This window comes from Sphingopyxis sp. OAS728 (assembly GCF_014873485.1).
GTDB lineage: Bacteria > Pseudomonadota > Alphaproteobacteria > Sphingomonadales > Sphingomonadaceae > Sphingopyxis.
Window position 1 is genome coordinate 1822519 of sequence record NZ_JADBDT010000001.1, and the last position, 56677, is coordinate 1879195.

Sequence of the window (56677 nt, forward strand, 5' to 3'; positions counted from 1 at the left end):
CGAGCGGCCCATTGGGATAGGCGCTGCCATTATAGAAATCGCCAAGGCTCTGCGATTCCCAGATGCCCGCGCCATAGCCCTGGAAGGGCGCATGGCCAGTATTGCCGCCGCAATTGCCCGTATCGGTCGGATAGGCGCCCCCCGTCGTATTGTCGGCGTTGAAGCCCGGGCCATTACAGTTCCAGCTCGCGGCGATCGGCGTCCAGTTGAAGGTCGAATAGCGCACCGTCTGCTTGCGGTCGGCGTAGCGCACCCCGACCTTCAGCGAGTCGAGCCAGTCGCTGTCGGGGAAATCATATTCGGCGTCGCCGCGCAGCGCGAGTTCGTTGGCGTCATTGTCCTCGACATGGCCCTGGATGAACGGGATCCAGTAGTTATGCGCGTTGGCGAGACCGCCCGCAGCATAATTGACGTTCGATCCGGGGAGCAACGTCACGTGCGGGGTGCCGTCGCCGTTCACGCTATAATCGTAATCGGCCATCGACCCGGTCGCGACCAAGATGTCGTTATTATAGGTCGATGCATCGATATATTGCGCGTCGAGGTTGAAGTGCAGCCGGTCGCTTGCATCCCATTTTATGTTCGCCGACAGGTCGCGCGTTCCTTCGCGATGGTCGAAATTGCGCGCTTCGTTCTGGAAATAGAGCCCGTCGCGCTGCGTCGTGCAAGCGCCGCCGGGACCCGGTCCGCAATAGTTGACGAACGGCTGGCCCGGCACCGCCGAACCCGCGTTGATCGCCGCCTGCACGCTCTCGGTCGTGCCGCTGAAGCTGCCGTGCGGCTGGGTCAGGATTCCTCCCGTCAGCATGCCGTCGGGGCCAAAGGTCAGCCCGCTGCTGCCCGCGATGAGCGACCCGGTGCGCGGGTTATAGGCGCGCGTGCCGAAATAATTGCCGTCGAGGATGGCGTGGCTGGCGCGCTCGAGCCAGGCATTGGTGTAATGCGAGTCGATATATTGGATCGTCGCGCGCAGGCTGCCCGAAATATTCTCATATTGCAGCGCGCCCGCGATGCCGCGCCGCTTGCGGTCATAATCGACCTGCGAATAACGGATGCCGTCGGGGGCATAGGCCCAGCCGGTCCCGCCGAACGGATTGGCGGTGCATGGCAGACTGCCGTCGGCGCCGGGCGTGGCGCGGACGACGCCGTCGGGGCCAGTCGTGCCAAATCCAGCCGAACAATAGGTATCGATCTTGTCCATGATCACGCTTTCGGTTCGCGTGACAAGATGGCTCTCCGCATAGCTGCCGAGGATGCCGAACCGGCCGATGGCCGTGTCCCAGGTGTTGCTGATCAGCCCGGAGAATTCGGGCGTCCAGCGGCCCGAGCGGTCGCCATAATTGATCCGGAAGGTCCCTGTGACGACGAGCCCCTTCTGGTCGAACGGCACGCGCGTGCGCAAATCGACGGTACCGGCGATGCCGCCCTCGATCAGGTCCGCCGTCTGGTTCTTGTAGACGTCGATCCCGGCGAGCAGTTCGGGCGCGATATCGTTGAACTGCAGCCCGCGCGCCGAGTCGGCGGAGAAGCTGTCGCGGCCGTTGATTTCGGTGCGGACATTGGTCAGGCCGCGGATGAGCACGTCGGTCGGCTCGCCCGACGGGTGGGTCGAGTCATCGGCCGATTGCAGGCGGTTGACCGTGATGCCCGGAATGCGCTGCAGCGCTTCGGCCGCCGACTTGTCGGGAAAGGCCCCGATATCGGTCGCGGTCACCGAGTCGACGACGGTCAGCGCGTCGCGCTTGCGGCCCGCGGCATCCTCCAGTGCGGCGCGCACACCGGTAACGACAATTTCGTCATTGCCCGAAGCGCCCTCGGGCGCGTCCTGCGCCATCGCCGGCGACGTCATCAACAGGCCGACGGCCAGCACCGGCAGCGAGGCGCCGCCCGACAGCATGCGCCCACGACAATTCGCGAATCCCTTGAGCCTCATCGCTCTCCCCTTCCCACGGACGCCCCTTTTCTTCGGGGCTTTCCTTATCGGCACGACGCGGGAATCCCCCGCTCGCCCATTTGCATGTTTTTGCGTGTTCTTGCACAAATGGCAAGCCTCTTTTGAGAAGATACAACTCTCCCATTTAATATAGATATATCAATATTTTAGGTGAGATTACTGGCGATCACGACGGTACGACATGCATCGCTCGCATACGTTTGCACGCCAATGTCGTTATGCAAATATTTGCACTAAAACAACGTGAAATGCGGTTTTTGCGGCCAGCGCTCGACGCCGTCAGGTCTGCGTGCGCGGGATAAGCGGCGCCGCGAGCGCGGCCAACGCAAGGAATACTGCCGCCAGCGCGAGGGCCAGCGTCGGCTCGCCCCCAAACAGATGCTGCACGACAGGGCCGAGGCAGATCGCCGCGACCAGCTGCGGAATGACGAGAAAGATATTGTGGATGCCCAGATAGACGCCGACCTTGCCCGGCGGGACGGCGTTGACGATGATAGCATAGGGCAGCGACAGGATGGCGGCCCAGGCGACGCCGATCCCCGCGGCCGCTATCCACAGCCATTCAGGCCCCGGCGCCAGCACAAAACCCGCCATGCCCGCCGCGCCGCCAAGCAGGCACAGCGCATAGGTCGCGCGCTCGCCGATCCGCGCCGATATCGCCGGGAGCGCCAGCGCACCGACCGCGGCGACGCCATTATAGGTCGCGAACAATATGCCCACCCAATCGGCGGCGGCAGCATAGGGTGCCGATGCCGGATCACCGGTTCCGAAATGCCGCTGCGCAACGGCGGGCGCGGCATAGATCCACATCGCGAACAGCCCGAACCAGGTGAAGAATTGCACCGCCGCCAGCCGGCGCAGCGCCGCCGGCATGCGCAGGAAATCCTCGCCGATCTGAAGCAGGCCCAGCGAGCGGTCGCCGCGCGCACGCCGCCGCCCAGCCGCGAGTTGCGCGATCCCTCCGATCAGCGCTGCAGACGCGAGAACGAGCACTTCCCACTGCCAGCGCAGCAGCAGCGCGAGCAGCAGCAGTACCGCGCCGGCCAGCGCCGGCGTCCAGCCGCCGAGGCTGAAGCGAACGATCGGCCCCGGCGCGGCCACCGGCCGGTCATCCGCCAGGGCAGCCCCCATCGCGGGCCGCTCGCGCGTCGACAGGGCGGTCCAGAACACCGACAGCAACAGGCACGCGCTACCGATATAATAGGCGTAGCGCACCGACGGTGGCAGCGCGCCGCCGCCAGCGGTGCCCGCAACCCCGAACCAGTTCACCAGCATCCAGGGCAGCGACGAGGCAAAGACCGCGCCCGTGCCGATGAAGAAAACCTGCACGGCATAGCCCTTGGCGCGCTGGGCGTGCGGCAGATTGTCGGCGACCAGCGCGCGCGACGGATCCATCGTGATGTTGATCGAGGCGGTGAGCAGCCACAACGCGGCGATCGCTGCCCACAATGTCGTCGCATTGGGCATCACGAAGAGCGCGATGGCGGTGAGCATCCCGCCCGTGACAAGGAAAGGGCGCCGCCGGCCATAGCGCGAACGCGAATGGTCGCTGAGATGTCCGACGATCGGCTGGACGATCAGCCCGGTGATCGGGCCCGCGATCCACAGCACCGGCAAGGCCGCGACATCGGCGCCGAGCGTCTGGAAGATGCGGGTCGTGTTCGCATTCTGCAGCGCCCAGACGATCTGGATGCCGAACAATGCAAAACACATGTTCCAGATATGCAAATTCGTCGCGGCAAAGCCGCGCGACATCGCTTCTCCCCCGCTCTTTAGCGGGGCATCGGAATGCAAATCTTGCATTACCTCCCCCTTCCTGTGCTATCGCATCCCGACGTCAGGCACGGACAGCATCTTTATGAGCACCAACAATACGAGATTGGAAGACTTGGCAAGGATGGCCGGTGTGTCGATCTCGACCGTATCGCGCGCACTCAACGACCATCCGCTGATCAGCCTGAAAACCAAGAAGAAAGTCTGGGCGCTCGCACGCGAGCATAATTATCCGTTCCGCAGTTACATGCCCGCCGCGCCCGTCGGGGCCGAAGGGTCGATCGTCGTCGTCACCCCGCATATGCACGGCCGTCCGCTGCCGCTGTCGCACCCCTTCTTCCTCGAACTGCTCGCGAGCATCGGCGAGGCGGCGCGCGCGCGCGACTGCGATTTCACCGTCAGCCACACCGCGCCGCGCGATCTCGACGATCTGATGGCGGTGATGACGACCAGCCGCGCCAATGGCGTGATCTTCCTCGGGCAGAGCATGCTCCACGACGGCTTCAACCAGCTGGCCGAAGCGAACAGCAATTTCGTCGTGTGGGGCGCGCACCTGCCGGGGCAGAAATATCGCTCGGTCGGGTCCGACAATGTGCTCGGCGGCCGCCGCGCAACGCTCCATCTCGCGCGCCTCGGGCGCAAAGCCATCGCCTTCCTGGGCAGCAGTGACCCCGAGGCGATGCAGCGCCGCCAAGGCTATCTCGAAGCACTGGAGGCGAACGGCCTCGACGCCGATCCCGCGCTCGACATCCGCGTCGACTTCGGTTTTGAATCGGCCGAACGCGCGCTCAGCCAATTGCTCGCGCGCGGGCGAAAGTTCGACGGCATCATCGCGTCGAGCGACCTTATCGCGCTCGGCGCCATCCGCGCGCTGCGCAAGGCGAACCTGTCGGTCCCCAAGGACGTCTCGGTCGTCGGCTACGACGATATGCTGCTCGCGCGATTGAGCACCCCGGCGCTGACGACAATCCAGCAGGACACGCTCGAAGCCGGGCGACGCCTTGTGTCACAGGTGATGGACGCGCATTCCGAGCAGTTTCTCGACTATCTGCCGACGCACCTGATCGTCCGCGAATCCTGCGGCGCTTGACCTGCGCCGGCGCTAGATCGCACCCGCCTTCATCTGCCCGACCGCATGATCGACCGCGCGCGCGGTCAGCGCCATGAAGGTCAGCGACGGATTGACGCACGAGATCGAGGCCATCTGCGCGCCGTCGGTGACGAACAGGTTGGCCGCGTCGTGCGCCTGGCTCCATTTGTTGAGCACCGACTGACGCGGATCGGCGCCCATGCGCGCGCCGCCCATTTCATGGATCGCATCGCCGGGGACATGCTCGCGCTGCTCGCTCTTCACATTGGTGAGCCCGGCCTTGCGCAGCATCGCCTCGCCCTCGGTCCGCGCGTCGTTCATCATACGGATCTCGTTGTCGCGGAAGGTGACGTCGAAGCGCATCAGCGGCACCCCGAAACGGTCGACCTTGTCGGCGTGCAGGCTGACGCGGTTATCCTCATAAGGCAGGCATTCGCCGAACGCGCCCATGCTGAACTTCCACGGCCCATAACCGCGCATCGCCTGCTTCATTGATGCGCCGAAGCCGACCGGGCCAGCGGGGTCGCGCCGCGCGCTGCCCTGATAGCCATAACCACGGCGAAAGCCGATGCCCTCCTCGCCGCCGACGTTGCGGAAGCGCGGGATATAGACCCCGCCCGGACGCCGGCCATATTCGATAAAGTCGGTCATGCCGGGGATATCGCCCCAGATATTGACGCGGAAAATATGGTCCATGACATAGCCGCCGAGCGTGCCGCTGGCGTCGAAATGGCTCTTGCCGCTGCCGGGGATCCGCGAGTTCATGAGGATCTGCGTCGAGGCGAGCGCGGAGGCGCAGAGGAACACCATCCGCGCCGGGATGATTTCGGCCTGTTTGGTATTGGCGTCGACGACGCGGACGCCGGTGACGCGCTTCGTCTTAGGATCATATTCGAGGTTGGTGACCACCGCATCGGATCGCAGCGTCAGTCGGCCGGTGGCGCGCGCGGCGGGCAGCGTCACCGCCTGCGTCGAGAAATAGGCACCGAACGAACAGCCGCGTCCGCACTGGTTGCGGAACTGGCATTTGCTGCGGCCCTGCTCCTCCTTGTCCTCGGTCATGTTCGACAGGCGCGTATGGATCAGCTTGCGTCCCGGCGAGGTCGCCTCGAGCCGTTCCTTCACCCATTTTTCGGCGATGTTCATCTGCATCGGCGGCTGGAACGCGCTGTCGGGGAGTTGCGGCAGGTTCTCGCGCGATCCCGACACGCCGATATATTTTTCGACATAATCGTACCAGGGCGCGAGGTCGTCGTAGCGGATCGGCCAGTCGATCCCGACATTCTCGCGCTTGTTCGCCTCGAAATCCTCAGGCGCCCAGCGAAAGCTCCAGCGCCCCCAGATCAGCGACTTGCCGCCGACGGCGGCGGGGCGGATCCAGTAGAATTTGTCGCCCTCGTCATACGCATAGGGATTGAGCCGGTCGTTGTTGTAGAATTTCCGGTTCGACGGCGAAACATAGCCGTGCTTGGCGATGAAATAGTCGCTGTCCATCAGCGCCTTGGGCATCATGTCGCGCGCGGGTATTTCATAGGCGGGCTTGCCGTCGAAATCATAATCCTCACCGTGCTCGACCATCACGCCGCGGTCGAGCATCAGGACCTTCAGGCCCTTTTCGGTCAATTCCTTTGCCGCCCAACCGCCGCTCACTCCGGAGCCGATGACGATCGCGTCGAACTTGTCGGTCGCTGCCATGAATAAATCCTCGAATATCTGTTATGCGCGGAGGCGGCTGAGCGCCGCGAAGCTGGTCTGGATGTCGGGCAGATAAGGCGCGGGCGACTGATCATTCTCGACATAGAAATGCTTCACGCCGGCGGTCCGGTTGAGCGTGAAGATATCGGCGAAATCGATCACGCCCTTGCCGACGCTGGTCATCTTGCCGTCGGCGGTGCGGTCCTTGACATGATAGGCATAGATGCGGCCCGGCAGGCGCCGGATGATCGCCTTGGGATCCTCGCCCGCGGCGACCGTCCAGAACAGGTCGAGCTCGATCTTGACGAGCGCCGGATCGGTCTCGGCAACCAGCATATCGAACAGGCTGGTGCCGCCCAGTTTCACCGTGAACTCGAAATCATGATTATGATAGGCGAAGCCCAGCCCCGCCTTTTTGAGCTGCTCGGCCCAGCGGCTGAAATTGGCGACCGCGGCTTTCCAGCCTTCGGCATTGCGCTGCGCCTCGGCCATCCATGGCAGCACCACCGTGTCGGCGCCCAATGTCTTCGCCATCTTCACGGCGCCATCGAAATCCGACGCCAGCGCGTCATAGCCGATGTGCACCGAGGGCGAGGTCAGCCCCAGCCGGTCCATCGTCTTGCGGAGCGCGGCATGGTCCATCTTGTCATAACCGCCGCCGCCATATTCGACCTCGCGATAACCGATCGCCGCGACCTTCTCGAGCGTCGCCATCGGGTCGGCAGCGAAGAGTTCGCGCAGCGTGTAAAGCTGGATTCCGATGGGCTTCGACTTCAGGCTCTTCGCCATTAGCGGGCCCGTCGCGAGCGTCGTCGCAAGCGCCGCGCTGCTCACCATCCATTGCCGCCGGCTGATCATCATGACGAATAGACCTTGTTGACCTTGGAATAGGGATAAGCGCCGTCATACTGTCCGGGGACGGGCAGATATTCGCGCTCCTGCGTGATGCCGACCTCCGACGTGAAATAACCGGTGAGCACGAGCTGGCGGAACTTGTCGAAAAAATCCGCACCGCCCGGCAGCTTGTTTTCCATCGCCAGCGTCAGCAGCGCATCCTGCTGCGCGGACGTCGCCTTGTCGGCGGCCACCTTGTAATCGCTGCGGCTGCGCGCCTCGATCGCGTCGAGCCCCGCGACGATCGGCTTGCGATCCGCGGGCGCCGCCCAGTCGGCAAGCAGCTTTTCGATGAATTCGGGCACCCCGGCGGTGATCGCGCCCGGCGTGTCGGTCGTCGGCATCACGCGTTCGCTGAGCGCGGTCATCAGTGCGCGCTGCTGCGCGGTGAACACCGGGGCCGACGGCGGCCCGTCGCTGATCACCGGCGCGACCGCCACCCCCGCCGCGCGCGCGATCGGCGCGAACAGGGCCGCCCCGAACATCGCGGCCATGCCGGCCAGCGCATCTCTGCGATCGATCATTTCACGGTTCCTTCGAAATCATGGCTAGCGGCGGCTTCCGGCAGCGGGCGCACCCAAATGTTGCGGAACGAAACCGGCGAACCATGGTCCTGCAACTGGATCGGCGCGGCATCGCCATGCGCCTCATATTCCCCGACCTTGCGCCAGACGGTGCTGCCCAGCCATGGCTGGCGGTTCTGCACGAGCACGCCGTTGAGGAAGGCGGTGATGTAGGCGGGGCGCAGCAGCTTGCCGTCGGGCCCGAAATGCGGCCGCTCGAAGACGATGTCATAGCTCTGCCACTCGCCGGGCTTGCGCGACGCGTTCGCGAGCGGCGGCTTCCAGCCATAGATCGCGCCGACGGTGCCGTCGGCATAAGTGGGATTCTGATAGCCGTCGAGAATCTGGATCTCGTAGCGTTGCATGAACCAGATGCCGCTGTTGCCCCGATCCTGCGAGCTGTGGAGCGGCGGATTGGGCGAGCGGAATTCGAGATGGAGCTGGACGTCCCCAAAGCTTTGTTTGGTGACCAGCGCATTCTCGCCGCGACCGCCGAGCGGCGGGATCGACGTCATCGCGCCATCGCTGATCGGCCACGGCCGCGCCTTCGCCCGCCATGCGTCGAGCGACTTTCCATCGAACAGGATGATGGCATCGGACGGCGCCGCGCCCGGCGTCGCCCCCGGGGTCACCACCTCGGGCAGCGGCCGGTCGGCGTCGTGGACCAGCCATTTGCCGTCCGGCAGCATCGGCGTGTCCTTGAATCCGGGCTTTTCCTGTGCAGTAGCGGAACTGCCCGCCACCGCCGCGACCGCGATTGCCGCGGCCCATGCGATACGCTTCACTGATGCCTCCTTCATGCCGCGTCGATCTCGCGATAAGCAGCGACCAGCCGCTCTTCGCCAGCGCGGCCGTCGATCGAATTTCCATGTTCCATGCCGATCACCCCGGCGAATTTCTTTGCGCGCAGCCAGCGAACGATATTGCGATAATTGACTTCGCCGCTGCCCGGCTCCTTGCGGCCCGGATTGTCGCCGAACTGGATATAGGCGATCTCGTCCCAGCAGGTGTCGAGCGTGTTGATGAGGTTCCCGGCCTGGATCTGCTCGTGATAAAGGTCCGCGAGAACCTTGATCGCCGGGCTGTCGACGGCGCGCGCGACCGCATAGCCTTGCGGCACCGTCGTCATGAACACGCCGGGATGGTTCACCAGCGTGTTGAGCGGCTCCATCACCATGACCAGCCCGTGCGGTTCATAGATGTCGGCGGCGCGGCGCAGCACGTCGATCACGCGCGCGGTCTGGATATCGACCGGCAGCTTGCGGTCCATGAAGCCGGTGACGATCGTCATATGCCTGGAATTGAGCCGCTTGGCGACGTCGACCGAGGCGCGAATATCGGCAAGGAAGCGCTCGCGATCGGCATCGTCGTTGCCGCCGAGCTGCGGCCGGAAATCGCCCCAGCGCGGCATGCTAACGACGAACACGCCCATCGTCATGCCCCGTTGCTGCAACGCGCGCGCCATCGCGGTCTGGTCGGCGACCGAGCGCGTCGCAGCCTCATTGTCCTCCCACGCGGTGAAGCCCTGATCGGCGGCGAAGGCGATCTGTTCGATGCGGCCCCCACGGCTCGCGAAGCTGCCTTCGTGCGGGGCGTAGTTCAGCGAAAAGCGGGCGGCGTTCGACGGCGTGGCACCCTTCGCGAGCGTCGCCACTGCGGCCGCCGCGGCGGCGCCGCCCGCCAGCACCGTCCGGCGCGTCAGGCTCATGCGGCTTCGCCGGCGAGCGCCGCGCGCGATTTGCCGCGCTCACGCAGCCAGATGAAGCCGAACACCGCGAGCAGGATGAGCGGCAGGATCGCCAGCCGCTGGAACGACAGCGACGCCGCCGCATCCTCGACCGCCAGTTTCGCCGCGCCGGTCAGCGCCGCGAAGGCTTCGGGACCGCCGGCGAACTCGATCTTCGCCTGATCGAACATCGCGCCGAGCTGCGGAAGTACGAAGAAGCTGGCGAGCGCGCCTGCCGAGCCGACCAGACCCATCGCCCACGATCCGCCGCGCGGATAGCGTTCGGCGACCGAGGCGAGCATCGTCGGCCACATCACGCAGACGCCGAGGCCCCAGACGGTCGCGGCGACGATCGCGGCGACCGGCGACTGTGCCTGGCTCAGCATGAACAGGCCGATCGCGGCGAGCAGGCTCGACACCCAGAGCAGGCCGGGGTTCGAGATTTTGTTGGCGAGCCGCCCGGCGAAATGGCGGAAGACGAACATCAGCGCGTTGACATAAACGAGCAGCAAGATGCCGCGCATGCCGACGCGGTTCGACAGCGCGACGTCGATCCACTGGCCGGGCGCGAGTTCGGACGCCGCGGTCAGGAACATCGCGGCGAACCAGATGAAGAAGCTGGGACGGCGAAACACCTCGCCGACCATCTCGCCAAAGCTGACGCCGCTCTCGCTGCGTAGTGGCGGTGGGAAGGTGGTGGTCAGCGCAATCACGACGGTCGCGACGGCGGGGATCATCACCAGCGCCATGATACCCTGCCACGGCATCGCCGCCGACAGGAAGAAGCCGGCGAGTCCGCCGACGATGATGCCGCCGGGGAACCAGGCGTGCAGCACGTTGAGCCGGTGCGTGGTGTCGTCAGGGTAGAGCTGCGCGGTCAGCGGATTGATCGTCGCCTCGGTCAGGCCCCAGCCGATGCCGCTGAGCAGCATGCCGGTCCAGACGAGCCAATAGATGGTCATGCCGGTCGCGACATGGCCCGCAGTGACGATCATCAGCGGCCCGAGGATGAAGCACAGCCCCGCGCCGGCGAGGCACCGCTTCATCCCGATCTGGTCGAGCAGCGCGCTGGCGACGAACAGGGTGATCGCGAAGCTGAGGAACGCGGCGCCCAGCGCGGCGGCGACCAGCTCGCCCGCCTGCAGCGGGGCGATCGGGTCGATCCATTCGGCCTTGAGCCCGCTGGCGATCGCGCCGCGGATTGCGAGGCTCGCCGCCGCGGTGAACAGCGCGAGCACGCCGAGCCAGAACAACCGGCCCTTGTTCAATGTCGTCATCCTGCGTCCCTCTGTTTATTATCTTTGATTATTATCTTTTAGGCCGTCGTCTTGCGCGCGGTCAGGTCAATCCCAGCATCTTGCGGTTGAGCGCCGGGTCGCTTCCCCCGGCGAAATCGTCGAACGCCCGGTCGGCCTTGCGGATCATGTGCGCGGCAATGAAGGGTGCCCCTTCGCGCGCGCCGTCCTCGGGATGCTTCAGGCAGCATTCCCATTCGAGCACCGCCCAGCCGGCATAATCATATTGCGTCAGCTTCGAGAAGATGCCGGCGAAATCGACCTGCCCGTCGCCCAGCGAGCGGAAGCGGCCGGGCCGGTCGACCCAATCCTGAAACCCGCCATAGACCCCCGAGCGTCCAGTCGGATTGAGCTCCGCATCCTTGACGTGGAACATGCGGATCCGCTCGTGATAAATGTCGATGAACTGCAGATAATCGAGCGCCTGCAGCACATAATGGCTGGGATCGTATAGGATGTTCGCGCGCGGGTGATTGTCGACGCCCGCGAGGAAGCGCTCGAAGCTCACCCCGTCGTGCAGATCCTCACCCGGATGGATTTCATAGGCGAGATCGACGCCCTGTTCCTCGAATGCATCGAGGATCGGCCGCCAGCGCTTCGCCAGCTCGCCAAACGCTTCCTCGACCAGCCCCGCGGGGCGCTGCGGCCAAGGATAGATATAGGGCCAGGCGAGCGCGCCCGAGAAGGTCGCGTGTGCATTGAGCCCCAGCCGCCGGCTCGCCTTCGCCGCGAGATTGAGCTGCTCGACCGCCCACGCCTGACGCTCGGCGGGTTTGCCGCGCAGTGCTTCGGGCGCGAAGGCGTCGAACGCCACGTCATAGGCCGGGTGCACGGCGACAAGCTGGCCCTGCAAATGCGTCGACAGCTCGGTGATCTCGACGCCTGCCTCGCGGCAGGTACCGGCGAGTTCGTCGCAATAATCCTGGCTTTCGGCGGCGCGCGCCAGATCGATGCAGCGGCTGTCCCATGTCGGAATCTGGACGCCGACATAGCCCGCATCGGCCATCCAGCGCGCGGCGGAAGGCAAGGTGTCGAACGGCGCCGTATCGCTCATGAACTGCGCGAGGAAAACCGCCGGGCCCTTCATGCCGCCCCTCCCTTCCGTACAAAGATCATTTGGATGTAGCGGTCTTGAGATAAGCGATCAGCGCCGCGCGGCGCGCGGGATCGGCCACCTTGACGACCATGCGCGTACCGGGGACCTTCTTGGTCGGCGCCGCGAGATATTCATCGAGGCCCTTCGCGTCCCAGCGAATTTTCGAGGCCTTGAGCGCGGGGCTATAGTTGAACCCGGCCACCGAACCGGCTTGCCGGCCGAACAGGCCGTTCAGATTGGGCCCCATCGTGCTTTTGCCGCCGGCTTCCAATGTGTGACAGGCGCGGCACGCTGCGAACGCCTGCGCACCGGGATCGGCGGGGGCCGCTCGCGACGCGGGCGATGACGCAAGCGCCAGCGCAATCAAGGCTGCCGCGGCCGTCGGCAGGGCGACTAAAAATTTCATTATCCTCTCCCGTCTGGCAACAGCCGGTCGGACCATGTAAGCGTTCGAAATTGAATTATGCAAACAAATTTGGAAATTCTTGTCAGGGGAATGCGATGAATACGCAGTCAAAAACGCGCTACGGCATGGTCGGCGGCGGCGAGGGTGCATTCATCGGCGCTGTGCACCGGATGGCCGCAGCACTCGACGGCGAATTTGCTCTTGTATGCGGCGCGTTCAGCAGCGACGCGGACCGCAATCGGCGGAGCGCCGACGCGCTGGGACTCGATTCGGACCGCGCCTATCCGACACTCGAGGCCCTGCTTGCGGCGGAAGCCGCCCTTCCCGTGGATCAGCGGATGGAAGCGCTCGCGATCGTCACCCCGAACCATCTCCACGCGCCCATGGCGATCGCCGCGCTCGACGCCGGGTTTCATGTCTTTTCCGAAAAGCCGATGGCGCTGAACCTCGCCGAAGCGCTGGCGATCGAGGCGGCGGTTTCGCGCAGCGGCAAGCTCTACGGCCTCGCCTTCACCTATAGCGGCTATCCACTGATTGCGGAAGCGCGGAAGCGCGTCGCGCGCGGCGATTTCGGCGCGATCCGGCTGGTGCAGGTCGAATATTCGCAAGGATGGCTGAGCCTGCCGATCGACCGTGATGGCAACAAGCAGGCTGAATGGCGAACCGATCCGGCGCGCGCGGGATTGGGCGGCTGTTTGGGCGACATCGGCACCCACGCCTTCCAGCTCGCCGAATATGTCTCCGGGCTGGCAGTCGAGCAGCTCTGCGCCGATGTGGCCACGCATGTCCCGGGGCGCCGCCTCGACGACGATGTCGCGGCGCTGCTGCGCTTCGCGGGTGGGGCGCGCGGCGTGCTCAAGGCCAGCCAGGTCGCCGCGGGCGACGAGAACGGCCTGCGCCTGCGCATCCACGGCGAAAAGGGCGGGCTCGACTGGTCGCAGATAGAGCCCAACACGCTGACCTTGCGCTGGCTCGATCGGCCGATCGAAGTGATCCGCGCGGGCGGGCCCGGCCTCGATGCGCTGACGATGGCGCAGTTCCGCACCCCGGCAGGCCATCCGGAGGGCTATATTGAGGCGTTCGCCAATCTCTACCGCAGCTTCGGCCGCGCGGTACGGACGGGCGCGACGGTCCCGCCCGCGCCGGGCGCGGCCGACTGGTTCCCCGGCATCGACGACGGCCTCAGGACGATGGCCTTCGTCGAGGCGGCGATCGAAAACAGCGTCGGCGACGCGAAGTGGACGTCGCTAGCCGGGATATTGGACAAGAGCCGGGCGACGCGCGGTGCCTGACCCACGGCTGCGCGCGGCATAGACGGTATAGCCGCAGAGCAGCCCGTAGAGCGCCAGCCCCTCAACATGCCAGAACGGCATCGTAGCCATGTTGAGCAGGAAGAAGGCGAAATGTGCTGCGAGCAGCTTGAAACGCTCGCCGTACGCCGACGCCGCCGCAGCGAACATCACCGTCCACAGCGCGATCATCGCCGCGATCCCGAACCAGCCGAGTTCGTATAATGTCGCGACCAACGTGTTGTGCGGATAGACTTTGAACACGCCCTCCCAGCTCTCCGGCCCGAGGCCGAACAGGTGCTGGAGCGGTGTGCCTTCGGCCCAGGCATAGATATAGCTGCTCCAGATGAGCGGACGCGCCGACATCACCTGACGTTCCAAAAGATCGAAGTCGCGCGGCGGTTTGATCAGCCCGGCGGGATCCGAGAGGAAGGCGGCGAGGTCCGCGAAGCTTTCCTGATAGGACAAGGCGGCGACCGAGACGAGCAGCACGCCCGCCACCACGGCGGTGACCGACATCGGCGCGCGCTGGTCGCGCCGCACGCTGAGCGTGAGCCCGGTGAGGAACACAGCCAGCACGAGCGGCGCGAAGGCGAGGATCGTGGTGCGATAACCCGCGAGCAGGACGCCGAGGAAGGTTGCAGCCAGAAAGGCGACCCGGACGCCGCGCGGCGCCGACTTGGCGAAGGCACCGACCAGAAACCCCGTCATCATCGCGACCGAAAAGGCCGCCTCGTGATTATAACCGCCGATCCAGACCAGCCCGTCGCCATCCTCCGACCCCTTGGGCAGGTTGAGCGCGAGCGAAAGTGCCTGAAAGACGAGCAGCGGCAGGAAGGAGACCATCGCCCAGGCCAGGAACCGCGCATCGGGATCGATGCGCAGCGCCTGGAACACCGCGATCAGTATCACGGTCAGATAGGCATATTTGACCCCGACGTTGATCCCGCCGGCGACGTCGCCGTTCAACGCCGCGCTGAACAGCGCGAGCCCCACCAAAGCATAGACCGGCATCAGCGATTTGAGCGCCAGATTGGCCGGCCGCACGACAAAGAGCAGCCCGAAGGCGGTCACCCCGATCGAGAGCAAGGCGTTGCCCGAAAGCCCGCCCGCGAGCGGCTTGAACATATAGAGATGATAGGCGCCCGCAGTGTAGCGCATCCACAGCGCCACCACGACGAACGCCCCCGCCATGCTGCCCGCCCGTCGCGCCGCGATAACGAGCGCGACGAGCAGCAGCGCCGTCACCGGCAACAGGACGCCAAGCCCGAAGGACGGGCCATAGGGCAGCGCCTGCGCGGTCACGGCGCCGCCCGATCAGTCGGCATAATAGGAGCGGTAGGCCTTGAGGAAGGTGCCGCCATCCTCGTAACCCGCGCGCTCCTGCTCGCGCACGTCGACGAGCGTCAGCACGACGCCCAATATTTCGGCATGGACGTCGTACAGCCGCCGCAGCGCCACCGAAGCCGCCTTCGACGCGGTCTTGCGCCAGCGCACGAGGAACACCACGCCGTCGGCCATGCTGGCGATCACGCGCGCCTCGTCGACCGGCAACACGGGCGGCGTGTCGAGGATGACGAGGTCGTAACGCTCGCGCACCTGCTCGATCAGCTCGGCGAGCCGCGGGCTTTCGGTCAGCCCGATACCCTTTGAATCGAGCCGTTGCGGCAGCAGCCAGGCATCGGAGATACTGTCCTTGACGATCGCCTGATCGAGCGTCGCCTGCCCCGCCAGCACCTCATCCAGCCCGAACGCCACCTTGTCGGTGAACTGACGGCTCGACGCGCGGCGGCGCGCATCGACGTCGATCAACAGCACCTTGCCGCCCGCCGCGGCCATCGCGCGAGCGAGCCCCATCGCGGTGGTGGTCTTGCCTTCGCCCGGCACCGCCGAGGTGATCGCGACGACGCGGATCGGCTTTGCCGCCTCGGCGAACTGGATCGAGGTGCGCAGGGTGCGGAAGGCCTCGGCATAGGTCGATTGCGGCCGCTTGAGTAGCAGCTCCGCGGGCGGGGCCGGCAGTCCCGCCTTGCGATAACCGGGCAGCGTGGTCGCGTCCGGAATCGCGGCGAGCGTCGGCAGTCCCAGCGCATTCTCGATCGCATCGCTCGTCTCCAGCCCGCGTTCGAGCAGTTGCAGCAGCACGACGAGCAGCACGCCGATGCCCAGCCCGCCGACGACGGCCATCGCCGCATAGACGAGCATGTTGGGCGAGCTCGGTGCGCCCGGGACACGCGCGCGGCTGACGATATAGGCATCGCTGCGTTCGAGCCCCGATTGCGCAACCGTCTGGCGATAGCGGTCGAGGAACGCCTGATAGAGCGTCCGCGCCGATTCAGCGTTACGCTCGAGCTCATTGAGCCGCACCGACGCTTCGTTGTCGCTGGCGAGCTTGCCCTGCGACTGCGCCACCGACCCCGCGAGCGAGCCCGCGCGCTGGTTCGCGATGCTCGCCTGGATCGAGACGTTGGCGACGATGCGCTGCACCTCGGCCGCGATCTGCTGGTCGGCCTCGCGGAGCTGGTTCTGCGCGCGGAGGAGGTCAGGATGGCGCGGGCCATAGCGCTTCTCGAGCGCCGCGACTTCGCGTCCGACCTCGGCACGCTGGGCGCGCAGCTGGCTGACGACGGGGGAATCGAGCGAATCGCCGAGTTCCTCGCCGCTCCGCCCGCCATTGAGTTGCGCGCGCGCGGCCGACAGGCGTGCCTGCGCCGCGGCATTCTCGGCCTTGGCCTGCGCGAGCTGGGTCGAAAGCCCCGAGAGTTCCTGCTGCGTCACCGTGCTCGCTTCGGAGACAGCGAAAAGGCTGTGCGCGGCGCGATAGTCGGCGACCTCGCGCTCGGCACCGACCACCTGCGCGCGCAGATCCTGGAGCCGTTGCTCGAGGAAACCGCGCGCGCGGTGCGTCGCCTCGGTCTTGGCGCCGGTCTGGCCCGAGACATAATTGTCGACCAAGGCGTTGGCGATCTGCGCCGATTGCACCGGCGTCGCGCCTTCGAACGAGACGCTGATGGAATAGGACAGCCCGTCACGCTTGACCGTCAGGCCGCTCAATATCGTGCCGATCGCGCGCTGGCGCCCGATCAGATCGGGTTGTTTCGCCGGCGCGCCCTGCCCCGCGGCTTCGTTGAACGCGGGATCGCGGTCGAGCTTCAGCCGGTCGACCACGCGCCCGATCAACTCGGGCGAGCGGAGAACCTGCACCTCGGTATCCACTGCGGCGGAATCGGGATCGGTCGTCGGAATCACCGAATCGACCTTGATCACCTGTTCGGCCGTCCGCTCGAGCGCGACCTGCGCTGTAGCCAGGTAACGCGGCTCGGCGACAAGATAGGCTGCCGCGGCGATCACGATCGCCGCGAGCATCGCCGCGCACAAAATCATCCAGCGTCGGCGCACCACGCCGCCGACGCGCCGCAGGTCGATCAGCGCACCGCGATCGACCTGCGGGTCCGTTTGCCTCTGGGGCGGCGCACGCCGTACCATTGCGTCCATATTATGCGGCGGCCAGGAAGGCGCGCACCGCGGGCGCGATGTCGGGCCGGTCGAGCGCGAGTGCGAGCGTTGCGGTCACGAAGCCGCCCTTGTCGCCGCAGTCGTAGCGCCTGCCTTCGAAAGTGACGCCGTGAAACGGCTGCTGGCCGATCATCCGCGCCAGCGCGTCGGTGAGCTGGATTTCGCCGCCCGCGCCTTCTTCCTGGCTGCCGAGCACGTCCATCACTTCGGGCTGAAGGATGTAGCGGCCGATGATCGCGAGCCGCGACGGTGCGACGTCGGCCGCGGGCTTTTCGACGAGCCCCTTAACCTCGGTGATCGCCCCGGCACTCGCGCCCGGCGTGATAATGCCATATTTATGCGTGTCCTCTGCCGCCACCTCTTCGGTGCAGATCAGATTGCCGCCGAGTTCGGCATGCGCATCGACCATCTGCTTGAGGCAGCCGGGCTTCCCGACCATCAGATCGTCGGGGAGCAGAACCGCAAAGGGCTCATCGCCGATCAGGCGCCGCGCGCACCAGACGGCATGGCCGAGTCCGAGCGGCTCCTGCTGCCGCACGATCGCGATGTCGCCGGGCGAGGGGCGCGTGCCGTCGAGCGAGGCGAGCGACTTGCCGCGCCGCGCCATCGCTTCTTCCAGCTCGAACGCATGATCGAAATGATCCTCGATCAGGCTCTTGCCGCGGCTGGTCACGAAAATGAACTGCTCGATGCCCGCCTCGCGGGCCTCGTCGACGGCATATTGGATCAATGGCCGGTCGACGACGGGCAGCATCTCCTTCGGCATGGACTTGGTCGCCGGAAGGAACCGGGTTCCAAGGCCGCCAATGGGGAATACGGCCTTGCGTACTTTTCGCATCTTTTCACCCTTTTCTGGTCACTGGGTTCCCCCCCCAAAAACCAGCATTCGGATTTGCCGACACGATCGCCACGTGCCGACAGCGCGCGATGTGCGCCTTTACGCTGCATTGCAGCAAGAGCCCGTCGTCGAAGCGTGTCCAAACTGCGCCCGGACCGTTAGAGCTTCGGAGGTGTCCCGGCAAAGGACACTCCTCCCGGTATCGAGCCACCGCCGCGCGAACGCACCAAGGGCGTGCCCGACGGCACATGGATGTCGTGCGAACGAACGATGATCTTTGCCACCCCCTTGTGAACATCGAAGATCGGCCAGCCACGGTCGCTCTTCACGATCAGATGATCGATCGTAATGACAAGCGACGGGCCGCCCGGCGTGGCCATGATCGCAAAATGGGTCGTATCGCCGATCCCCCCGATCTTCGCGGGATCGAGACTGGTTAGCCGCGTCGCGCGCATGCTCGTCCACAACCGGAAGTTGCGCGCGTTGCGGCCACTGACACAATCGTCGAGCAAGGTTTCGCTCGATTTCAGGTCGAACCCGCCGTCGCTATTGTCCCAGGCGGCGCATTGCCGGAACTGCATCCGCTTATTGCCGCGCTCGGTCGAAAAACCGTCGCCGTTCCAATATTTCTTCGCCGCGCGCTTCCAGCGAAAGCCGCGCATGACGCAGCGCTCCATACGGAAATCGTGCGCGGTATCGTCGAAGGCGATGCCGACCGGCAGGTCGGTCGCGCCGGTGGTCAACATGCCGCTCGCGCTCACGTCCGAAATCACGCCGTCGTGGCTGTCGTAACGGATGCGCGCGAAGCCGCGTTCGAGGTTGCTAGCCCTGGCGCCGCGCACGCGCAGCCCGACGCAGCCGGCGGGCGTCTGCCTGGATGCCGCGCTATTCTCGATCACGCGGTAGCCGCGTTCGACCCGGATATCGGAGATTTGCACGTCCCGAACCGGCTCGCGGATCACGAACAGGCCGTTACCGACGTCGCGCGCATGCACGCCGCGATAGGCGGCGCCGGAGCGCACGAAATAGACCGGTTCGCCCTCGGCGGCGATCGGAACGCGCGATGCGACGCGGGAGGATGTGTCGGCCATGCCGCCGCGTAAGCGAAGACCCGAGGCCAAGCGAGCGCGCTGCGGCGCCGCGTGGCGCGGCCGCGATCAGTGCAGCGCGGGTGTCGCGCCCGCAAACCGGCGCGCGAAGCCGCGCGAGGGTTGGCGACAGACGTGCCGGGTCCGGCTGAACCGGCGGAAACCCGCCTCGCCATGGTCGATATTGAGCGTCATGCCCGCGTCGGCCTTCACCGCCGACGGAACTCGCCCGTCGATTGCAATCGCCGACGACAGCGTGCGCGCGAGGATATGCCGGCGTTCGGCGGTATCACGGCCGAAATAATAGATCGCGAGCGGCGGCGGGCGCCGGTGGATCGTGGCGATTGCATCGTCGATCCGCGCATAGTTGCGCAGCGGCAGGATCGGTCCCGGACTGTCCTCCTGCATCACCAGCATGTCCTCGCTGGCGTGGCGAACGATGTGGAGCGGCATCGCCGAACCCCGCGACTGCGCGGTCATCACCTCGCCCCCACGCGCGCGCGCGTCGTCCAAGAGCCGCGCGACCTGTTCCTGCTCGGCGTCGGTCAGCATCGCCGCGTCGGTCCCCGGCTGCATCGCCGCGCGCCAGAGCCAGTCGGCGATCGCCTCCTCCTGCTCTTCGGGCACGAGCAGATAGTCGGGCGCGAGCGGCACGCGCCCGCCGTTGATGCGCTTGCGCGCGATGATGTCGTCCGCCGCCTTGGCGAAATCGGCCGAACGCCCGAGGAGCACCGGCGATTTTTCCGAACGCGCGATCGTCACCCCGTCCGCCTCCTGCTCCTCGCTCGTCACGAGCAAGTCAAAGGCGAGCGTGGTAAAGACGCCATCGGGCGCGACCGCCAGTTCGAGCGGGTCGAAGAAATCGGGCACGAGCTCGCCGATCAGCCGGCCGAGGTGCTGCGAGCCGGGGTCGAATGTCAGCGTTACCCGATTGCCCGCCGCGAGCGCGCTGGCCAGGATGCTCGCCGTCTGGAGCAACGGCAGCGATGCCGGCGCCGCGATGCCGATCACCCCGATCGGCAGATATTCGACATAGTCGCCGGCCCCACCAAGACGCGCGAGCAGTCCCCGTCCGCCATCGGGCCGCATCCAGCGGCTGACGCGCTCCATAGCGCCGCACAGCGCGGCCAGCGCCGGTGCCACTTCGGTAAGCTTTGCCGAATCAACATCTTGATTCGCCTGGTCGGCCGCGAGCGCGGAACAAAGAACGTCGGCATTTTTTTCGATCATCAGCATCGCGCGCCGCAACCGATCGCGTCGCGTCGCGAGCGACACCGGCAAGTCGGCAAAAAAGGCCGCGCGTTGCGCTTCCAGCATCCTACCCATCCCTCAACTTATCCTGCCCAGCTTCTACTCCGACGCCGACCCGTGGCAAGATCAAGTCGAAGCGTTTCGTCGCATTGCAGCCAATCGGCTTAGCCGTCGTTTAGGCAAAGCGCCGGATTACCTACGCCTAATATATTGAATTTTCTTACCTTGTCCCGTTCTGGGGCGGGATTTTGTGAACGATCATTTCGCCTTCCAATTGCCTCCGCTCAAAGCTGGCAAGTTGACCGTTAACCCTCGCGACGCGATTGTTCGCACGTGCAGCAAAAAGCCGATCTCATATAAATAGGGAGCAGCGCGTAATGCGTATCGTAATGATCGGGTCCGGCTATGTCGGGCTGGTTTCTGGCGCGTGTTTTGCCGATTTCGGCCATCATGTGACCTGCGTCGACAAGGACGCGAACAAGATTGACCGGCTTCGCGCCGGCGGTATTCCCATCTACGAGCCCGGTCTCGACGATCTGGTCGCGCGCAACGTCGCGGCGGGCAATCTGACCTTTACCACCGAGCTGTCCGAGGCGGTCGGCGCAGCGGACGTTGTGTTCATCGCCGTGGGCACCCCCAGCCGCCGCGGCGACGGTCACGCCGACCTTTCCTACGTCTATGGCGCGGCGCGCGAAATCGCCGGGGCGCTCGGCGGCTTCACGGTGATCGTCACCAAGTCGACCGTGCCCGTCGGCACCGGCGACGAGGTCGAACGGATCATTCGCGAATGCAATCCCGTCGCCGAATTCGCCGTCGCCTCCAATCCCGAATTCCTGCGCGAAGGCGCCGCGATCGAGGATTTCAAGCGCCCCGACCGCGTCGTGATCGGCATCGAGGACGAGCGCGCCCGCGGGCCGATGGAAGAAGTCTATCGCCCGCTGTCGCTCAACAAGGCGCCGATCGTCTTCACTCGCCGGCGCACCAGCGAACTGATCAAATATGCTGCGAACGCCTTCCTCGCGATGAAGATCACCTACATCAACGAAATGGCGGACCTGTGCGAGCAGGTCGGTGCCGATGTCCAGGAAGTCGCGCGCGGCATCGGGCTCGACAACCGTATCGGTGCGAAGTTCCTGAATGCCGGCCCCGGCTATGGCGGCTCGTGCTTCCCCAAGGACACGCTGGCGCTGATGAAGACCGCGCAGGACCATGATGCGCCGCTGCGGCTGATCGAGGCGACCGTCGCGGTCAACGAGCAGCGCAAGCGCGCGATGGGCCGCAAGGTTCTTGCAGCGATGAATGGGGAGGTTCGCGGCCAGACCGTCGCGGTGCTCGGGCTCACCTTCAAACCCAATACCGACGACATGCGCGATGCGCCGTCGATCGCGATCATCCAGACACTGCAGGATGCAGGCGCCAAGGTGCGCGCCTATGACCCCGAGGGCATGGAAGCAGCCGAAGCGGTGCTGAAGGACGTCGAATATGCCGCCTCTGCCTATGCCGCGGTCGAAGGCGCCGCCGCCGCGGTGATCGTCACCGAATGGGACGCGTTCCGCGCGCTCGACCTGCCGCGGATCAAGGCCGCAATGGCCGAGCCGGTGCTGGTCGACCTGCGCAACATCTATCCGCCGGCCCAGGCCGAAGCAGCGGGTCTGCGCTACGTCGGCATCGGCCGGCCGGGCGAAGAGGGCGAAACCTCGAGCGAAAGGCAGGCCGCGTGACCGACGACAGCCCCATTTTGGTAACCGGCGCCGCGGGCTTTATCGGCCATGCGGTGTCCGAACGGCTCCTCGCGCGCGGCGAGCGCGTGATCGGGCTCGACAATTTCACCGACTATTACGACGTCTCGCTCAAAAAGGCGCGCATCGCGCGGCTGGTCGACAATTTCAACTTCCGGCTGATCGACGGCGACATCGCCAGCCCGGGACTGGTCAGCGAACTCGTCGAGGCGAACAGCGTGCGCCGGATCGTCCACCTCGCCGCGCAAGCGGGCGTGCGCTACAGCATCGAAAACCCCTTCGCTTACGAGCATAGCAATCTCAAAGGGCATCTCGCGGTGCTCGAGGCAGCGCGCCACGCCGGCCATATCGAGCATCTCGTCTATGCCTCGTCGAGCTCGGTCTATGGCGAGCGCCCGCTCGGCGGCACCGGCTTTCGCGAGGACGAGCCCTGCACCGCGCCCGTCTCTCTCTACGCCGCGACCAAGCGTAGCTGCGAGTTGATGAGCCAGAGCTACGCCACGCTCTATGGCCTGCCGCTCAGCGGACTGCGTTTCTTCACCGTCTATGGCCCGTGGGGCCGGCCCGACATGGCCTATTATGGCTTTGCCCAGAAAATCCTGCTCGGCCAGCCGATCGAGGTGTTTGGCGAAGGCCGTATGGCGCGCGACTTCACCTATATCGACGATATCGTCGACGGGGTCGTCGGCGTGCTCGACAAGAAGCCGGCGAACGGCGAGCACCGGCTGCTCAATATCGGCGACTGCAATCCCGTCGGGCTGATGGACATGATCGCGACGCTCGAACGCGCACTCGGTCGCCCGGCGATCAAGCTGATGCGGCCGATGCAGCCGGGCGACGTGACCGCGACCTATGCCGACATCTCGGCGATCAACGCGCTCACCGGATACAGCCCGAAGGTACCGTTGGCGCGCGGCATCGAACGCTTCGTCGACTGGTATCTGGGCGAAATCGAAAATGGTGGAAGAGGGCCGATGGCAGCGGTGGCCTGAGCCGGAAAATCCGGCCGGGCGCTAATGGAGTTTGATAATGCTGCAACGGACAAGTGTGTCTTCCAGCGATCCCGCGGGGTCGCCGATCATCTGCGTGACTGGCCTCCGCGGCTTTCCGCATGTGATGGGCGGGATCGAAAGCCACTGCGAAGAACTGCTTCCGCGGATCAAGGCGCTGTGGCCCGCACATCGCTCGGTCGTACTTGGCCGCGCCCCCTATCTGCCCGAGCCGGTGGGCGAACATCGCGGCGTCGAGATCGTCGGCATCCCCTGCCCGCGTTCGAAAAATCTTGAGGCGGTCGTGTCGACCTTCCTCGCGGTTCTCGACGCCAAAAAGCGCGGTGCCGGCCTCGTCCACATCCACGCGATCGGCCCCGCCTTGCTGGCGCCGCTTGCCAAGCTACTTGGCTTGAAGGTGGTCGTGACGCATCACGGCACCGACTATCACCGCGCCAAATGGGGCCTGCTCGCGCGCAGCGCCTTGCGCGCTGGCGAATGGCTGGCACTCAACTTCGCCGACCGCGTCATCGCGGTTTCGCCTTCGCTCGCCGCGCAATTGAAAGAGAGCTTTCCCGCACGCGCGCAAGCGGTCACCTATATCCCGAATGGCACGTCCGACCTGCCGGGCGACGCCGATCCGGCGCTGGTGCTCGAACGACTGGGGCTTGAAGCCGGCGATTTCCTCCTTGCTGTCGCGCGGCTCGTTCCCGAAAAAGGCCTGCACGACCTGATCGAAGCCTATGAGCAGTCGAGCTGCACCGCCAAGCTGGTGATCGCTGGGTCGGCCGATCACGAAAGCGAATATGCCCGCGACCTGCTCGCGCGCGCCAGCGACCGCGTGATCTTCGCCGGCGTCCAGTCGCGCGCAACGCTGAAATGTCTCTACGAGCGCTGTGCAATGTTTGTGATGCCGTCCTATCACGAAGGCCTGCCGATCGCAGCGCTCGAGGCCGCGAGTTGCGGCGCGCGGATGATGCTGAGCGATATCCCCGCCAATCTCGACATCGGGCTCGATCCGCAGAATTATTTCCCGGTTGGCGACGTCGCGGCGCTTACCGAAAGGCTGAATGCCGATTGCGCCGACTTTCAGGTCGACCGTGACGGCGTTCGCGCGCGCTTCAGCTGGGACAAGGCGGCGGCGGATACGCTCGACGTCTATCGCGCCGCACTCGCGCCGCGTCGGGTGCAACCGCCGCGCCCGACCAATACGCCCGGCGCTGTCGTCGAAGGCTAGGTACGGAGCCGGGCGGCAACTTCCGCCCGGTCCGCCGCACTGATCGTCCCACTGATGACGATGCCGGCTTCGGTCTGCTTCGCGCGGGCGATCAAAGGTCGCCACGCATTATCCCGCCACTGCCAACTACGGATGCGCCAGTGGCCAGCTCGGTCGGAATCGATCGCGAGTGTCGGCCGGCCGGCCTTTTCGGCGCCGCTATCGTCTTTCGCGCTACACGCGCTGCCGGCGGCAGCGGCCCCGATCGAAGCCAGAAGCGTTCGTCGATCCATCGCTATTGCTTTCCTATACTTCCGTCACGGCGCCGCGAGCTTCTCGGGCACCGTCTGAAACGCGCGCGTCGTATTGCCGCCGATCACGCGCTTGATCACCGCCTTGCCCAGCCGCTGGCCGGGTAGTTCGACCAGTTTGTAGGTGATGAAAGCCAGGACGTAGGTCGCCGGTATGACGACGGCTCCCGTCAAGGCGAACCGCCCCGCGGCGCCGAGCCCGGTGCCGAACTGCCCGATCACCGCCGCCGCGACGGGCTGCAGGATCAGCAGGTGGATCAGATAGGTGCCATAGGAAAGCTCGCCCAGCCAGAAGAAGGGCCGGCTGCCCAGCAGGCGTGACACCCAGTCGATCAGCCCGAGCGAACGCAAATGCACCAGCGCGAAAAAGCCGAAGACGAGCAGTTCGCGTATCGCGAAATGGAGCAGATCCTGTTCGCCCCCGATCGGGATCGCCGCGAGCAGCATCGCCACACCCAGTCGTGCCCATAGCTGCGCGCGGCTCGCATCGCGATCGACGGCGATCAGCATGCCCGCCAGAAAGAGCTGGAGCTTGAGCGCCAGGAAAGAGGGCATCGGAAATTCGAGCCCCGCCGCCCCCGCGATCAATGCGACCACCACGCCGCCGACCGCCGCGACCAGCGCCGATGGCACCCAGCCGATCCGCCGCCCGAGCAGGATCAGGAAAGGAAAGAGCAGATAGAACTGCATCTCGAGCCCGAGGCTCCAGTCGGGCAGCGGGGTGCGGAAGGCATAATCGGGGAGCAAGCCGAACAGGAAGGTCAGGTGCAGCGCGATGTTGGTGAGGCTGCCATCGGTATAGCGTTCGCGCGGCTGGAGCGCCTGGCCAAGGAAGGTGTCGATCGCCACCCGGTCGGCATAGATCATCGGCCCCGCGATCAGCGCGGCCGCCAGCGTCACATAGAAAAGCGGCGCGAGCCGGAAAAAGCGGCGCGTCCAGAAGGACGCCCAGGTGGCGGGCGCATTCCAGTCCTCGCTGCCCGCGCGCAGCCGGTACTGGAACATCATCAGGAAGCCCGAAAGCAGGATGAACAGGTCGACGCCGAGGTCCGGCTTGCTCACCAACGGCAAGCGGAACCCGGTCAATATCATCATGTGCCCGATGAGCACCCAGAGCGCCGCGACACCGCGCAGGCCGTCCAGACACTCGACTCGCCGAATGTCCATTTCACACCTCCGCAATCGTTCGTCGATGCCCGCCTTGATAGACGCATCGCGGGGCGAAACCACCGCGCCGGCCCTTCTATTCGGCCAGCCGCCCCGCCCGGACGATGAAGCGGGCCGCCTTGTGTGCACCGCAACAAATGGCCGTGGTAAGAGTTGTTCCGAGGCGAATTCAGCCCCCAATTCCAGCGAGGAAAAATGCTGCACAGAAAGCGGATATTATTCGCGATCAACTCGCTCGCGGGCGGCGGTGCCGAGCGCGTGCTTGCAACGCTGCTCGGCGGATCGACGCCATGGCGCGAGCGTTACGACATCCACCTCGCGCTGCTCGACGACGAGCCGCGCGCCTATGACGTGCCCGAATGGGTCGAGGTGCATCAGCTCGACGCCCGGCACAAATTTCTGCCGAGCCTGACCCAGCTCCGTGCGCTCGTCGGACGGCTTTCACCCGACGCGACGCTCAGCTTCCTGACGCGCGCCAATGTCGCCAACGCCTGGGCGATGGCGGGGCGCGGGCGGCCGTGGCTGATCAGCGAGCGGGTCAACACCAGCGCGCATCTGGGCAGCGCGCGCGCCGCCAAGGCGATGGTCCGCATGGTCTATCCGCGCGCGGCGCATGTCATCGCGGTCTCCGACGGCGTCGTCGACGATCTCGCCGCCAATTTCGGGGTCGCACGGGCGAGGATGTCGTCGATTGCCAATCCGGTCGACCACGAGCGCATAGCCAAACTCGCCGCGGAGCAGCCGAGCTTCACGCCGCCCGGCCCCTATATCGTCGCGGCCGGCCGGCTCATGCCGAACAAGAATTTTCCGCTCCTGCTCCGCGCCTATGCCAAGGCCGCTCCGTTGGAACGCCTTGTCCTCCTGGGCGAAGGGCCCGAGCGCGGCGCGCTCGAGGCGCTAGCGGCGTCGCTTGGTATCGCCGACCGGGTCGATATGCCCGGCTTTGTCGCCAATCCCTTTGCGGTGGTCGCGCGGGCTGAGGCCTATGCGATGCCCTCCAATGCAGAAGGCTTCCCCAACGGATTGGTCGAGGCGATGGCTTGCGGGCTGCCGGTGGTCGCGACGAATTGCGCCTCGGGTCCGTCCGAAATTCTCGCTGACCGGCCGCGCGAGACGATCGCCGGCGCGATCGATGTCGACGCGGGTGCGCTGGTGCCCACCAATGACGTCGAGGCTTTTGCCGCCGCACTTGGTCGCGTCCTCGCCGAACCGCGGCGCAGCGCCTGCGGCGTGCGGGCGCGCGAACGATCGCGCGCTTATGGCGTGGAACAGGCGGCCCGAAATTACTGGGAACGGATCGAAGCGGCGCTGGCTGCGTCGTCCGCCGCGTCCGAAATCAGAGAAATTGCAGCATGAAGTCCGGGAGTAAGGTCATGAAATTCTATGTGCAAATCGCGCTCGCGGGGGCGCTGATGGCGCTCGGCGGGTGCGCCGGGCAGACCCCGCTCGCAGGAAGCGGTGCCGCGCCCCCGCCCGCCGAGGCCTTCCGCCTCTCCCCCGGCGACAAGATCAAGGTCGCCACCTTTGGCGAAGAAAAACTCAGCGGCGATTTCGAGATCTCGCCTGCTGGCACGATCGCCTTCCCGCTGATCGGCGAGGTCAAGGCGGTGGGATTGCAGACCGAGGAACTGTCGAAGGCGATCGAGGCGCAGCTCGGCGACGGCTATCTGCTCGATCCCCAAGTCTCGATCCAGGTCGCCAATTTCCGGCCGGTCTATATCCTTGGCGAAGTAAACAAGCCCGGCGAATATCCCTATACGCAGGGGCTGACGATCCGGGGCGCGGTCGCGAAGGCCGACGGCTTTACCTATCGCGCCAACGAGAAGCGCGTTTTCCTGAAGCGTGCGGGCGAGGCCGGCGAGCAGGAATATCCGATGACCGCCGATTTCGCGGTGCTTCCCGGCGACACGATCCGTTTCGGCGAGCGTTATTTCTGATGGACATGGCCACCGCATCGCTCGCGCCCGCCCCGGCGTTCGAGGAACCCATATCCGACGAGAGCGGCAAGCCGCATCTGCGCGGCTGCCCGGTGAGCTTCGCCAAGCTGAAGGCGCTGCTCGCTGCCGATCTCTATCGCTACGCCGGGCGCGTCAGCTTTGGTGCCTTTGCCAAACATTATGCCTTCACGCCGGGGTATAAATATACGGTGCTGATGCGCACCGCCGGCTGGCTCAAGCTCAAACCCGCCAAGGCGTTCGGTCTCTACCCCTTCGCCAAGTGGATGCTGCTGCGCGCGCGGTACAAATATGGCTTCGCGATCCCCGAATATATGGAGATCGGACCGGGCCTGTTCCTCAACCGCTTTGGCGGCTTCTATTTCCATGGCGACACCGTGCTCGGCAGCAACGTCAATATCACCCACGGGGTGGTTCTGGGTTATATGAACCGTGGCAGCCGGCGCGGCGCGCCGGTGATTGGCGACCGCACCTTCCTCGGATCGGGCGCGAAGGTGATCGGCGGGATTCATATCGGCGCCGAGGCCGCGATCGGCGCCAATTCCGTGGTGACCAAGGATGTGCCCGAACGCGGCGTGGTCGGCGGAATTCCCGCGAAGCTGCTCTCCGACCAGGGATCCGACGGCTATATCAATCGCCTCGCCCCGCCCGAACTGCTCGCGGCCTGCGAGGGCGCGCTCTACGGATCGCGCGCGGCGAAGTCCGCCTGACCGGTCGCCTCACAAGCCCGAGAAGGTGAGGCCGACCGAGACGCGATTGTCCGAAAATTCCCGGCCCGGCGTCGCACCCCAGCTCGACTGGGTGCGGCGCTGGACGTCGACCCGCAGCGCCATCCGCTTGCTCACCAGATAGGAAGCGCTGCCGCGCCAGCTCCAGCGGTCGTCGCGCCGGTCAATATTGTTGAAATCGCGCTTTTCGAGCTCGCCGCCCGCGCTGAGGATCAGGTTGCGCAGCAGTTCGTAATCGGCCCGCAGCGTCATATTGGTCGCAAGATAGCCGGTCGCGCCGTTGACCCCCGTCTCGCGGATACCGCGGTCGACCGTGCCGGTAATCGTCACCAGCGGGGTGAGGAAATAGGCGAGTTCGCCGCGTACGAGAAAGCCCGAGACATCCTCGAACTCCGCCGGGCGATAATCCTGATGGAGATAGCCGAGCCGCAGCGCGCCGCGCGCCTTGCGGCCGATTTCGAAACTCGCACCCGCAGCGAGGTCGAAGCCGGTTGAATCGCGCGCCGCGACCGGACCGATGCGCTCGCGATAATCGCGCTTGTTGTATGAGCCGGCGACGAAGAGCGCGATGCTCGGGCTCAGCGCATATTCGCCGACCGCGCTGCCGGTGTAGGTCGTGTGATCGCGGAAATCCTGGTCGATCGGCGTGCCGTCGGGGGTCACGCTGTCGCTGAAGTTGCGGTTTTCGACATCGAGCACGCCGCGCACGCGCAGCCGGTTGAAGACATGCGTATAGGTCGCCGTCCCGCCGCTCTGTGTGAACCGGATCGGCCGATCCGCCTGCGTCGGGCTGTCGGGCGAGACACGTTCCTGGCTGTAGCGTCCGTTGCGCAGCATGATGTTCAGCGTGTTCGATCTGCTGATCGTGTAGAGCGCGCCGGCGTTGACCGAATATTGCGTGGCATTCTCGCTCGTCCGGCTGGCATAGCGCAGCAGGTCGAGCTCGCCGTCGAGCGACAATTTGAGGTTCGGCGAGGGGCGCACCAGCGAGACACGCGGCCGGATGCGCAGATATCCGTCGCCGATCCGGTCGTTTTCCTGCGCATAGAGATTGTCGTCATAGCCCGCGCCGATCGCCATCCGCGGCATCAGTTCGAGCACGCCCAGCTCGATGGGTTCGGGCGTGTAATCGGGACGGCGACGCTCGAGCACGGCGATATTGCGGTCGCGGCCGAAGCTGTTCTCGGTCGATACCGAGCCGAGCCCGTCGGTCGCATCCGACTGCTGGGCGTGCGCGGGCGCGGCGAAACCGCAGCTGCCAAGCAGCGCAAAGGTGATCGCGCGTTTCATCGGCGCGCCAGCGTCACGAGGACCGGCACATGGTCCGACCCGGTCGCCGGCAACCGGCGCGCCGAGACGAGCCCCCAATCGGGACCGGCGTAGAGCTGGTCGATCGGCAGCACAGGAAAAGCGCGCGGCCAGCTGGGCAGCGCACGCGTCATGCGGGTGAGTGGGGCGAGCGCGCGGTCCTGCCCACGCATCGCCGCGGCCCAAGGGGTCAGGTTCATGTCGCCTGCAACGATCAAGGGGCCGCGTTCGATCCGTGCCAAGGCCTGCACCACGTCGCGCCTGCGCACCGCCTGATCGCGCGAGGTCGGCCGTGGATAATGGAGTGTCACCACGGTGAAGGGCTGTTCGCCGGGTCCGACGACCCGAGCCCAGAGCATTGCGGGGCCAAATTTCCGCCCTTCGGCGTCCTTCAGGAAATAGTCGCTGTCGGCGATCGGCCAGCGCGAGACGATGGCAAGGTCGCACCCCGGCGGGCATTTTGTCGCATAGGCGAAATGCTGGTTCAGCGCCGCGAGCATCGGGCGGAAGCTGCCGTCGACCTCCTGCAACGTCACCACATCGGGCTTGGCGTCGATGATCGCCTGTGCCGTATCGGCGGGATCGGCGTTGCGCCCCCAGACATTATGGGTGAGCAGGCGGATTTGCGGCGCGCCCCCTTGCGCAGTTGGTATCTCGCGCGTCAGTTCGGGCACCATACGGAGCGCCACCGGCGTTAGGCCAAGCAAGGCCACGACGAGCGTCCAACCGAGCCGCCGTGCGAGCAGCAGGCCCAGCACGGTCGCCACGCCGAAGAGCGGCAGGAAAGAAGCGAAAGCGTCCAGCGCGGGCACGAACGCGCCCGCGAGCGACAGCCAGGCGGCAACGCACGCCCCGCCGGTAAGCAGGATGCCAAAGGTGCGGGCGAGCTTCACGCCCGCGCGCGAATCCGGTTGCGCAGCGCGTAGCTCGATTGCCGCAGTGACGCCGGGATCAGTTTCGCCGCAAGAAGGAGCGCCGCGGTTCCGGCCCCCTCGGGCAGATAGAGGTCGCCGACGCGGATCGCCGTGCGGCCCGGATATTTCATCGCATAGCGGGCATAATGCGCGATTTCCTGGTTCACGAGCCGGCGCAGCAACGCGGCTTCGCGTGCCGTGGCATCGGCCATCATCGCGCGTGCGGTCGCGACAAGGCATGGCACGTCGAGCGTCGTGGTCGACTTGCTGACCTTGTTCTCGCTGTCGCGGTGGAAGACCGCGGTCACCCGCGGGTCGTAACGCAGCGCGCCCTTGGCGAGCACGCGAAGCCAAAGGTCTTTATCGCCGCCGCGCACCGCGCGTCCTTCGGGAAAGAGGCCTGCCTCGAACAATGTATCGCGCCGGATTGCGATCGCGCCCGTCCACATCGGGCATTCGCGCACCGCCAGCCATGCCGAAAGAAAGCCGGTGAAGTCCAAGCTGCACGCCTGCTCAAGCTGCGGCGCGATCCGCTGGAGTTGCGAGCGATGCTCGAACACATGATCGAACCGCGTCGCCGCGGCGCGCACGCCGGGGTCGGCGCTTATTCCTTCGGCGAGCACCGCCAGATGGTCGGGCGCCCAGAGGTCGTCGGCATCGAGAAACGCGATCCAGTCGCCGCGCGCGGCGCGAATACCGATGTTGCGCCCGGCGTAGCCGCCCGGCCCGGGCGTCGACAGGTCGAGCAGCTTGATCCGCTCGTCGCCGATCGCGGCAACAATATCCCGCCCGCCGTCGGTCGAGCGATTGTCGACGACCAATATTTCATGCGCCGGGAAAGTCTGCGCGAACACGCTTTCGATCGCGGCGCGGACATGCGCGGCCTTGTTGTAGAGCGGCATCACCACCGAAAAACGGGGCGCGTCATGGGGGTTCGTCATTAGTCGCGTGCTGCCTTCCGTCCCCCCGCGAGATTGAGAAATTCGCTCACCGCCACCCCGGCGAGCTGCAATGTCAGCAGCATCACGGCCAGCCGTCGCCGCAAGGACAGTTCGCGCGAGATCGCCGCGCGGCGCAATCGCCGGATCGTATCCACCGCCGTGACCCCCAGCACATGAACGAGGCGCGGGCGCTGTTTGGTGCGGTCCCAGCGCCCGCCGCTCAGCCGCTGGCGCTTGCGCACCAGTTCGGCGCGGCTCGCGCGCACCGGATGGCGCACCACCATCGCGGGGATATAGACAAGCGGATGGCCGCTGTCGCGGATGCGCAGCGCCATCTGCCGGTCGCCGCCCGATTTCAGCGCGGCGTCGAACCCACCGAGCGCCTTGAGCAACGCCGTCTCGCTTGCCCAATTGGCGGTCGCGCAATTACCGCGCGCGGCATGCGATTGGGGAAAGCTGAATAGCCGTTCGTAATCGCCGAACACCTCACGTTCCTGCGCGATCTCGTCGAACAGATCGATCTTGCCGGCGAGCACGCCGAACCCCGGATTGGCTACCGCGGCGCGAAGAACTTGCTCGAGCCAGTCGGGGGCAGGTTCGCAATCGGCGTCGGTGAAGGCCGTGATCGGCGCCCGCACGCGTCCGATACCGAGGTTGCGCGCGACATAAGAGCCGGGGCGCTTTTCTTCGAGCAGTTCGACACCCGAATAGCTGCGCGCGATTCGGGCTGTCGCGTCGCTCGATCCATTGTCGACGACGATGATCTGATAGGCGTCGCGCGGGACCGTCTGGCGCACGAGCGCATCAAGGCAACGGCCGAGCACGGCTTCGCCATTCCATACGGGTACAATGACTGCGACTTGAAACATTTATCCGCCTGTTCAGTGCCCCCGCGACGCTGCAATCGGCCGCTGACACCATGCCGGTCAACTGTATGCTGCACCTGCGAAGACGAGTTGCCCTGTTGACCGGACGACCGGAGGCCGAGTGCCTTCGCTCTCGCATCATTGCCCGCTACCAAGGACCGCCCGGGCCCGTCGGCGCTGCTGCATTGCGCAGCCGTCCGAAGCCGTATGAAGAAAGCGACATTAGTGGGTGAAATCCTGCCCGAATCGGACGAAGCCGCCGAAGTGCTGGTGGTGTCGCTCGAATCCGCCGAAGCCCGCCGCGCGGCCTTTGCCGCGCGCGCGGCGGACACGTCGCTGGCGTGGCGATTCTTCGATGCGTGTACCGGCCCCGCACCCGACATGGTGATCGACGAGGCCGCGATCCGCCGCAACAAGGGCCGGCCGATGAGCAAGGGCGAGATCGGCTGCTACGCCAGCCACTTCTCGATCTGGCAGGACTTGATCGCGCGCGGCGTGCGGCAGGCGATCATCCTCGAGGACGACACGGTGGTCGACTGGGCCTATCTCGAACCGCTCGCGCGCACCGATCTCCACGCCGAGGGCATCGATTATCTCAGGCTCTACGCCAAACGGCCGACCTGGCAGCGCGTAGTCCGGCGCGATTTCCTCCAGCATTCGCGCACGATCGTCGAGCTCGTGGGGCTCGCCTATGGCACGCAGGGCTATGCGATCACGCTGGACGGCGCGCGGACGCTGGTCGAACATTGCCGCACCGTCCGCCGCCCGATCGACGATGCGATGGACCGTTCCTGGTCGCACGGCCTGCCCAATCTCGCGCTCTATCCCGCGCCGATCCTCGAGGCGGCGATCGTGTCGGACATCGGCAATTCGCGCTTCGGGCCCAAGAGCGACCCGCTCTATCATTCGATGAAGCAACGGGCGTGGCGCCATATCGAACGCGCACGCATGCGGATGCTGAAAGCGAGACGTCTGCTTGAGCGCTGAACTCCCCGCCCGCTTCGACGCGGGACTCCGCGCACGCAGTCGCAGCTCGATCGGCTGGACGATCACGCGCTTCCTGTCGGACCAGATATTCTCCTTCGTCGTCTTCGTGATCCTCGCGCGCCTGCTGACGCAGGCCGACATCGGCGCTTTTGCGGTGATGGCGGTGACCGCCGAGGCGTTCCGCATCATCGCAACCGCGGGCCTCGTCCAGACGATCGCGCGAAAGAAGGAGCTGAGCCCGGCGTTTCTCGACACCATCTATCGCTCGCAGCAGGCCTTTTCCTTCATATCCGCGTTTCTGATCATGATATTGGCGCAGCCGATCGCCGACTGGATGGGCGCGCCGAGCATCGCCCTCCCCCTCGCGGTGATGAGCCTCGCGCTGCCGATCTCCTCGTTCGGCGCCACGCATATGGCACTGCGCCTGCGCGAGTTCGGGCATCGCACCACCGCGCTCCGCTCGGTCGTCGGCGGGCTGATCGGCGGCACTGCCGCGGTTGTCGCCGCCTTTTCCGGGCTCGGCCTCTGGAGCCTCGTCATCCAGCGGCTCGTCACCGAGATCGTGGGCGTCATCCTGTCGCGCGCGTCCTATGACTGGAAGCCGGGATGGCAATTCGAGCGCGCGATCCTGCGCGGCAACATCATGCTCAACGCCAGCCTGATCTATGTCCAGCTCGCCTTCCTTGCCACCGTGCGCGTGCAGGAAATGGCGATCGGCGCCGGGATCGGGCTCGCCGCCGTCGGCGTCTATCGCACTGCGTGGCGCACCGTCGAGTTGATCGGCCGCGGCGCGATCCAGCCCTTCACGCAGGTCGCGGTGCAGACGCTCGCGCGCGTCAAGGATGAGCCCGCCGAGCTGCGGCAGGCCTATCGCTGGATGATCTCGCGCGCCTCGGCGCTCTCCTTTCCCGCGCTCGTCGGCTTCGGCGCGCTGGCGCCGATCGCGATCCCGACGGTGTTCGGCGCCAAATGGGACGAAGCCGGCCAGCTTGCACAGATTTTCGCCTTCATGGCGGTGCCCTTCACGCTCAACTTCTTCGCCTCGCCTTCCCTCAGCGTATTGGGCGCGTCGCGCAGCCTGATCTCGCTTTCGACGACGCAATTGGCGCTGGGCGTGATCCTGACCCTCGCGGCGCTGCCCTATGGGCTGTTCGCGGTCGCCGTCGCTTATGTCGGGCGCGCCTATCTGACGCTGCCGATGCAGATATGGCTGCTGCGCCGCGCTTCCGGAATTCGGCCGATCGACAGCTTCCGCGCGGTGCGCGCGCCGCTGTTCGCCTCGACGCTGATGGGTGTCGCGCTCGCGATCGCAATGCGGCTGCTCGATGCGCGTCTGCCCGACTGGCAGTCACTGCTGCTGCTCATCGCGATCGGCGGATTTTTCTATGCCATCGCGCTGCTCGCCATCTCCGGATCGTGGCGCGGCCATTTCCTCTCCCTGTTCAGACGCTTTAGAAAGATTCCGACATGACCAAGAAAACCGCCGACCAGCTCGTCGGCGAACTCGCGCAGCGTTTCGCCCGGGTGCTCGATGCCGTGCTGCCCGCGGGCCCGCTCGCCTTGGTCGACTTTCCCGATCACTCGAATGTCGGCGATTCGGCGATCTGGCTCGGCGAGATGGCGTATCTGCGCAAGCGCGGCCGCCTTCCGGCCTATTATTCGGCGATCGCCGATTTCGAGGATGCCGCCTGCCGCGCGGCGATCGGCGGCGGGGCGATCCTGATCCATGGCGGCGGCAATATGGGCACACTGTGGCCGAAGCACGAAGCCTTCCGCCTCCACCTGCTCCGCACGCACCGCGGCCGCCCGATCATCCAGATGCCCGAATCGATCCACTATGCCGATCCCGCCGCGGCGGCCGAGATGGCCGAAGCGATCCGCGAACATGGCCAGTTCACGCTGCTCGTTCGCGACGCGCGCTCGCTCGCCTTTGCCGAACAGCATTTCGACTGCGCGATCCATCTCTGCCCCGACGCCGCGCTGATGCTCGGCCGCCAGCAGCGGAGCGCCGCCACCGTGCCCGTTTTCGCGCTGCTGCGCACCGATCATGAGCGCGCCGCCGGCCAGCCCGATACGCTTCCCGCCGGCGTCGTCGCCGACGACTGGCTGGAGGAGGATGCCGGCCAGAAACGCCGCCTGCGCCTATCGCTGAAGCTCGGCCGCCTCTTCAACCGCGACCCGATGACGCAGCGCGCGGCGCGGCAGCAGCGGCTGGCCGAATGGCGGTTTCAGCGCGGGCTCGCGATGCTGTCGGCGGGCGAACTGGTCGTCACCGACCGGCTGCACGCGCACATCCTCTCGCTGCTGCTCGATATCCCGCACGTGCTGCTCGACAACAGCTATGGCAAGGTCGCGGGCTTCGCCGATCAGTGGACGGCCGATTATGCCGGGCTGATGCGCGCGACGCATCGCGCCGAAGCGTTCGAGACCGCGCTCGCCTGCCGCGCGCCGCTGATCGTCGACGGCTAGACCGGCGCGCAAGCGCGCCGGTCAATCAATAAGCGTTGCGGTGAACCAGAACCTGCGCGGTACGCGCGAGGATCGACACGTCGCGGAGCAACGACCAGCCATGCTGATATTCCAGATCGGACTCGAGCCGGTCGAGAATATCGCGCTTCGTGTTGGTCGCCCCCCGAAAGCCGCGGATCTGGGCGAGGCCGGTGATGCCGGGCTTCAGCGCATGGCGGTGCCAATATTGCCGGTCGACCCGCCAGAACAGCTCGTCGCCCGCAGTCGACCCCAGCGCGTGCGGGCGCGGCCCGACGAGGCTCATCTCGCCCGACAGCACGTTGATCAACTGCGGCAGCTCGTCGATGCTCGTCGCGCGAATGAATTTGCCGACGCGCGTGATCCGATCATCGTCGCGGCTCGCCGAGCGCGCGCCGTTCGCGTCGGTCGTCTCAACGCGCATGCTGCGGAATTTCAGGATCCGGAAGATGCGGTTGCCGCGCCCCATCCGCTCCTGACGGAAAAAGACCGGGCCCGACGAATCGAGCTTGATCGCGAGTGCCACCAGCACCATCAGCGGTGCGAGAAGCAGCAGCGCCGGGATCGTCACCGCGAGGTCGAGCGCACGCTTCTTCACACGGTTGGCGCGATTGAGCGGCCCCCACGACACCACCAGCGTCGTCACCCCGCCGCGTTGCCGCGTCGTCAGCGGCCCCAGTGCCGCAATTTCGGGCATCACAATCTCGCCGACGATGTTCACGCCCTTGAGCGCGCGCGCCCACTCGACCTTATATTCAGGCGCGCAAACGATCGTCACCCGGTCGTAATCCTGCAGCACGGTGCCGAGGCGATCGAGCATATAGGGATCGTCGAGATCGGTGCGGAGTCCCGACGCGCGCGCGTCGATGATTTCGCGGCCGAAATAGGTGGCCGGAAGGATCGCGCCATCGACGATCACGAGCTCGGCGGTCATGTCGCCGAAAGCCCGGCGCACGATCCGGCACAGCAACAGCCGCTGGCTTACCAACAAGGTCACCGCAGTCACCATCCCCATGCCGACCGCCAGACGCGGCATCTTGCCGGTCAGCCGGAACGAAAAGGCGACCAGCAGAAAGACGAACAGCGTCGTCGCGAAGGACAGCAAGGTCTGGCGAACGCTCTTGACCGGACGGGTCAGGCACCGCGGATTATAGGCCTGATTCTGGAAAGCGATCGCGAAATGGACGAACAAGGCGCCCAGCATCGCGGTCAACAGTCCCTCGGATATGGTGCGGGGCTGCTCGATCATCAGCGTCACCGCAAAGCCGGCCGCGAGCGCCGCGCCGTCCAAGGCGATCAGCCCCAAACAGAGCCATATCTTGGCATCGCGCCGCGCCGCTTTCGCGAGCGGCGTCCGAACGGGTGCGCCTTGGAGCGCCAAGTCGATTTTGGTCATGGGATGGGGAGCTCCCTGGGGTTCGCGTTATATTGTTGCAATGCAACATGTCTTGAACGTCAGGGAATACAAGCGGACCGCGCGGGCACGTGCCGGATACAAGATGATCCGTGCGGATAGCATTTGGTGTGCCACGATGGAGCAAAGCGGCCCGGGTGGCAGACCCCGGGCCGTGCACATGTCAAAAGGCGGCCGTTACGCTCGCCACCACCGCGCCGTCGGCAATCGAACCGGTGCCATCACCCCCCTTGCTGAAATTGGGCTGCAGGAGCGCTGCTTCCGACTTGCTGATGTCGGTATCGACATAGGACAGATTGAGGGTCAAGTTGCGCCAAGTCGCATCCATGCCGAGCGACCAGTCCCAATAACGACCCGTCGGCGCGACGCTGGTGCCGTTGGGGCCGAGGCCGGGATTGCCGTCGGAATAGCCGATATGCGCCTTTGCGGCGAACGGCGTTCCCGCGATCGCGACCGCCGCATCGCCCCATAGATAGAGATTGTCATCTTTCTGCCCGCGGCTGTTGGGCGCATTCGAGACATTGGCGAGGGCATGTTGCTTGGGCGCATAAGCGGCGCCGGCGGTCAAGGTCGCGGGACCCGCGGTTCCGGTGAGCTTCACATAGGGTTCGGCAAAATCGGATTCGTCGGCGCCGCCCGGATACATGTACCAGACGAGCCCGACGTCGAGCGCGGCCTTTTCACCGAGCGGCATCTTGTAACCGCCGATCAGGTCGAGTTCCATATTGGCGCCGCCGAAGGTGCCCCAGCCGGCGAGGTTGGAGCCCCAGACACCCGCATAGAGACCGCTTTTATGCGTCAGGGTGACGCCGCCCTGAACCGCCATTTCCTTGTCGGATTGCGACACGCCGCGGAAACGATAGTCGGACGCGATGGTTGTCGAGCCCGTGATCGTGACGGACTTTGCCTCTTCGTCCTGCGCGAAAGCGGCGGCCGGGAGCATTGCCGCGAGAAGCGCGGCGGCGGAGATAATGATCTTCATATTGTCCTCTTGATGGGCCTCTTTCCGGAGTGGGGAGGCTGGCGAGGACGCCCAACTAGATCAGCGCGGCATTGGAAATCGAGAGCGCCGGACGCTCATTTGCATAGTGATTTCACTATGCGGCGGATCGACTTTGCATCGCGGGCTCGACATCATTTTCCAAGTCGCGCTCGATGAAAATCGGTGAGGTTGAGGCGAGCGTCGGGACGCGCTTCCATCGCGCCGACACCTCGACACTTTCCCAAAGACCGCCGCCGACAAACAGCAGCGCGCTGCCGGCGCTTGCGCAGAGGAAGGTCAGCGCGGACAGCAGGATCATCAGCGAGCTCGCATCGCGCGGCGTGGTCGCCTGGGCCATGTGATGGAGCCTGAGGGCAAGCAGCCAGACGATGCCGAGCAGCGCGGCGCCCCCGGCGCGCAGACCGATATCGGCGGCGCGGTTTTCGTGCCATTTCTTCATATTGCGACCTCCAGCAGGGAGGCCATCCAATTACGCATCATCGCGTAGAAATTCGAGATCGGGAAACAGCGCGGCGCATTGAGATTGCGTATAATTTGGGAGGACCGGGGTTCAGCTCATCTTGTCGGCAAGAAACGCGACCAGCGCCACGATAGCGCACATATAGATGGTGAGTGTCGAGGGCCCTTGCGCGCCCAGCCAGTCGATGACCCGGTCGTGTCGCGAAGCACTGGGCGGGTTTTTGAAATCGTCGCCTATCATGACAATCAGATAGGCGTGCACCGCATTTGAAATCGAGAGCGGGTCCGACCGGACTTCATATGATCGGCATAGTATTTGCGCGATTATTGCCCCTGCCCGGCTTCTTCGCCTACCGAGCGCAGGCGATAGCCGATGCCGAGTTCGTTGCTGATGATCTGCGGCTGTTGCGGATCGCTCTCGAGCTTCTGGCGCAAAGTGCGGACGAGGACGCGCAGATATTCGACATGATGTTCGACCTCGCGCGGCCAGACCTCCGCCATGATCTGGTTATGCGTGATGACGCGGCCCGGGTGCCGCGCAAGCTGCGCCAGCACCGCATATTCCTTGGGGGTCAGATGGACCTCGCGCCCCGCCTTGACGACCGTGCGCGCGATCAGGTCGATCGTCACATCGCCCGCGGTCACCGCCAGCATGCCGCCGTCGCGGGTCATGCGGTTACGTAAGGCGACGCGCACGCGCGCGAGCAATTCGTCGGTGTCGAAGGGTTTGGTCAGATAATCGTCGGCGCCCAGATCAAGCGCGGCGACCTTCTGGTCGGTTGCATCGCGCGCCGAGACGACGATCAACGTCGTATCGGACTGCTGCTTGACGAGGGGGACGAGCTCCAGCCCGTCGCGATCGGGCAGGCCGAGATCGAGCAGCACGATATCGGGGCGCTCGTCGCGCAGCAGGTCGAGCGCTTCGCGGGCGTTCTCGGCCTCGACGATCGCATAGTCGGCGCGCGCCAGCGCGGCATGGATCAGCCGGCGGATATGGAGCTCGTCATCCACGATCAACACCTTGTGGCGGACTTTCATGGTAGTTCCTTGTCGTTCAGATGCGTGATGATCAGCCCCTCGGGGATGCGAATGGTGAAGCAGGCGCCGTGCGGATCGTCGTTGTTGCTCGCCTCGACCGACAGCCCCATCGCCTCGGCAAAGCCCTTGACGATGGCGAGGCCGAGGCCGGTCCCATGCTTCACGCGGTCGCTGCCCTCGAGGCGGGTGAATGTCTCGAAAACGCGCTTTTCGTTTCCGGGTGTGATCCCCGGCCCCTGGTCGATGATCGACATGAAGATCGCGTCGGCCCCGCGCCGGGCGCGAATGGTGATCGGCGTGCCCGGATCGGCATAGCGCCCCGCATTGTCGAGCAGGTTGATCAGGCAATGGTGGAGCAGCACCGGATCGACGCGCACCAGCGGGATATTGGGCGAGATGTCGACCTTGACCTCATGCCCCAGCAGCGACGCGCGCGTGTCGTGCGCGGCGCTCGCGGCGGCGTCGAACAGGTCGGTGGCCTCGACCTTCATCGGCAGCGCGCCCGCTTCGACGCGCGCCATGTCGAGCAGGTTCGAGACGAAGCGGTTGAGCCTGAGCGCCTCGGTCTCGACCGTCTCGGCCAGCTGCGGCGACGGATGGCGCCGCATCTCCTGCGCGGCCGACAGGATCGTCGTAAGCGGGGTCCTGAGGTCGTGGCTGACAGACGACAGCAACGCCGAACGCAGCCGGTCGCGTTCGTCGACCTGCCGTGTGCGGAGCGACGCCTCTTCAAGCTCCATGCGGTCGAGCGCAATCGACGCCTGATCGAGCAGACTCATGAGCAGCGGCACCTGATCCGAGCGGACCGGCTCGCGCGCATCGTTGCGGGTGAGGCCGAGCACCCCGAGCACCCCGCGCGTCGTGCGCAGCGGGTGGAAAAGCCAGTCCGACGCGGTGAGCGTCGAAGATCCGCGCCCGGCTGGCTGCTCATTGTCCATCGCCCATTGTGCAGCGGCGCGCTCAATCTGTTCGAGGCGGTCCTCGGGTGGCACCGCCGCGCGGAGCGTCGGCCCGTCGGCCGACGGCAGCAGGAGCACGGTGCGAACATCGAGCAGACGGCCGACCTCGGCACAGATTGCCTGCATCAGCGTATCCTGATCGGGTGCCGCGGTGAGCAGCCGCGAGAAGCTGGCGAGCGCGGCATTCTGGCGCGCGCTCGATTGCGCGAGGTCGGCCTGCGCCCGCACCCGCGCCGCAAACTGGCTGGTTACGATCGCCACGCCGAGCAGCACGAGGATGCTGACGACATTTTCCGGATTGTTGACGGTCAGCGTGCCCGTCGGCGGCAGGAAGAAGAAATTATAGGCGAGGCTCGACGCGAGCCCCGCGAACAGGCCCGCGCGCACGCCGAAGGTCGCGGCGGCGAACATCACGGGGACGAGATAGAGCAGTGAGATATTGCCGAGGTCGATGACCTCGAGCAGCAGACGGCCAAGCGCGGTCATCAGCGCGACCATGGCGAGCGCCAGCAGATAATCCGACGGTCTGCCCCAGCGACCGGGAACGACCACCGCGCTGCGTGGAGCCGCCTTCGCGTCGGGCTCTCCGGGCAACACATGCACCGCGACATCGTCGATCGTCCGCACGAGCTGGTCGACGACCGAGCCGTGGCGCATCTCGAACCACCAAGGGCGCGCCGACTTGCCGATCACGATCTGCGTCGCGCGCGCGTCGGCGGCAAAGGCGCGCAGCCCCTCGACGACGCTCGCCGCAGGCACGGTCGCGGTCGAGGCGCCGAGCCGCGAGGCGAGCGCCAGCGTGTCCGCGAGCTGGCGGCGATCATCGTCGGTCATGCCCTGACTGCGCCGCGTCTCGATATAGACCGCGCTCCACGGCGCCTTCAGCGCATCGGCGAGCCGCTTGCCCGCGCGGACGAGTTCGGCGGCGACGGGCAGTTCGCTGACCGCAACGACGATCCGCTCGCCGACCGCGAAGCTTCCCGCGAGCGCATGGCTGCGGACATGGTCGAGCATCTGCGCATCGACCGCCTGCGCGGCGCGACGGAGTGCGAGTTCGCGCAGCGCGGTGAGGTTCGATTTGGAGAAGAAATGGGTGAGCGCGCGCGTCGCTTCCTGCGGAATATAGACCTTGCCGTCGCGCAGCCGCTCGATCAGTTCGTCGGGAGGGATATCGACGACCTCGATTTCGGCATTTTCGAGAATGCTGTCGGGCACCGTCTCGCGGACGCGGACGCGGGTGAAGGAGGCGACGACGTCGTTGAGGCTTTCGACGTGCTGGATGTTGATCGTCGAATAGACATCGATGGCGGCATCGAGCAGTTCCTCTACGTCCTGATAACGCTTGGGATGCCGGCTGCCGGGCGCGTTGGTATGCGCAAGCTCGTCGACGAGCACCAGCTGGGGCCGCCGTTCGAGGATCGCGTCGATGTCCATTTCGCCAAGGCTATGCCCCTGATGGTCGACGTCGCGGCGGGGGATGATCTCATGGCCATGGACGAGCGCTTCGGTCTCGCGCCGGCCGTGCGTTTCGACGACGCCGATCACGACATCGACTCCGGCCTCGCGCCGTTGCCGTCCGTCGGTGAGCATCTCCCATGTCTTGCCGACGCCGGGCGCGGCGCCGAGGAACACCTTCAAACGCCCACGGCCTTCCTGCGCCGCTTGGCGCAGGAAGGCCTCTGGAGATGGTCGATCCTTGTCTGTCACGCGGCGGGTTTAGCCCCAAAAGCATCGAGCCGTCGATTGAGCTTGAACACATTGACGCGCGGCTCGCCGAGAATCCCGAGAAGCGGTTTGTCGACGCTCTGTTCGACCAGCCCGCGGACGGCATCCGGCGCAAGGCCGCGCGCCTTGGCAACGCGATCGACCTGATAGAAGGCCGCTTCGGGGGTGATGTCGGGGTCGAGCCCCGAACCCGATGCGGTGACGAGATCGGCCGGGACCGCCTTGCCGGGTTCGGCGGCCTTCAATTTCTCGACATCGCCCTTCACGCGGTCGACAAGCGCCTGCGATGTCGGCCCGAGGTTGGAGCCCGACGACGCGAGCCCGTCATAGCCCTTGCCCGCCGCCGACGGACGCGTGTTGAAATAGCGCTCCGACGTGAACGCCTGGCCAACGACGGTCGAACCGACGACCTTGCCATTTTCCTCGACGAGGCTGCCGTTCGCTTGGTTCGGGAAGAGCGCCTGCCCGATGCCGGTCAGCGCCAGCGGGTAAGCGAGCCCCAGAAGCAGCGCGAACAGCAGCGTCATAACGAGCGCCGGACGCAGCGAGCTGATGAGATCCTTGTTCATATCGGTCTCCTTAGACCAGACCCAAGCCGCCAACGGCGAGGTCAATGAGTTTGATGCCGATGAAGGGCGCGACGAGGCCGCCAAGCCCATAGACGGCGAGGTTACGTGCGAGCAGCGGCCCCGCGCCCATCGGACGATAGGCAACGCCCTTCAGTGCGAGCGGCACGAGCAGCGGAATGATCAGCGCGTTGAAGATGATCGCCGACAGGATCGCGCTCTCGGGGCTGGTCAGCCCCATCACGTTGAGCACGCCCAATCCGGGATAGAGCACGATGAACATCGCCGGGATGATCGCGAAATATTTGGCGACGTCATTGGCAACCGAAAAGGTCGTGAGCGCGCCGCGCGTCATCAGGAGCTGTTTGCCGAGCCCGACAACCTCGATCAGCTTGGTCGGATCGCTGTCGAGATCGACCATATTGCCCGCCTCGCGCGCCGCCTGCGTGCCGGTGTTCATCGCGACGCCGACGTCGGCCTGCGCGAGCGCCGGCGCGTCGTTGGTGCCGTCGCCGCACATCGCGACGAGGCGGCCGCCCTGCTGTTCGTTGCGGATCAGCTCGAGCTTGTCCTCGGGCGTTGCCTGCGCGAGGAAATCGTCGACCCCAGCTTCTGCCGCGATCGCGGCGGCGGTGAGCGGGTTGTCGCCGGTGATCATCACCGTACGGATGCCCATCGCACGCAGCTCGCCGAAGCGTTCGCGGATGCCCGCCTTGACGATATCCTTGAGGAAGATCGCGCCGAGCAACTGCCCGTCCTTCGCGACCGCGAGCGGGGTGCCGCCGGCGCGTGCGATCTCGTCGGTGATGCGGCGCAGTTCGGTTGCGGCGGCGGTTGCCCCCGCGCCCGGATTGGCCTTGAGCACCGAATCGACGGCGCCCTTCTGGATCACGCTATCGCCGAGCTTGATGCCCGAGATGCGCGTCTGCGCGGTGAACGGGATGATCTCGGCGCCCGCCGGCAATGCGGTCATCGTCTGGCCGAATTTCTCGCGCGCGAGCGCGACGATCGAGCGGCCTTCGGGGGTTTCGTCGGCGAGGCTGGCAAGCAGCGCCGCTTCCGAGAGCACCGCCATCGACTGGCCGCCGACCGGGCGGAATTCGGTGGCCTGCCGATCACCGACGGTGATCGTACCGGTCTTGTCGAGCAGCAGGACGTCGATGTCGCCCGCCGCCTCGACCGCGCGGCCCGATTTGGCGAGCACGTTGAAGCGCACGAGGCGGTCCATGCCCGCGATGCCGATGGCGGAGAGCAGGGCCGCGATCGTAGTCGGAATCAGCGTGATCAGAAGCGCCGCAAGGATCGCGATGGGGATGCTACCGCCGGCATAATTTGCGAAGCTCGGGATCGTGCCGACCGCGATCAGGAAGATGATCGTCAGCCCGACGAGCAACAGCGTCAGCGCGATCTCGTTCGGCGTCTTCTGCCGCTCGGCGCCCTCGACGAGCGCGATCATCCGGTCGAGGAAACCCTGCCCCGGATTGACCGTCACCTGGACGCGGATCTCGTCGGAAATGACGCGCGTGCCCGCGGTCACCGCCGAGCGGTCGCCGCCCGCTTCGCGGATCACCGGCGCGCTTTCGCCGGTGATCGCCGCCTCGTTGACCGACGCGACGCCCGCGACGACTTCGCCGTCCGACGGGATCAGGTCGCCGGTTTCGACGAGCACGATATCGCCGACCCGGAGTGCGCTGGCGGGGACGCTTTCATAGGCATCTCCCTCGCCCTTCAGCTTCTTGGCCGTGAGTTCGGCCTTGGTCGCTCGGAGCGAGGCGGCCTGCGCCTTGCCGCGCCCTTCGGCGAGCGCCTCGGCGAAGGTGCCGAAGAGCACCGTCAGCCAGAGCCAGATTACGAGTTGCAGCTTGAAGCCGGTCGCGAGGCCGTCGTGGCCGACGACGAGGAGCAGCGTCAGCAAGGTCGCGACGACCGCGGTGGTGAACATCACCGGGTTGCGGATCAGTTCCTTCGGGTTGAGTTTGCGGAAGGCGTCGCCGATCGCCGGAACGATCAGGTCAGCCGTGAACAGGGACTTGGTTTCAGACCGAGCCATTTGGATATCCTTAGAAAAGCTGGCCGTTGATCATCGCGAGATGATCGGCGATCGGACCGAGCGCGAGGCTGGGCAGGAAGGTCAGGCCGCCAACGATCAGCACGATGCCGATCAGCAAACCCGTCCACAGCGGCCCCGTTGTCGGGAAGCTGCCCGCCGATTCCGGCGTATATTTCTTCGCTGCAAGCCCACCCGCGATCGCCAGCATCGGAATGATGATGAAGAAGCGGCCGAGCCACATCGCAAGGCCGAGCAGGCCGTTGTAGAAGGGTGTGTTGGCGGTAAGCCCGGCGAAGGCCGACCCGTTGTTCCCCACCGCGCTGGTGAAGGCGTAGAGGATTTCGGAGAAGCCGTGCGGCCCCTTGTTGAGCGGCCCGGCGAGCCCCGCCTCGGTCACCGACGCGATGGCGGTCAGGCCGAGAATCATCAGCGGCAGCACCGCAATCGCAAGCACCGCGAGCTTGACCTCGCGTGCTTCGATCTTCTTGCCGACATATTCGGGCGTGCGTCCGACCATCAGCCCGGCAACGAACACCGCGAGGATCGCGAAGAGCAGGAAGCCATAGATGCCCGCGCCGACGCCGCCGATCACGACTTCGCCGAGCTGGATGTTGAGCAGCGGGATCATGCCGCCGAGTGCGGTAAAGCTGTCGTGCATCGCGTTCACCGCACCGCACGAGGCCGCGGTGGTGACGACCGAGAAGAGCGCCGAGGCAGCGATGCCGAAGCGAACTTCCTTGCCCTCCATATTGCCGCCGGCGGCGCCAAGCTGGTGGAGGATCGGATTGCCGGCGGCTTCCTGCCAATAGGTGATCGTGACGCCCGCGAGGAAGATCGTCACCATCGCGGCGAGGATTGCCCAGCCCTGGCGGGTGTTTCCGACGGCCCTGCCGAAGGTCCAGGTCAGGCCGAAACCGATCATGAAGATCGACAGCATCTGGACGAGGTTGGTCACCGCGTTCGGATTTTCGAACGGATGCGCCGAGTTGGCGTTGAAGAAGCCGCCACCGTTGGTGCCAAGCATCTTGATCGCTTCCTGCGACGCGACCGGTCCCAGCGCGAGCGTCTGCTTGACGCCTTCGAGCGTCGATATATCGACCGAACCGGCGAGCGTCTGCGGCACGCCGTTCGCGATCAGAAAGATCGCATAGACGATGCAGATCGGCAGCAGCAGGTAGAGCGTCACGCGCGTCATATCGGCCCAGAAATTGCCGATCGTCTTCATCTGACGCCGTGCAAAGCCGCGGAAGAGAGCGAACGCGAGCGCAATGCCCGTCGCCGCCGACAGGAAGTTGTGGATCGTCAGGCCGAGCATCTGGCTGAGGTTCGACATCGTCGACTCGCCGCCATAGCTTTGCCAGTTGGTGTTGGTCGTGAAGCTGACCGCCGTATTGAACGCAAGATCCGCCGTCGTGCCATCATAGCCGAGCGGGTTGAGCGGCAACACGCCCTGAAGGCGCAGGATCACGTAGGTAAAGAGCAACAGAACCGCATTGAAGATCAGCATATGAACAGCATAGCGGCGCCAGCCCTGCTCTTCGTTCGGGTCGATACCCGACAGGCGGTAAAAGCCTGCCTCGACCGGCCCGAATATGCGGTGCAACGGCGTGTGGCGCCCTTCGTAAAGCGCGAACAGCCACTGTCCCATCGGCTTGGTCAGCAGGAGCAGAATGGCGACGAACGCAATGATGAGAAACCATCCCTGAAAGGTCATGAGATCGTCTCCCTTAGAAGCGTTCGGGCCGTGCGAGCACGGCGACGAGATAGATGAGAAGGCCGAGCGCGGTCGCGCCCGCGAACCAAAGGTCGAGAGTCATGGCATCAATCCTTATGCGTCGTCGCACAGGCGCGCGTAGCCGAGGGTGGCCGCGAGCAGGGCGAGGATGATGCCGACCCAGATGAGATCCTGCATGGGTTTGCTCCAGCATGGCGCTGGCCACGGGACGTGGCACGAGTCGTCTGCGGACTCCCAAATAGGTGAGGCGCACGTTTGAATTCGAGAGACCGAAAGTATCGCTCGCATAGTATTTGCATATGATTTTGCAGATTTTCGGAGCGCATGCGCGAGCCCTCGAAAACAAATGAAAATACAATGGGCGGCGCCCTTCCTCGATCTCGAATCCCTATGCGCGACCCCATAGATTGCCCGCATCGAGTCCCGGTTTTCGGGGGTCGATTTGAGTAGCCAAGGAGCATCTCACCATGACTTCTGCGATTTCCGCGGAGCCCGACCCTTCGGGGTCAATCATATTCGTCGGCCGCGATGCGGCCGGTCACTGGCTCGTTCAGGGCCACCAAGGACAACTTGAAGGTCGCTTCGTTTCGCGCACCGCCGCCTGGGCCTTTGCCCGGTCCGAGTGCCGCGGCTTTCCCGGCGCGCGGATCGTTGCCGCGCTGCGTCCGCTGATCCCAGCCGTATCGTTCGAGCCTTTACGCCACGACGAATGCGCGATCGACCGCGCAGCTTGAGGAGGCTCGTGATGCATTATTCCTATGGTGCCCCCGTCGGCATCGTCTGGATGACCCCCGCCACGGGCATGTGGGGTGCATCGGCACAGAGCGCGCAAGATCGCGCCGATAAGGATCGCCGCTGGCCCGCGATGCTTCGCAAGCTCCGGGGTCTGCGCAAACGCGGACGCCGCAGCATCCGTATCGTCGACGCCGATTGCGGCGCCGGTGAATTGCTGATCCACGCCGTCCGGCGCGCACGCGAGATGGGCTTCGTCGCGATCGAAGGTCGCGGCATCGACGCCGACCCGCGCCTGATCGCTAGCGCGTGCCGCGCCGCCGCGCGGCAGAGCGATCCGGCGATCGGCCTCGTCTTCGAACAGGGCGACCCCGACGAAGCGATGCGCGAAGAGGCCGAATATCCGGCCGACCTGCTGCTCTGCCCTGCATCCGATACCGGCACGCGCAAACGCGCGGCTCTCGCCCGAACGGCGGCCGACACCGTGTTGTGGGACCGCAAGGCGCAGCGGGAGCGCGAGCGGTCATGACCCAACGCGACCTTTTGTGGCGCGCCGCCGGCGCGGCGCTGGTCGGCATCGGCTATGCCCTGACCCGCGTCGCGACCAATGCAGCTGCAGACCTCATCGGCATCGTCGGCCTGCTCGTCGCCGCGGCCGGCCTTCTCCTCCTGCTCGCAGGCAAGAAGGCTGCGCTCGCGCTGCGCGTCGAGCGGAGCCGCCACCGCGAACTGCCGGGCGCGATCCGCGCGTCGCGCCGCGCCCGGCGCGACCAGCGCTAAACCCATCTCACCAAAGGATCAATTTGATGTCCTCCTTTCACTTGCTCGGCGGCGAAATGCACGCCGAAGCGGTTCCCCTCGCCGCCATCGCTGCGGCGGTCGGCACCCCCGCCTATGTCTATTCGGCCGACGCGCTGCGCCGCTCGGCGCAGCGCTTCCGCGCCGCGCTCGGCAAGGTGCCGCGCAAGCAGCTGATGTTCGCGGTCAAGGCCAATCCCTCGCCCGCCGTGCTTCGCGTGCTCGCCGATCAGAATTACGGCGCCGACATCGTGTCGGGCGGCGAACTCGATTGCGCGCTCGGCGCGGGGATCACCGCGAACCACATCGTCTATTCGGGAGTCGGCAAGACCGCGCCCGAACTGATCGCCGCGCTCGACGCCGGAATCGGTCGCTTCAATCTTGAGCTCGAGCGCGAAGGGCAGCTATTGTCGGCGCTCGCATTGCAGCGCGGACGCCGCGCGCCGGCCCTGCTCCGCGTCAACCCCGACGTCGATGCCAGCACGCATGCCAAGATCACCACGGGTCGGCTCGACAGCAAGTTCGGCATCCCGATCGACGAGGCGCTTGGCATGTACGATCGGCTCGCGGCGCTTCCCGGCCTCGACCTCCATGGCCTCGCGGTCCATATCGGCAGCCAGATCGTCGATCTCGCGCCGCTCGAGGCCGCCTATCGCAAGATTGGCGATCTTATCCGCGCGCTGCGCCAGCGGGGGCACCGCGTCTACCATGTAGATCTCGGCGGCGGGCTCGGCGTCTCCTACCGTCCCGGCCAGCCGGGCGCCGATGCCGAAGCCTATGGCGACATGGTCGCCGAGGTCACGCGCGACTGGGACGCCACTTTGCTGTTCGAACCCGGGCGCTTCATCGCGGCCGAGGCCGGAATCCTCCTGACGCGCGTGCTGTGGGTCAAGCCGGGTGCCCGCCACCCCTTTGTCGTCGTCGACGCGGCGATGAACGACCTCGCGCGCCCCGCGATGTATGACGCGTGGCACGAATTCACGGCGGTCCGCCCCGCAGGTGGGACATTTGTAGCCAATATCGTCGGCCCGGTCTGCGAAAGCGGCGATACCTTTGCAAGGGAACGCGAGATCGATCGCGTGCAGGAGGGCGACCTCGCCCTCTTCAAAACGGCGGGCGCCTATGGAGCGTCGATGGCGTCGACGTATAACTGCCGTGCAATCGTGCCCGAAGTGCTCGTCGACGGGAATCGCTACGCTACGATCAGCGAACGCATCCCGGCACATCAGCTGCGAAAGCAGCGACTGGCCCCGTGGATGGACGACGATACTCCATCGACCCGCGCGGCGTAACTTTCTGGCCGGCTTAGACGAAGGTGTCATAGCGGCAGGCGCGCGGTCGTCCCATCTCGCGCCTGCTCGACCGATCACCATCGAAGGACAGCCAGTTTATGCCACCCAAAGGACGCCGATGGGCTTTTGCCAGCGTCGCGGCGATCGCCGCGATCGGGGCTGTCGTCACCTGCTTCGGCGACATTCCCGGCGGACCGCTCGCCAACCGGACGATTCCGGTCGCCGGCGCCGCCGAGACGGTTTCGCGGCCGCTCGCCGCGTTGGCGGAGGGCGGTCCCTGGCTGGAAAAGGACGCGCCGCAGGCGCTGCGCGGCAAGGTCGTCCTCGTCAATTTCTGGACCTATTCGTGCATCAACTCGCTGCGCCCGCTGCCCTATCTTCGCGACTGGGCGGCGAAGTACAAGGACGACGGCCTCGTTGTCGTCGGCGTGCACACGCCCGAATTCGGGTTCGAAAAGGATGCCGGCAATGTCCGCCGCGCCGCCGCCGAGCTGGGCGTCACATGGCCCGTCAAGCTCGACAGCGATTATGCGACCTGGCAGAAGTTCGGCAACGACGGCTGGCCGGGTTTCTATTTCATCGACGCCAAGGGCCGCGTCCGCCACCATCGCCTTGGCGAAGGCGATTATGCCGCATCCGAGCGGCTGTTGCAGGAACTGCTGACCGAGGCGAACGGCAAGCCGGTCAACGCGCCGCTCACCGGCGATATCGGCAAGGGTATCGAAGCTTCGCCCGACTGGGACGGTATCCGCACGGGCGAAACCTATGTCGGCTATCGGCAGGCCGCGAACCTCGCGCCTTCGCAACGACTCAAATCCGACACCTCGGCGCAATATGACGCCCCGGCGTCGATCGGCGCGAACCAATGGAATCTGTCCGGACGATGGACCGTCGGCGGCGAGTCCGCCCGCGCCGACGCGCCGTCGGCCAAGATACGCTATCGTTTTCAGGCCCGCGACCTGCATCTGGTGCTGGGCGCACGGCCCGACGGCAAGCCGGTTCGCTTTCGCGTAACGCTCGACGGGCTGCCGCCTGCCGCCGATCACGGCGTCGATGTCGATGCGAACGGGATGGGCAGCGTGACGAGCGACCGCCTATACCAGCTGGTGCGGCAGTCGGCGGGAGCACGAGCGCGGACGTTCGAGATCGAATTCCTCGATCCCGGCGTGCGCGCCTATTCCTTCACCTTCGGCTAGGGGCTGGCGTTGAATTCGGCGACCAGATCGAAGCGATCGCCGCGGAAAAGCTGCCGGACATGCGTCACGACACGCCCCGCACGCCAGGTCGTGCGGTCGAGTTCAAGGCACGCCGCGCCCGCCCCGATCGTCAATAGCGCCGCCTCCTTGCGCGTCGGCGTCACCGCGCGGATGACGTGGCGCGCCTGTGTCCAGGGGATATGGCCGAGCAGCCATGTCCCCGGCGCTTCGTTTGCAAAATCCGCGCCCGCCGCCTCGGGCACCTCGCCGAGCGCGATGAAGCGGCGTTCGAGCGCGAAGGCTTCGCCCGCCGCCATATGCACACCCTCGATCCGCAGCGCCGGACCGGCGAGCAGATCGTCGCCCGCATCCGCGGTTTCGATCGATGCCAGCTCCCAGCGATAGGCCTCGCCCCTCGCGGCGATGAGTTCGGCGAGATCGGGCACGGTCATCACCGCCGAATGGACCGGCGGATGTGCCACGAAAGTCCCCGCCTTGCGCCGCCGCTCGACCAACCCCGATGCCGCGAGCTCGCCGAGTGCCTTGCTCACCGTTGCGCGCGCGCAGCCATAGCGCGCGGCGAGTTCCTGTTCGGTCGGGACGCGGTCGCCGGGGCGCCATTCGCCCGACTGGATCGATGCGGCAATCTCGTCGCGGATGCGGCGTGCGGGGTTCACGCGAGCAGCCGCGCGATGCAGGCGCGATAGGCGGCACCGATCGCGTCCGCCTCGACATGCCGGCCCCTTTCGACGCGCTTGACGCCCGCGCGCCATACACTGTCGACTGCCCCCGCCCGCGCCGAAAAGATCCAGCGGTCGAGGAGGGTCGCATCGTCGGTTCCGGCAAAAGCGGGGTGGTCGAGGTCGAGCGAGACGATGTCGACGGCATGGCCGACCGCGAGCCCCGCCGGCACGCCCAGCGCCTGCGCCCCGCCCTGCACCGCGTGTGCAAACAGGTTCGCGCCGACGAAGGGTGCTTCCTCGCTGGCGAGCAGCGCGCGGGCGCGCTGCGCCAGCCGCTGCGAATATTCAAGCACGCGCAATTCCTGCGCTGCGTCGACGAGGATATTGCTGTCGGTGCCGACTCCGAAGCGGCCACCCGCCGCGAGATAATCGACCGCCGGGAAAATGCCGTCGCCCAGATTGCCCTCGGTGATCGGGCACAGCCCGGCGACCGCGCCGCTCGCGGCGAGCCGCGACACTTCGTTCGCGTCAAGGTGAGTCGAGTGGATCAGGCACCAGCGTTCGTCGACCCCGGCGTTGTCGAGCAGCCATTCGACCGGCCGCGCGCCGCTCCACGCGACGCAATCGGCGACCTCCTTCACCTGTTCGGCGGCGTGGATGTGCACGGGGCCGGTAGACGACAGTTCGAGCAGCGCCGCGAGTTCATCGGGCGTGACGGCGCGCAGCGAATGCGGCGCGATGCCGATATTGGCGTCGCCCGACAGCTTAGACCGCGATGCATCGAGCAACGTCGCGAAGCCGTCCACGTCATTCAGGAAACGCCGCTGTCCGGGGCTCGGCGGCGCCGCGTCGAAATTGCCGTGCGCGTAGAACACCGGCAACAGCGTCAGACCGATGCCCGTGTCACCGCTCGCGCGCGCGATCGCGCCCGCCATCTCGGCGGGATCGGCATAGGTGGCGCCCGCCGGATCGTGATGCAGATAGTGAAACTCGCCGACACGCGTGAAGCCCGTCTCCAGCATCTCGGCATAGGCCTGCGCGGTGATCGCCGCGACATCCTCGGGCGTCAGCCGATCGAGGAAGCGGTACATGATCTCGCGCCAGCTCCAGAAATTGTCGTCAGGCCGGCTGCGGCGTTCCGAAAGCCCCGCCATGCCGCGCTGGAAGCCGTGGCTGTGGACGTTGCACAGGCCCGGCAGCGCCACGCGGTGGCGTTCATCGCCATGCTCGGCCGCGACGCCGGTCTCGATCGACGCGATCCGGCCGTCGGCGACACCGACCCGCACGTCCTTCGCCCAACGATTGTCGATCCACGCGCGTTCGAACCAGAGAGCCATTGTCGTTCGTCCTCATATTATGTCTAGACATAATGGCGCATCCGAACGACAGTGTCCAGATGGAGCAACGCTGGACGAACGCCCGACTCGCAACGATGGCCGATGGCGACCTCGGCCTGATCGACGACGGCGTCGTGGCGGCGAAGGACGGCCGGATCGTCTATACCGGACCCGCCGATGGCGCCCCGGCGGCCACGGGAACCGTCCATGATTGCCAGGGCCGGCTCATCACCCCGGGCCTCGTCGACTGTCACACCCACCTCGTCCACGGCGGCAACCGCGCGAACGAATGGGCGATGCGGCTTGAAGGCGCGAGCTATGAAGAGATCGCGCGCGCGGGCGGCGGCATCGTCTCGACGATGCGCGCGACGCGCGCGGCGAGCGAGGCCGAACTGGTGGCGAGCGCCCTCCCGCGCCTCGACGCGCTGATCGCCGAGGGCGTCACGACGATCGAGATCAAATCGGGTTACGGCCTGTCGACCGACGACGAACTCAAGATGCTGCGCGCCGCGCGGGCGCTCACCGGACACCGCAACATTCGCGTCGAACCGACCTTCCTCGGCGCGCACGCGCTGCCCCCCGAATATAAGGGCGACAGCGACGCCTATATCGACCTCGTCGTAAACGAGATGATCTTCGCCGCCGCGCCGCTCGCGACCTCGGTCGATGCTTTTTGCGAAGGCATCGGCTTCTCGCCCGCGCAATGCGCCCGCGTCATTGAAGCGGCGAAGGCGCACGGGCTCGCGGTCAAGCTCCATGCCGAACAATTGTCGGCGCTCCACGGCAGCGCGCTTGCCGCAAGCCATGGCGCGCTGTCGGCGGACCACCTCGAGCATGCGACCGACGACGACGTCCGCGCGATGGCCGAGGCGGGCACCGTCGCGGTGGTGCTCCCCGGCGCTTATTATTTCATGCGCGAGACCAAGCTGCCGCCGATCGACGCGATGCGCCGCCATGGCACGCGTATCGCGCTCGCGACCGACAACAACCCCGGCACCTCACCGACCACCTCGCTGCTGCTGATGCTCAACATGGGCGCGACTTTGTTCGGGCTGACGGTGGTCGAGGCGCTGCGCGGTGTGACGGTCAACGCCGCCGCCGCGCTCGGGCTCAGCGCCGAGCTCGGTACGCTCGAGCCCGGCAAGGCATGCGACCTCGCGATCTGGGACGTCCGCGACCCCGCCGAGCTCGTTTATCGCATCGGCTTCAACCCGCTTCACCAACGTATCAAGGACGGACAATGATCATCGAGCCCGGGCATATTTCGCTCGCCGACTGGCGCGAAATCTATGAGGGCGCGAGCGCCGAATTGAGCGACGCCGCATGGGACGCGATCGACGCCAGCGCCGCCGCGGTCGCGCGGATCGTCGCCAAGGGCGCGCCGGTCTATGGTATCAACACCGGTTTCGGAAAGCTTGCGAGCGTCCGCATCGCCGACGACGATCTGGCGACGCTCCAGCGCAATATCGTGCTCAGCCATGCCGCAGGGACCGGCGCGCCGTCGCCGACGAAGATCGTTCGGCTGATGATGTCGCTGAAGCTCGCGAGCTTCGGCATGGGCGCGTCGGGCGTGAAGCGCGAGACCGTCGCGATGCTCGAAGCCATGCTGGCGAAAGGCCTCACCCCCGTCGTCCCGTCGCAGGGCTCGGTCGGCGCGAGCGGCGACCTTGCGCCGCTGTCGCATATGGCGGCGGCGATGATCGGCGTCGGCGAGATCGAGGCCAGCGGCAAGACGCTGCCCGCCGCGGACGCCCTCGCACAGGCAGGCCTCGTCCCGCTCGACCTCGGCCCCAAAGAGGGCCTCGCGCTGCTCAACGGCACGCAATTTTCGACCGCCAACGCCCTCGCCGGCCTCTTCCGCGCGGAAACCATCTTCCGCTCGGCGCTGATCACCGGCGCGCTCTCGACCGAGGCCGCCAAGGGCTCCGACGCCCCCTTCGATGCGCGCATCCATGCCCTGCGCGGTCACGCCGGCCAGCGCGAGGTCGGCGATGCGCTCCGCGGTCTGATGGCCGGTTCGGCGATCCGGGCGTCGCACGCGGTCGACGATCCGCGCGTGCAGGACCCCTATTGTCTCCGCTGCCAGCCGCAGGTGATGGGCGCGGCGCTCGACCTGCTGCGGCAGGCGGGAACGACACTCGGCATCGAAGCGAACGGCGTCTCCGACAATCCGCTCATCTTTGCCGACACCGACGAGGCGCTGTCGGGCGGCAATTTCCACGCCGAGCCCGTCGCTTTCGCCGCCGACATGATCGCGATGGCCATCTGCGAGATCGGGTCGATTGCGGAACGCCGCATCGCGATGCTCGTCGACCCGGCGCTCTCGGGCCTCCCCGCCTTCCTCACCCCGCGCCCCGGCCTCAACTCGGGCTTCATGATCCCGCAGGTCACCGCTGCCGCGCTCGTCAGCGAGAACAAGCAGCGCGCCTATCCCGCGAGTGTCGACTCGATCCCGACCTCTGCCAATCAGGAAGATCATGTCTCGATGGCCGCGCACGGCGCGCGCCGCCTGCTCGACATGGCCAACAATGCCAGCGCGGTGATCGGGATCGAACTGCTCGCGGCGTGTCAGGGCATCGATTTCCACGCACCGCTGAAATCGAGCGACGCGCTGGAGGCCGCGCACCGGCATTTGCGCGCCGACGTGCCGACGCTCGAGGATGACCGGCACTTCCATCCCGACATGGAAACCGCGACCGCGCTGATCCGCACCGGCAGCCTCGTCGCGGCGGTGCCCGCCAGCCTGCCGGGCGTCGGCTGATGGACTGGCTGCGCGTCCACCGCGGCGACGCGCCGCTCGTCATCGCCTTCCCGCACGGCGGCACCGATCTCGCGGGCCTCGACGAGCAATATGTTTCGCCTTGGCATGCGCAGATCGACACCGACTGGTACATCGCCGAGCTTTACGCCTTTGCGGCCGACATGGGTGCAACGCTGGTCGCGACGAACATCTCGCGCAGCGTGATCGACATGAACCGCGACCCATCGGGCGCGTCGCTCTATCCGGGGCAGGCGACGACCGAACTATGCCCGACGACGACGTTCGACGGCGATCGGCTCTATCGTTTCGACGACCCCGACGAGACCGAAATCAACCAGCGCCTCCATCTCTATCATCGGCCCTATCATGAGGCGCTGAGCGAAGAGCTGCACCGCCTGAAATCGGCGCACGACCGCGTTGTCCTCTACGACGCCCATTCGATCCGCAGCCATGTGCCGCGCTTGTTCGACGGCGAGCTGCCGCAGTTCAACATCGGCACCAACGGCGGCGCGACCTGCGCGCCCGAGCTCGAAACCATCGTCGCGAACATCTGCGCCGCGAGCGGACGCAGCCATGTCGTCAATGGCCGCTTCAAGGGCGGTTGGACGACGCAGCATTACGGCCAGCCCGACAACGGCATCCACGCGATCCAGATGGAGCTCGCGCAGCGCGGCTATATGGCCGAGCCCGACGCGATCACCCACGCCAACTGGCCCTCCCCCCTCGATCCCAATCCCGCGATCCGGCCCGTGCTCGAACAGGTGATCGCCGCGACCCTCGATTTTGCGAAAGGAAAGTCATGACCACCCGCCTCGACAACAGCCGCGTGATCCGCCCGGCGACCGGT

General features: G+C 66.0%; 53 protein-coding genes (2 of these 53 running past the window's edge). 20 read left to right on the forward strand and 33 right to left on the reverse strand.

Annotated elements, in window-relative coordinates; genetic code table 11:
- Positions 1-1933, reverse strand: partial view of a TonB-dependent receptor gene (locus GGC65_RS08435; RefSeq protein ID WP_192646746.1) — the 5' portion only. 1457 nt of this gene lie to the left of the window's left edge; 1933 of the gene's 3390 nt are visible here — the first part of the coding sequence; the start codon lies at positions 1931-1933; the stop codon falls past the left edge of the window.
- A 300-nt stretch (positions 1934-2233) separates the two neighbouring features.
- Positions 2234-3709 (reverse strand): MFS transporter, encoded by a 1476-nt coding sequence (locus GGC65_RS08440; protein ID WP_225940734.1) that lies wholly within the window; start codon positions 3707-3709, stop codon positions 2234-2236.
- 103 nt (positions 3710-3812) lie between these two features.
- On the opposite strand from GGC65_RS08440, the gene GGC65_RS08445 reads away from it, so the two are divergent.
- On the forward strand, positions 3813-4817 hold the full coding sequence (locus tag GGC65_RS08445) for a LacI family DNA-binding transcriptional regulator (protein WP_192646747.1): 1005 nt from the start codon (positions 3813-3815) through the stop codon (positions 4815-4817).
- A 12-nt stretch (positions 4818-4829) separates the two neighbouring features.
- Here GGC65_RS08445 and GGC65_RS08450 read toward each other — a convergent pair whose 3' ends face one another.
- The 8 genes from GGC65_RS08450 to GGC65_RS08485 form a co-directional block, all read right to left on the reverse strand.
- The gene (locus GGC65_RS08450; RefSeq protein WP_192646748.1) at positions 4830-6512 is read right to left on the reverse strand and encodes a GMC family oxidoreductase; all 1683 of its coding nucleotides are present in this window, start codon (positions 6510-6512) and stop codon (positions 4830-4832) included.
- Positions 6513-6533: 21 nt separating this feature from the next.
- Positions 6534-7373, reverse strand: a complete 840-nt coding sequence (locus GGC65_RS08455) for a sugar phosphate isomerase/epimerase family protein (RefSeq protein ID WP_192646749.1) — start codon at positions 7371-7373, stop codon at positions 6534-6536.
- Positions 7370-7930 (reverse strand): gluconate 2-dehydrogenase subunit 3 family protein, encoded by a 561-nt coding sequence (locus GGC65_RS08460; protein ID WP_192646750.1) that lies wholly within the window; start codon positions 7928-7930, stop codon positions 7370-7372. The genes GGC65_RS08455 and GGC65_RS08460 overlap by 4 nt, the downstream gene beginning before the upstream one ends.
- Complete coding sequence (locus GGC65_RS08465; protein ID WP_318780141.1) at positions 7927-8754, reverse strand: DUF1080 domain-containing protein; 828 nt, start codon at positions 8752-8754, stop codon at positions 7927-7929. The genes GGC65_RS08460 and GGC65_RS08465 overlap by 4 nt, the downstream gene beginning before the upstream one ends.
- 11 nt (positions 8755-8765) lie before the next feature.
- Complete coding sequence (locus GGC65_RS08470) at positions 8766-9677, reverse strand: hydroxypyruvate isomerase family protein (protein WP_192646752.1); 912 nt, start codon at positions 9675-9677, stop codon at positions 8766-8768.
- The gene (locus tag GGC65_RS08475) at positions 9674-10972 is read right to left on the reverse strand and encodes an MFS transporter (RefSeq protein ID WP_192646753.1); all 1299 of its coding nucleotides are present in this window, start codon (positions 10970-10972) and stop codon (positions 9674-9676) included. The genes GGC65_RS08470 and GGC65_RS08475 overlap by 4 nt, the downstream gene beginning before the upstream one ends.
- Positions 10973-11033: 61 nt before the next feature.
- Positions 11034-12077 carry a sugar phosphate isomerase/epimerase family protein gene (locus GGC65_RS08480; RefSeq protein ID WP_192646754.1) on the reverse strand — a complete coding sequence of 348 codons (1044 nt, stop codon included), beginning with the start codon at positions 12075-12077 and terminating at the stop codon, positions 11034-11036.
- 25 nt (positions 12078-12102) lie between these two features.
- Positions 12103-12492: a c-type cytochrome gene (locus tag GGC65_RS08485; protein ID WP_192646755.1), complete on the reverse strand. Its 390-nt coding sequence runs from the start codon at positions 12490-12492 to the stop codon at positions 12103-12105.
- 95 nt (positions 12493-12587) lie between these two features.
- On the opposite strand from GGC65_RS08485, the gene GGC65_RS08490 reads away from it, so the two are divergent.
- Positions 12588-13784 carry a Gfo/Idh/MocA family protein gene (locus GGC65_RS08490; protein ID WP_192646756.1) on the forward strand — a complete coding sequence of 399 codons (1197 nt, stop codon included), beginning with the start codon at positions 12588-12590 and terminating at the stop codon, positions 13782-13784.
- On the opposite strand, the gene GGC65_RS08495 is transcribed toward GGC65_RS08490, so the two are convergent.
- The 5 genes from GGC65_RS08495 to GGC65_RS08515 form a co-directional block, all read right to left on the reverse strand.
- A complete protein-coding gene (locus GGC65_RS08495) occupies positions 13740-15086 on the reverse strand; it encodes a hypothetical protein (protein ID WP_192646757.1) in 1347 nt (448 codons plus the stop codon). The two genes, GGC65_RS08490 and GGC65_RS08495, sit on opposite strands and share 45 nt — an antisense overlap.
- Before the next feature lie 12 nt (positions 15087-15098).
- Positions 15099-17267 carry a GumC family protein gene (locus tag GGC65_RS08500; RefSeq protein ID WP_192646758.1) on the reverse strand — a complete coding sequence of 723 codons (2169 nt, stop codon included), beginning with the start codon at positions 17265-17267 and terminating at the stop codon, positions 15099-15101.
- A gap of 10 nt (positions 17268-17277) precedes the next feature.
- A complete protein-coding gene (locus GGC65_RS08505; RefSeq protein ID WP_192646759.1) occupies positions 17278-18135 on the reverse strand; it encodes a UTP--glucose-1-phosphate uridylyltransferase in 858 nt (285 codons plus the stop codon).
- A gap of 158 nt (positions 18136-18293) precedes the next feature.
- Positions 18294-19226: a hypothetical protein gene (locus tag GGC65_RS08510; RefSeq protein ID WP_192646760.1), complete on the reverse strand. Its 933-nt coding sequence runs from the start codon at positions 19224-19226 to the stop codon at positions 18294-18296.
- A gap of 66 nt (positions 19227-19292) precedes the next feature.
- On the reverse strand, positions 19293-20540 hold the full coding sequence (locus GGC65_RS08515) for an aldehyde dehydrogenase family protein (RefSeq protein ID WP_192646761.1): 1248 nt from the start codon (positions 20538-20540) through the stop codon (positions 19293-19295).
- A gap of 311 nt (positions 20541-20851) precedes the next feature.
- On the opposite strand from GGC65_RS08515, the gene GGC65_RS08520 reads away from it, so the two are divergent.
- From GGC65_RS08520 to GGC65_RS08530, 3 genes are read left to right on the forward strand one after another with little or no spacing between them, the layout of a single operon-like run.
- Positions 20852-22195, forward strand: a complete 1344-nt coding sequence (locus GGC65_RS08520; protein WP_192646762.1) for a UDP-glucose dehydrogenase family protein — start codon at positions 20852-20854, stop codon at positions 22193-22195.
- Entirely contained in the window at positions 22192-23205 is a 1014-nt protein-coding gene (locus GGC65_RS08525; protein ID WP_192646763.1) for an NAD-dependent epimerase/dehydratase family protein, read from the forward strand. Before GGC65_RS08520 ends, GGC65_RS08525 begins: the two co-directional genes overlap by 4 nt.
- Positions 23206-23242: 37 nt before the next feature.
- Entirely contained in the window at positions 23243-24439 is a 1197-nt protein-coding gene (locus GGC65_RS08530) for a glycosyltransferase family 4 protein (RefSeq protein WP_192646764.1), read from the forward strand.
- On the opposite strand, the gene GGC65_RS08535 is transcribed toward GGC65_RS08530, so the two are convergent.
- Both GGC65_RS08535 and GGC65_RS08540 read right to left on the reverse strand, forming a co-directional pair.
- The gene (locus tag GGC65_RS08535; RefSeq protein ID WP_192646765.1) at positions 24436-24711 is read right to left on the reverse strand and encodes a hypothetical protein; all 276 of its coding nucleotides are present in this window, start codon (positions 24709-24711) and stop codon (positions 24436-24438) included. The genes GGC65_RS08530 and GGC65_RS08535 overlap by 4 nt on opposite strands.
- Before the next feature lie 24 nt (positions 24712-24735).
- On the reverse strand, positions 24736-25896 hold the full coding sequence (locus tag GGC65_RS08540; protein WP_192646766.1) for an acyltransferase family protein: 1161 nt from the start codon (positions 25894-25896) through the stop codon (positions 24736-24738).
- 195 nt (positions 25897-26091) lie between these two features.
- On the opposite strand from GGC65_RS08540, the gene GGC65_RS08545 reads away from it, so the two are divergent.
- From GGC65_RS08545 to GGC65_RS08555, 3 genes are read left to right on the forward strand one after another with little or no spacing between them, the layout of a single operon-like run.
- Positions 26092-27252 (forward strand): glycosyltransferase, encoded by a 1161-nt coding sequence (locus tag GGC65_RS08545; RefSeq protein WP_192646767.1) that lies wholly within the window; start codon positions 26092-26094, stop codon positions 27250-27252.
- A gap of 17 nt (positions 27253-27269) precedes the next feature.
- A complete protein-coding gene (locus tag GGC65_RS08550) occupies positions 27270-27833 on the forward strand; it encodes a polysaccharide biosynthesis/export family protein (protein ID WP_192646768.1) in 564 nt (187 codons plus the stop codon).
- A 5-nt stretch (positions 27834-27838) separates the two neighbouring features.
- Positions 27839-28561, forward strand: a complete 723-nt coding sequence (locus GGC65_RS08555; protein WP_192646769.1) for a serine acetyltransferase — start codon at positions 27839-27841, stop codon at positions 28559-28561.
- A gap of 9 nt (positions 28562-28570) precedes the next feature.
- Here the strand turns inward: GGC65_RS08555 and GGC65_RS08560 are convergent, their stop codons facing one another.
- The 4 genes from GGC65_RS08560 to GGC65_RS08575 are packed head-to-tail and all read right to left on the reverse strand — an operon-like array spanning position 28571 to position 32611.
- Positions 28571-29869, reverse strand: a complete 1299-nt coding sequence (locus GGC65_RS08560) for an outer membrane beta-barrel protein (protein WP_192646770.1) — start codon at positions 29867-29869, stop codon at positions 28571-28573.
- A complete protein-coding gene (locus GGC65_RS08565; protein ID WP_192646771.1) occupies positions 29866-30780 on the reverse strand; it encodes an endonuclease/exonuclease/phosphatase family protein in 915 nt (304 codons plus the stop codon). Before GGC65_RS08565 ends, GGC65_RS08560 begins: the two co-directional genes overlap by 4 nt.
- Complete coding sequence (locus GGC65_RS08570) at positions 30777-31742, reverse strand: glycosyltransferase family 2 protein (RefSeq protein ID WP_192646772.1); 966 nt, start codon at positions 31740-31742, stop codon at positions 30777-30779. Before GGC65_RS08570 ends, GGC65_RS08565 begins: the two co-directional genes overlap by 4 nt.
- Positions 31742-32611, reverse strand: a complete 870-nt coding sequence (locus tag GGC65_RS08575) for a glycosyltransferase (RefSeq protein WP_192646773.1) — start codon at positions 32609-32611, stop codon at positions 31742-31744. Before GGC65_RS08575 ends, GGC65_RS08570 begins: the two co-directional genes overlap by 1 nt.
- Positions 32612-32815: 204 nt before the next feature.
- Here GGC65_RS08575 and GGC65_RS08580 point away from each other — a divergent pair, with 204 nt between their 5' ends.
- The 3 genes from GGC65_RS08580 to GGC65_RS08590 are packed head-to-tail and all read left to right on the forward strand — an operon-like array spanning position 32816 to position 36064.
- Positions 32816-33595, forward strand: a complete 780-nt coding sequence (locus tag GGC65_RS08580; RefSeq protein ID WP_192646774.1) for a glycosyltransferase family 25 protein — start codon at positions 32816-32818, stop codon at positions 33593-33595.
- Complete coding sequence (locus GGC65_RS08585; protein ID WP_192646775.1) at positions 33585-35066, forward strand: oligosaccharide flippase family protein; 1482 nt, start codon at positions 33585-33587, stop codon at positions 35064-35066. Before GGC65_RS08580 ends, GGC65_RS08585 begins: the two co-directional genes overlap by 11 nt.
- Positions 35063-36064, forward strand: coding sequence for a polysaccharide pyruvyl transferase family protein (locus tag GGC65_RS08590; protein WP_192646776.1), 1002 nt, complete (start codon positions 35063-35065; stop codon positions 36062-36064). Before GGC65_RS08585 ends, GGC65_RS08590 begins: the two co-directional genes overlap by 4 nt.
- 25 nt (positions 36065-36089) lie before the next feature.
- Here GGC65_RS08590 and GGC65_RS08595 read toward each other — a convergent pair whose 3' ends face one another.
- From GGC65_RS08595 to kdpF, 10 genes are all read right to left on the reverse strand, one after another.
- Complete coding sequence (locus tag GGC65_RS08595; RefSeq protein ID WP_192646777.1) at positions 36090-37478, reverse strand: exopolysaccharide biosynthesis polyprenyl glycosylphosphotransferase; 1389 nt, start codon at positions 37476-37478, stop codon at positions 36090-36092.
- A 181-nt stretch (positions 37479-37659) separates the two neighbouring features.
- Positions 37660-38478 (reverse strand): TorF family putative porin, encoded by an 819-nt coding sequence (locus GGC65_RS08600; protein WP_192646778.1) that lies wholly within the window; start codon positions 38476-38478, stop codon positions 37660-37662.
- 115 nt (positions 38479-38593) lie between these two features.
- Positions 38594-38938 carry a hypothetical protein gene (locus GGC65_RS08605; protein WP_192646779.1) on the reverse strand — a complete coding sequence of 115 codons (345 nt, stop codon included), beginning with the start codon at positions 38936-38938 and terminating at the stop codon, positions 38594-38596.
- A 111-nt stretch (positions 38939-39049) separates the two neighbouring features.
- Positions 39050-39220 carry a hypothetical protein gene (locus GGC65_RS08610; protein WP_192646780.1) on the reverse strand — a complete coding sequence of 57 codons (171 nt, stop codon included), beginning with the start codon at positions 39218-39220 and terminating at the stop codon, positions 39050-39052.
- A 62-nt stretch (positions 39221-39282) separates the two neighbouring features.
- On the reverse strand, positions 39283-39996 hold the full coding sequence (locus GGC65_RS08615) for a response regulator (RefSeq protein ID WP_192646781.1): 714 nt from the start codon (positions 39994-39996) through the stop codon (positions 39283-39285).
- On the reverse strand, positions 39993-42662 hold the full coding sequence (locus tag GGC65_RS08620) for a DUF4118 domain-containing protein (protein ID WP_192646782.1): 2670 nt from the start codon (positions 42660-42662) through the stop codon (positions 39993-39995). The genes GGC65_RS08615 and GGC65_RS08620 overlap by 4 nt, the downstream gene beginning before the upstream one ends.
- The gene (kdpC, locus tag GGC65_RS08625; RefSeq protein WP_192646783.1) at positions 42659-43249 is read right to left on the reverse strand and encodes a potassium-transporting ATPase subunit KdpC; all 591 of its coding nucleotides are present in this window, start codon (positions 43247-43249) and stop codon (positions 42659-42661) included. Before kdpC ends, GGC65_RS08620 begins: the two co-directional genes overlap by 4 nt.
- Before the next feature lie 10 nt (positions 43250-43259).
- Positions 43260-45296, reverse strand: a complete 2037-nt coding sequence (kdpB, locus tag GGC65_RS08630) for a potassium-transporting ATPase subunit KdpB (protein ID WP_192646784.1) — start codon at positions 45294-45296, stop codon at positions 43260-43262.
- A gap of 10 nt (positions 45297-45306) precedes the next feature.
- On the reverse strand, positions 45307-47010 hold the full coding sequence (gene kdpA / locus GGC65_RS08635) for a potassium-transporting ATPase subunit KdpA (RefSeq protein ID WP_192646785.1): 1704 nt from the start codon (positions 47008-47010) through the stop codon (positions 45307-45309).
- 13 nt (positions 47011-47023) lie between these two features.
- On the reverse strand, positions 47024-47113 hold the full coding sequence (gene kdpF / locus GGC65_RS08640; protein ID WP_192646786.1) for a K(+)-transporting ATPase subunit F: 90 nt from the start codon (positions 47111-47113) through the stop codon (positions 47024-47026).
- A 385-nt stretch (positions 47114-47498) separates the two neighbouring features.
- On the opposite strand from kdpF, the gene GGC65_RS08645 reads away from it, so the two are divergent.
- The 5 genes from GGC65_RS08645 to GGC65_RS08665 all read left to right on the forward strand — a co-directional run bounded on the left by GGC65_RS08645 (position 47499) and on the right by GGC65_RS08665 (position 51049).
- Complete coding sequence (locus GGC65_RS08645) at positions 47499-47765, forward strand: hypothetical protein (protein ID WP_192646787.1); 267 nt, start codon at positions 47499-47501, stop codon at positions 47763-47765.
- Positions 47766-47776: 11 nt separating this feature from the next.
- Positions 47777-48292 (forward strand): SAM-dependent methyltransferase, encoded by a 516-nt coding sequence (locus GGC65_RS08650; protein WP_192646788.1) that lies wholly within the window; start codon positions 47777-47779, stop codon positions 48290-48292.
- Positions 48289-48543 carry a hypothetical protein gene (locus tag GGC65_RS08655; RefSeq protein WP_192646789.1) on the forward strand — a complete coding sequence of 85 codons (255 nt, stop codon included), beginning with the start codon at positions 48289-48291 and terminating at the stop codon, positions 48541-48543. The genes GGC65_RS08650 and GGC65_RS08655 overlap by 4 nt, the downstream gene beginning before the upstream one ends.
- 26 nt (positions 48544-48569) lie before the next feature.
- A complete protein-coding gene (lysA, locus tag GGC65_RS08660) occupies positions 48570-49853 on the forward strand; it encodes a diaminopimelate decarboxylase (protein ID WP_192646790.1) in 1284 nt (427 codons plus the stop codon).
- Between the two features lie 98 nt (positions 49854-49951).
- Positions 49952-51049, forward strand: a complete 1098-nt coding sequence (locus GGC65_RS08665) for a thioredoxin family protein (protein WP_192646791.1) — start codon at positions 49952-49954, stop codon at positions 51047-51049.
- On the opposite strand, the gene GGC65_RS08670 is transcribed toward GGC65_RS08665, so the two are convergent.
- Together GGC65_RS08670 and GGC65_RS08675 are read right to left on the reverse strand one after the other, a co-directional pair.
- Complete coding sequence (locus tag GGC65_RS08670) at positions 51046-51726, reverse strand: UTRA domain-containing protein (protein WP_318780142.1); 681 nt, start codon at positions 51724-51726, stop codon at positions 51046-51048. The genes GGC65_RS08665 and GGC65_RS08670 overlap by 4 nt on opposite strands.
- Positions 51723-53069, reverse strand: a complete 1347-nt coding sequence (locus GGC65_RS08675; protein ID WP_192646793.1) for a formimidoylglutamate deiminase — start codon at positions 53067-53069, stop codon at positions 51723-51725. The genes GGC65_RS08670 and GGC65_RS08675 overlap by 4 nt, the downstream gene beginning before the upstream one ends.
- Positions 53070-53101: 32 nt before the next feature.
- Here GGC65_RS08675 and hutI point away from each other — a divergent pair, with 32 nt between their 5' ends.
- The 4 genes in view from hutI to hutU are tightly spaced (each overlapping or abutting the next) and all read left to right on the forward strand, a layout consistent with a single transcriptional unit that may run on beyond the window.
- Complete coding sequence (hutI, locus tag GGC65_RS08680; RefSeq protein ID WP_192646794.1) at positions 53102-54313, forward strand: imidazolonepropionase; 1212 nt, start codon at positions 53102-53104, stop codon at positions 54311-54313.
- Positions 54310-55830 carry a histidine ammonia-lyase gene (hutH, locus tag GGC65_RS08685; RefSeq protein WP_192646795.1) on the forward strand — a complete coding sequence of 507 codons (1521 nt, stop codon included), beginning with the start codon at positions 54310-54312 and terminating at the stop codon, positions 55828-55830. The genes hutI and hutH overlap by 4 nt, the downstream gene beginning before the upstream one ends.
- Entirely contained in the window at positions 55830-56633 is an 804-nt protein-coding gene (gene hutG / locus GGC65_RS08690) for an N-formylglutamate deformylase (protein ID WP_192646796.1), read from the forward strand. Before hutH ends, hutG begins: the two co-directional genes overlap by 1 nt.
- Positions 56630-56677 carry the 5' end (the start) of a urocanate hydratase gene (hutU, locus tag GGC65_RS08695; protein WP_192646797.1) on the forward strand. Its footprint extends 1617 nt past the window's final position, so only the first 48 of its 1665 coding nucleotides appear in the window; it begins with the start codon at positions 56630-56632; its stop codon lies off the right edge, out of view. Before hutG ends, hutU begins: the two co-directional genes overlap by 4 nt.

What these genes read in the sequence shown, in the direction of transcription:
- GGC65_RS08440 (WP_225940734.1), bottom strand. Translation starts at nt 3,709, where the DNA reads ATGTCGCGCGGCTTTGCCGCGACGAATTTGCATATCTGGAACATGTGT.
- GGC65_RS08445 (WP_192646747.1), top strand. Translation starts at nt 3,813, where the DNA reads ATGAGCACCAACAATACGAGATTGGAAGACTTGGCAAGGATGGCCGGT.
- GGC65_RS08450 (WP_192646748.1), bottom strand. Translation starts at nt 6,512, where the DNA reads ATGGCAGCGACCGACAAGTTCGACGCGATCGTCATCGGCTCCGGAGTG.
- GGC65_RS08455 (WP_192646749.1), bottom strand. Translation starts at nt 7,373, where the DNA reads ATGATGATCAGCCGGCGGCAATGGATGGTGAGCAGCGCGGCGCTTGCG.
- GGC65_RS08460 (WP_192646750.1), bottom strand. Translation starts at nt 7,930, where the DNA reads ATGATCGATCGCAGAGATGCGCTGGCCGGCATGGCCGCGATGTTCGGG.
- GGC65_RS08470 (WP_192646752.1), bottom strand. Translation starts at nt 9,677, where the DNA reads ATGAGCCTGACGCGCCGGACGGTGCTGGCGGGCGGCGCCGCCGCGGCG.
- GGC65_RS08475 (WP_192646753.1), bottom strand. Translation starts at nt 10,972, where the DNA reads ATGACGACATTGAACAAGGGCCGGTTGTTCTGGCTCGGCGTGCTCGCG.
- GGC65_RS08480 (WP_192646754.1), bottom strand. Translation starts at nt 12,077, where the DNA reads ATGAAGGGCCCGGCGGTTTTCCTCGCGCAGTTCATGAGCGATACGGCG.
- GGC65_RS08485 (WP_192646755.1), bottom strand. Translation starts at nt 12,492, where the DNA reads ATGAAATTTTTAGTCGCCCTGCCGACGGCCGCGGCAGCCTTGATTGCG.
- GGC65_RS08490 (WP_192646756.1), top strand. Translation starts at nt 12,588, where the DNA reads ATGAATACGCAGTCAAAAACGCGCTACGGCATGGTCGGCGGCGGCGAG.
- GGC65_RS08500 (WP_192646758.1), bottom strand. Translation starts at nt 17,267, where the DNA reads ATGGTACGGCGTGCGCCGCCCCAGAGGCAAACGGACCCGCAGGTCGAT.
- GGC65_RS08505 (WP_192646759.1), bottom strand. Translation starts at nt 18,135, where the DNA reads ATGCGAAAAGTACGCAAGGCCGTATTCCCCATTGGCGGCCTTGGAACC.
- GGC65_RS08510 (WP_192646760.1), bottom strand. Translation starts at nt 19,226, where the DNA reads ATGGCCGACACATCCTCCCGCGTCGCATCGCGCGTTCCGATCGCCGCC.
- GGC65_RS08515 (WP_192646761.1), bottom strand. Translation starts at nt 20,540, where the DNA reads ATGCTGGAAGCGCAACGCGCGGCCTTTTTTGCCGACTTGCCGGTGTCG.
- GGC65_RS08520 (WP_192646762.1), top strand. Translation starts at nt 20,852, where the DNA reads ATGCGTATCGTAATGATCGGGTCCGGCTATGTCGGGCTGGTTTCTGGC.
- GGC65_RS08530 (WP_192646764.1), top strand. Translation starts at nt 23,243, where the DNA reads ATGCTGCAACGGACAAGTGTGTCTTCCAGCGATCCCGCGGGGTCGCCG.
- GGC65_RS08535 (WP_192646765.1), bottom strand. Translation starts at nt 24,711, where the DNA reads ATGGATCGACGAACGCTTCTGGCTTCGATCGGGGCCGCTGCCGCCGGC.
- GGC65_RS08540 (WP_192646766.1), bottom strand. Translation starts at nt 25,896, where the DNA reads ATGGACATTCGGCGAGTCGAGTGTCTGGACGGCCTGCGCGGTGTCGCG.
- GGC65_RS08545 (WP_192646767.1), top strand. Translation starts at nt 26,092, where the DNA reads ATGCTGCACAGAAAGCGGATATTATTCGCGATCAACTCGCTCGCGGGC.
- GGC65_RS08550 (WP_192646768.1), top strand. Translation starts at nt 27,270, where the DNA reads ATGAAATTCTATGTGCAAATCGCGCTCGCGGGGGCGCTGATGGCGCTC.
- GGC65_RS08555 (WP_192646769.1), top strand. Translation starts at nt 27,839, where the DNA reads ATGGCCACCGCATCGCTCGCGCCCGCCCCGGCGTTCGAGGAACCCATA.
- GGC65_RS08560 (WP_192646770.1), bottom strand. Translation starts at nt 29,869, where the DNA reads ATGAAACGCGCGATCACCTTTGCGCTGCTTGGCAGCTGCGGTTTCGCC.
- GGC65_RS08570 (WP_192646772.1), bottom strand. Translation starts at nt 31,742, where the DNA reads ATGACGAACCCCCATGACGCGCCCCGTTTTTCGGTGGTGATGCCGCTC.
- GGC65_RS08575 (WP_192646773.1), bottom strand. Translation starts at nt 32,611, where the DNA reads ATGTTTCAAGTCGCAGTCATTGTACCCGTATGGAATGGCGAAGCCGTG.
- GGC65_RS08580 (WP_192646774.1), top strand. Translation starts at nt 32,816, where the DNA reads ATGAAGAAAGCGACATTAGTGGGTGAAATCCTGCCCGAATCGGACGAA.
- GGC65_RS08590 (WP_192646776.1), top strand. Translation starts at nt 35,063, where the DNA reads ATGACCAAGAAAACCGCCGACCAGCTCGTCGGCGAACTCGCGCAGCGT.
- GGC65_RS08595 (WP_192646777.1), bottom strand. Translation starts at nt 37,478, where the DNA reads ATGACCAAAATCGACTTGGCGCTCCAAGGCGCACCCGTTCGGACGCCG.
- GGC65_RS08600 (WP_192646778.1), bottom strand. Translation starts at nt 38,478, where the DNA reads ATGAAGATCATTATCTCCGCCGCCGCGCTTCTCGCGGCAATGCTCCCG.
- GGC65_RS08605 (WP_192646779.1), bottom strand. Translation starts at nt 38,938, where the DNA reads ATGAAGAAATGGCACGAAAACCGCGCCGCCGATATCGGTCTGCGCGCC.
- GGC65_RS08615 (WP_192646781.1), bottom strand. Translation starts at nt 39,996, where the DNA reads ATGAAAGTCCGCCACAAGGTGTTGATCGTGGATGACGAGCTCCATATC.
- kdpC (WP_192646783.1), bottom strand. Translation starts at nt 43,249, where the DNA reads ATGAACAAGGATCTCATCAGCTCGCTGCGTCCGGCGCTCGTTATGACG.
- kdpB (WP_192646784.1), bottom strand. Translation starts at nt 45,296, where the DNA reads ATGGCTCGGTCTGAAACCAAGTCCCTGTTCACGGCTGACCTGATCGTT.
- kdpA (WP_192646785.1), bottom strand. Translation starts at nt 47,010, where the DNA reads ATGACCTTTCAGGGATGGTTTCTCATCATTGCGTTCGTCGCCATTCTG.
- kdpF (WP_192646786.1), bottom strand. Translation starts at nt 47,113, where the DNA reads ATGACTCTCGACCTTTGGTTCGCGGGCGCGACCGCGCTCGGCCTTCTC.
- GGC65_RS08645 (WP_192646787.1), top strand. Translation starts at nt 47,499, where the DNA reads ATGACTTCTGCGATTTCCGCGGAGCCCGACCCTTCGGGGTCAATCATA.
- GGC65_RS08650 (WP_192646788.1), top strand. Translation starts at nt 47,777, where the DNA reads ATGCATTATTCCTATGGTGCCCCCGTCGGCATCGTCTGGATGACCCCC.
- GGC65_RS08655 (WP_192646789.1), top strand. Translation starts at nt 48,289, where the DNA reads ATGACCCAACGCGACCTTTTGTGGCGCGCCGCCGGCGCGGCGCTGGTC.
- lysA (WP_192646790.1), top strand. Translation starts at nt 48,570, where the DNA reads ATGTCCTCCTTTCACTTGCTCGGCGGCGAAATGCACGCCGAAGCGGTT.
- GGC65_RS08665 (WP_192646791.1), top strand. Translation starts at nt 49,952, where the DNA reads ATGCCACCCAAAGGACGCCGATGGGCTTTTGCCAGCGTCGCGGCGATC.
- GGC65_RS08675 (WP_192646793.1), bottom strand. Translation starts at nt 53,069, where the DNA reads ATGGCTCTCTGGTTCGAACGCGCGTGGATCGACAATCGTTGGGCGAAG.
- hutI (WP_192646794.1), top strand. Translation starts at nt 53,102, where the DNA reads ATGGCGCATCCGAACGACAGTGTCCAGATGGAGCAACGCTGGACGAAC.
- hutH (WP_192646795.1), top strand. Translation starts at nt 54,310, where the DNA reads ATGATCATCGAGCCCGGGCATATTTCGCTCGCCGACTGGCGCGAAATC.
- hutG (WP_192646796.1), top strand. Translation starts at nt 55,830, where the DNA reads ATGGACTGGCTGCGCGTCCACCGCGGCGACGCGCCGCTCGTCATCGCC.